Here is a 54,516-nt window from a genome sequence, read left to right as displayed (position 1 = left end):
GCGCTGCGCGCCGACATGGACGCGCTGCCCGTCAAGGAACAAGTCGACCTCCCCTTCGCATCCAAGGCCAAGGGTACCTACCTGGGCAAGGAAGTGGACGTCATGCATGCCTGCGGCCACGACACCCACACCGCCATCCTGATGGCTACCGCCGAAGTACTGGCAGGCATGAAGGACCAGCTCCCCGGCAGCGTGAAATTCATCTTCCAGCCCGCCGAGGAAAGCCCGGCCGATTTCGAGCCCGACGGCAAGAAAATCTGGGGCGCAAAAATGATGGTGCAGGAAGGCGTGCTGGAGAACCCCAAGGTGGACGCCATCTTCGGCCTGCACGTGTCCAGCGCCTATCCCGCGGGCAAGCTTTCCTGGCGCAGCGGTCCCGCCATGGCCGCCGCCGACCAGTTCTGGATCGACGTCACCGGCAAGCAGACGCATGGCGCGCGCCCCTGGTCGGGCATCGACCCCATCGTGGTCAGCTCGCAGATCATCCTGGGCCTGCAGACCATTCCCAGCAGACAGATCAACAGCATGCTGGAGCCGGCCGTCATTACCGTGGGTGCGATCCACGGCGGCAACCGCATGAACATCGTGCCGGACAACGTCGCCATGACGGGCACCATACGCACGTATGACGAAGGCATGAAGAAGGACATCCACCAGCGCATCGCGCGCACTGCCGACATGATCGCGCAAAGCGCGGGCGCCAAGGCGGACGTGCGCGTGGTGGAGCTGTACAACGCCACCGTCAACAATCCAGCGCTTACCGAGCAGATGGGCCCGACCTTGCGTCGCGTCGCGGGCGAAGGCAACTACGGCCTGCAGCCCAAATCCACGGCGTCGGAGGACTTTTCTTTCTATCAGGAAAAGGTTCCTGGCATGTTCTTCTACCTGGGCGTGACGCCCAAGGGAACGGACGTGGAAAAGGCCGCGCCCAACCATTCGCCGCGCTTCTACGTCGATGAATCGGGGCTGATCAACGGCGTGCGCGCGTTGTCGAACCTGACCGTGGACTACATGGCGCAAGCGCAGAAAGGCAGCTGAAAGCGCGCCTTGCACGCGTGAAACATGCCCGCCGCGCGACGCGGCGGGCATAAGCAAACGGCTACAAAATCTTTGTCACGCCCGGCACGGCTTTCTACAGTACGCCCCTTTGCCGCCCTTGCGGCAACCACGTAGAAAACCACGCAATGCCGATTTCCCGAAGAACCTTCATGCTTGCCGGCGCGCTGGCGCTGCCCTTGGCGCGGCCGCGCAGCGCGCGCGCATCCGCCTGGCCCGAGCGTCCGATCCGGCTCATCGTCACCTTCCCGCCTGGCGGCGCAAGCGACATCGCCGCGCGCGTCATCGCGCCGGTGCTGGCCGAACAGCTGGGCCAGCCCATCGTCATCGAAAACAAACCCGGCGCGGGGTCGACCATCGGCGCAAGCCTGGTGGCGCAAGCGCCCAACGACGGCTACACCCTGCTGATGTCCAATTCGGCGCCCCTGTCAATCTCGCCCGCGTTGATGCCGCAGGGCGGATACGACGCGCTCGCGAGTTTCGACCACATCGCCTACGTGGGCGCGGTGCCCACGGTGTTCGTCGTCCATCCCTCGGTGCCGGTTTCCAACTTCGCGGAGCTGACCGCCTGGATCCGCGCGCAGGCGCAGCCCGTGCAATACGGCAGCGGCGGCCTGGCCTCGGTGGGCCAGATCGTGGGCGAGCTGTACTCCCGCCAGACCGGCGCGCGCCTGCAACACATCCCGTACAAGGGTTCGGGCGCCATGCGCAATGACCTCCTGGGCGGCCAGATCCGCTTTGCGGTGGACGCCCTGCCGCAGAACCTGCCCTTCCTGCGGTCCGGCCAATTGCGCCTGTTGGCTGTCACCACCCGCCTGCCGGTGCCGCAGGCACCCGACATCCCGGCCGTGGGACAACTGGGCTATCCCGGCCTGATCGCCGAAAACTTCATCGGCATCTCCGGACCCGCGGGTCTGCCCGAAGCCGTATCGCAGCGCTTGAACGACGCGATTGCGCTGGTGCTGGACGTGCCCGCCATACGCGCCAAACTCGAAGGACAAGGCTTCGTCCTGGCGCGCAAGTCTCCCGCGGAGTTCACCGACTTCGTCAGGCGCCAGGCGGAGGACTGGGGACCGGTCGTACGTGCCACGGGAGCCAGCCTGTGAGCGCCCGCCGCCTGCTTGTGCTGTTCGGCCATCCGGGCCGCGGCGGTTTCAACGAAGCGGCGCTGCGCGGCGCCGAACGCGCCGCGCAAGCGGGCCAAGCGCTGCGGCAGGAATGGATAGCCGCGAACGACGCCACCGCGCGCGCAGAACGTCTTGCACAGTTGTGCGCAACGGGGCCGGACCTGGTCATCGTGCATGGAGGCCAGGGCGACGAACCCGTCGCTGCCGTGGCGCCACGCTATCCGCGCACGCAATTCGCCATCACTCAAGGCCACCACACCGCCGCCAACGTCGCGTCCTACGAGATCCTGCAGGAACACTCGGCCTTTCTTGCCGGCGTACTGGCAGGCCTGCGTGCCGGTAACGGGCGAGCCGCGCATCTGTCCGGCGAACGCGTCCGGCCCGGCTTGAAGGGACGCGCCGCCTATGCCGACGGCGTGCGCCGCGTCACCGGCCAGGATCCGCTTACCGCGTTCTGCGGCAATCAGCACGATCCGGCGCTTGGCGCCGCCTGGACGCGCGCGCTGGCCGCGCGCGACGCCCGCGTGCTGTTCGCCATGATGGATGGCGGGCGCGAGGGTGTGACGCGCGTTTGTCGCGAAACCGGGGTGTGGCAGATCGGCAATGTGCTGGACTGGGTGGCGCGCGATCCGCAGGTCTATCTGGCTTCGGCGCTGGCCGACTCAGGGCTGTGCGTGCAACGCGCGGCCGCGGACCACGCCGCGGCCGCGCTGGCGGTGGGCCGCGTGACCCGCTATGGACTGGAGGAAGCCGCGTCGCTGCGGCTGGTGCTGAACGCCAAGGTCTGCGCGGAAGAACGCCGCGTGCTGGACGAATGGGCCGAACGGCTCGCATCGGGGGCCACGGACATCGCGACCGATTACGCCGGGGCGGAATTCATGCTGCCGGGGCCATCCCCGACTCGCCATGGTCACGCCGCCGCGTCGAACCCCTGGTGATACGTGACCCGGCCTTGCGCCGGGCGCGTGAACACCTGCGCCATGAAATATTCGGGCGGCACGCCGGGATAGGTCAGCGCCGGTGTCTGCGCGAAGCCAAACCGTTGGTAGTACGCCGGGTCCCCCATGACCACGCAACCCGCCGCGCCCAGGGCCTTCAAGCGCGCGATACCGTCGTGGATCAGGGCCGCGCCGATGCCCCGGCCTTGCAGCTCGGGCAATACCGCCACCGGCCCCAGTCCGTACCAGCCCGGCGAGCCGTCGCCGATCGCAACCGGAGAAAATGCAACGTGGCCCGCGATACGTCCGTCCAGCTGCGCCACCAGCGACAACGTCAGCGCGCCCGCCTCGCGCAGCGCGTCGATGATGTGGCCCTCCGTGTGCTGGCTATGTGGGTGATCTTTGAATGCGGCCTGCGTCAATGTGAAGATCGCGTCGCGGTCGCCTGGTGATTCGGGAAGTATGCGCATGCATGGGCTCCATCGGCTCAAGCGCAAAGTGTAGTCGGCCCTGACCGCCATTGCGCATTGACGCCTGCCGGCACGCTGGCTAAAGTGGCCGGCAGACTTGCGCGCCACAAATGGGCGCCCTTTTCTTTTCGAACCGCCCGCGGCGCGCCGCGGCCTCAACTCTGGACCCCTATGAACAGCTACCGCGTCGGCATTGCCGGCTTCGGCGCCATCGGCCAGGCCGTGGCGCAATCCCTGGACGCCGGCCTGCCCGGCCTGACGCTGACCGCCGTGGCGGTGCGCGACCCCAATGCCCCGCCGGCCTTTTCCTGGACCCAGGCCGCGCCACGCTATACCACCATCGACGGCCTGCACGAGCATTGCGACGTAGTAGTGGAATGCGCGCCTGCGGCCGTGTTCCGCGACATTGCCGAGCCCGTACTGCGCGCGGGCAAGAAAATGGTGGTGTTGAGTTCCGGCGCGCTGCTGCGCCATGACGACCTGATCGAACTCGCCCGCCGCCACCAGGGCCAGATCCTGGTGCCTTCGGGCGCCATCCTGGGCCTGGACGCCATTACCGCTGCGGCCGAAGGCGTCATCCATTCCGTCACCATGATCACGCGCAAGCCGGTGCGCGGCCTGCTGGGCGCGCCTTACCTGACGGACAACAACATCGACATCGCGGACATCACCGAACCGCGCCTGATTTTCCGCGGATCGCCCCGCGAAGCGGCCGTGGGCTTTCCTGCCAACCTGAACGTGGCGGTCAGCGTGTCGCTGGCCGGCATAGGTCCCGACAAGACCACCCTGGAAATCTGGGCCGACCCCTCCCTGGAACGCAATCTGCACCGCGTCGAAGTCGTGTCCGACTCGGCCTCGTTCTCGATGGAAATCCAGAACATTCCCTCGGCCAATCCCAAGACCGGCCGCATCACCGCGCAAAGCGTGATCGCCGCGCTGCGCAAGCTGACCGGTCCTCTGCGCGTGGGCACCTGAAGCCCGCCTGCGGGCCGCTCAGGCGGCCGCGCGTTGCAAGCCGCCCGGCTGAGCTTTCACCGGGCGCGGACGTTCCGCGGCGCGGCTGGCCGCCGCCATCGGGCCCATCCGCCAGCCACCCGCGCCATCCAGATCCAGCCTGTCCGTATGGAAGGCGTCCAACGTGCTGCGATGCCCCACGCTGACCAGCATGCATGACGGGATTTCAGTGCGTAGCAGGCTGTACAGCGCGTGTTCCAGGCCCTCGTCGGTGGCTGAAGTGGCCTCGTCCAGGAACACAATGGCGGGGCGGTTGTAGAGCACGCGCGCGAACGCCACGCGCTGCTGCTCGCCCATGGAAAGTATGCGCGACCAATCCGCCACCTCATCCAGCCGGCTGGCCAGATGCCCCAGATTGACCTGCCGCAACGCCTCGGCCAGCCGAGCGTCATCCTCGGGCTGCGCCAACCCCGGATACGCGACCGCGCCGCGCAGGTCGCCCAGCGGAAGGTAAGGACGCTGCGACAGAAACAATGCCGACGCGCCCTGCGGACGCCGCACCGAACCCTGCGCATAGGGCCACAGTCCAGCCAATGCGCGCAGCAAGGTGGTCTTGCCACTGCCCGAGGGCCCCTTGATCAGCAAGGCCTGGCCCGGCTTCAGGCTCAGGTTCAGATCGCGCAGCAGCACCGTGCCGTCCGGCCGCGCCACCCGCACGTCCTCAATATCCAGGCCGTCGGGCAGGGACTCAGTCTGCACGGACGGCAAGGCCCGCGCGGCCTCGTTGGCGTCAAGAAAGCCATTCAGCCGGTCCAGCGTGGCGCGATACTGCGCGAAGGTGTCGTAAGACGTACGGAAAAACGACAGCGAATCCTGCACCTGCCCGAAGGCCTGCGAAGTCTGGATGACATCGCCCAGCTTGATGGCGCCGCTGAAAAACCGCGGCGCCTGCAGAATGAACGGGAACACCACGGCCACCTGGCTCACCGACAGGTTAAAGCCGTCGAACTTCAGCCCCCGGTACACGCGGGCCCACAGATTGGCGATATAGGCGGAGAAGCGCGTCCACAGGGTGGCGCGTTCCACGTGCTCGCCCTGATAGAACGCCACGTTCTCGGCGTTCTCGCGCAGGCGGACCAGGGCATACCGGAAGTTGGCCGTCAGCCGTTCGGACAGGAAATTCAGCCTGATCAGCGGACGCCCGATCTTGAAGGCGAACAGGGTCGCCACGATCACGTAGAGATACACCATGAACACCATGGCGCGCGGGATTTCAACGCCGGCCACGGTCAGGGCGCCAGACAGGCCCCACAATATCGAAGTAAACGCCACCAGCGACACGACCGCGCTCAACGCCCCGATCGCCAGCGTGCGCGACCCCGTCACGAACATGGCGATATCTTGTTCGATACGCTGGTCAGGGTTGTCGACGGGCGCGTCCACGAAGTGGCCCCGGTAGTAGGCGCCCGCGCCCAACCAATCGCGAGTGAGACGATCATTGAGCCACACGCGCCAACGGATATCGAACGCCTGTCCGACGTAGCTGTCGGCCAGCGTGCGCACGACGTGCACACAGGCGAGCACCGAGAATATGCCCAGGAAACGCCAGAATGCGCTCTGGTCCAGCGCCTGCAACGCGCTGTAGAACCCGTTGTACCAGAACGAAAACAACACCGTCATGCGCACGGCGAACATCGCCAGGAACAGCAGCAGGGCCAAAGTCAGCAGAGGCCGCCAACTGCGCCGGGGATCGAGATAGGGCCAGGCCAGCCGCCAGAACTTGCGTCCCCAGTCCGTGCCGCGCGCGAGCAAGAACACCACCAGCGCCAGCACGACGGCCGAAATGCCGAACGCGCGCGCCAGCCAAAGCCCGCTTTCCGCCAGTTGCTGCTGCCAGTTCAGGTCCATGACCTCCCTCCAGATACGCGTTCCTTGTTAGACGTGGCGCGTACTTCGAGTTCCGGCAGAGGGCCCGTTTTAAGCCTGGCTTAAGCGTTTCGCCTGGGTAGATGAAGGCTGGTTGAAAGTTGCCGCAGGTTCAGCGCGCGCCCAGGTCCAGATTGGCGAACATGTCTGCGAGCGTGGGGACGGACCGAGCGGGCCAAATGGCGCTCAAGTCGAAGCTGGGAAGGGCTTGGCCGTCGCGCACGTCGCAGAACCGCACGCCGCGGAAATCCATCGAGCGGATCCAGCTGGGCAGCAGGGCCACCCCACAGCCGCCCGCCACGCAGGACAGCACCGTCAGCGTGCGGTTGGCCTCTTGCGCAACATGGGCGTCGTGGCCTGCCTTGCGCATGGCGTCCAGAATGCCTGCATACAGCGAAGGCAGCTGGGACTGCGGATACATCACCAACCCCGCCTGCGCGATCTGCGCCATGGTGACCTGGCCGTCGCCCGGCACATCGAATTCATCCGGCACCGCGGCCACAAGCCGGTCGCGCAACAGTTGGCGTTCGCGCATACGGCCGCCCACCGCGACCGGCGTGTGCATCAGGCCGATGTCGATCTCGCCTGCCTGCAGGGCCTCAGCCTGTTCGGCATTGCTCATTTCGCGCAGGATCACCCGCACCCCGGGCGCCAGCCGGCGCATCTCGCGCAATGCGCGAGGCAGCGTGTCGAACAATGCCGAGGACACCAGTCCGACCGTCAATTGTCCCGCGCTGCCGCGGCCGATCTCGCGCGCCCGCTGCGCCGCCGCGTCGATCCGCGCCACGCTGGCGCGCACATCTTCCAGGATGGCAAGCGCGGCGGGCGTGGGGGTGGCGCCTCGGCGCGAACGCTCGAACAGGCGCACGCCCAGGTCTCGTTCCATGCGGCCCAGTCCCTGGCTCAACGCCGGCTGCGCGATACCGAGCCATTCCGACGCGCGACTGACGCTGCCGTGATCGATCACGGCCAGGAAGTAGCGCAAATGCCTGGTTTCCATATCGATCCGATATATATAAAACTGGATTAAATAATAGAAAAGTATATTTCAACTTTCTAGAATCCCGCCTTGTATAAAGCGCCGCGACGCCTGTCCCGAGCGCACAACAAGGAGACCGCTTTGCCCTCCCCCGTCATCGGCTGCGCCGTCGACACCCATGCGCATGTGTTCCGGCAAGGCTTGGCACTCGCCGACGTGCGCCGGCACACGCCCGACTACGATGCGACGCCCGCCGAATATCTCGCGCTGCTGGACGCCCACGGCCTGACGCATGGCGTATTGGTGCAACCGAGCTTCCTGGGCACGGACAACAGCCATATGGTCCAGGCGCTGCGCGCCGCGCGTGGCCGCCTGCGGGGCGTCGCGGTCGTGGCGCCGGAAATCTCCGAGGCCGGGCTTCAAGAACTCGCCGAAGCCGGCGTGGCCGGCATCCGGCTGAATCTGATCGGCCTGGATTTACCCCAATTGGACACGCCGGCCTGGCGTACCCTGCTGGCGCGCATCAACGCGCTGGGCTGGCACGTCGAATTGCATCTGCAAGCCGCGCGACTGCCCGACATCCTGCCCCGCCTGCTGAGCGCCGGTTGCCGCATCGTGGTGGATCACTTCGGCCGCCCGGATCCCGCGCTGGGCACCTCGGATCCCGGCTTTCACTACCTGCTGCAACAAGCGGACAACGGCCGCATCTGGGTGAAGCTGTCGGCTCCTTACCGCAACTGGCCGGCTGCGGCCTGCGCCGCATCGGGCCGCCTGGCCACACAGCAGCTGCTGCAGGCCTATACCCCGGAACGGCTCATGTGGGGCAGCGACTGGCCCCACACCGAGCATCGACACCTGGCGTCTTATCCGGCCGCAACGCAATGGTTGGACGCCTGGCTCGACCGCCCCGAGCAACGCCGCATCGTGCTTGCCGACACCCCATTGCGCCTATTCCAATTCCAAGGAGACAAACCATGATTCCTTTGTTCAAACACCTGGTGCGCGGCAGGAACGTGCTTGCCGCCGGCCTGCTGGCCGCGACCGCAAGCGCCGCGTCCGCCGCCTATCCCGAACGCGCCGTCACCCTGGTCGTGACCTACCCGCCCGGCGGCACCGTCGACGTGGTGGCGCGCTTGATCGGTCCCAGGCTGGCTGCCGAGCTGGGCCAGCCCGTGGTCATCGAGAACCGCGGAGGCGCGGGCGGCATGATCGGCGGCGCCGTTGTGGCCAAGGCCAAGCCCGACGGCTACACCCTGATGCTGGATGCGTCCAACCACGCACAGAATCCCGCGCTGCATTCGAAGATGCAATTCGACACGCTGACCGCATTCGCGCCCGTATCCCTGCTGCTGCGCGTGCCCAACGTGCTGGTCGTTACGCCATCGTACGAAGTCCAGACCGTAGCCGACCTGATCAAGCTCGGTCAGCCCGGCGCCAAGGAGCACGTGTACTTCGCTTCGGCCGGACCGGGTTCGGCACAGCATCTGGCCGGCGAACTGTTCAATCTGCTGGCCAAGACCCAGTTGCAGCACGTGGCCTATAAAGGCGGCGGTCCGGCCATGATCGACGTGATGTCCGGCCAGGTGCCCGTGATGTTCGCCAGCATGGGTTCGGCGTGGCAGCACGTGAAGAACGGCAAGCTGCGCGCCGTGGCCGTCGGTGGGCTCGAACGTTCCCGGACGGCGCCTGACCTGCCCACTATCGCCGAGTCTGGCGTGCCTGGCTACGAAACCTATGAATGGAACGCCGTGTTCGCGCCCGCCGGCACGCCGCCCGAAATCGTGGACCAGGTATCCAACGCGCTGGCCAAGGTGTTGAAAGAACCCGCCATCGCCGCGCAACTGGCGGGCATCGGCGCCGAGCCCATTGGTTCTACCCCGGCCGAGCTGGACACCTTCCGCCGCGCCGAGATCGCCAAATGGCAACGCGTCGTGCAGGAAGCCGACCTGGCGCTGGATTGAGCGGTGCCGGGCATCGCTCCCGGCTATGATGGCCCCTGGTACAGCAATCCGGCAGGGACGATCAGATGGACAAGATCCGGCTAGACAAATGGCTATGGGCTGCGCGCTTCTACAAGACGCGCAGCCTGGCCGTGCAGGAAATCGGCAAGGGCCGGGTATTGGTCAACGATCAACCGGCGAAACCCGCGCGCGAGGTCGCTCCAGGCGACCTGGTTACGGTGCGCAAGGAAGATCCTGCGCTGCATGTGCGGGTCATGGGCATCAGCGGCGTGCGCGGTCCCACGCCCGTCGCGCGCCAGCTCTATGAAGAAACGCCCGAAAGCGTGGCGGCGCGCGAACGCGCCGCCGAAATGCGCCGCCTGGCGCCCGAGCCCGCGCTGGGCATCGAAGCGGGACGCCCGACCAAGCGCGACCGGCGCTTGATCGACCAGATGCGCGGCAAGTAAGTCCGCACGCCCTCACGATGCATTTCCATTTCGCAAGCCCATCATGAAAAGCAGTTCTACTGGCGGTCTGGTCTATTCCACCGACGGCGGCCGTATGTGTCCGGAATGCCGCAAGTCGCAGGCGCAGTGCCTGTGCAAGCAGGCGGCCCGGGCGGCGCCCGCGGGCGATGGCATGGCCCGCGTATCGCGTGAAACCAAGGGACGCGGCGGCAAGAGCGTTACCGTGGTCAAGGGCCTGGCCCTGGATGGCGCGGCGCTGAACGCGCTGGGCAAGCAGTTGCGCAACGCATGCGGCTCTGGCGGGACAGTGAAGGATGGCGTAATCGAAATCCAGGGTGACCATTGCGACCGCGTCTTGGACGCCCTGCAAAAGCAAGGCATCCGCGCCAAGCGCGCGGGCGGCTGATACCGACGGAGAACAAGCAATGACTGATCTGCCAACCGCCAACGTCGCCAGCTGGCACGCCCATGTGTATTTCGACGCCGCCAGCCGCGACGCGGCGCGTGCCCTGCGCGAACGGATCGCCGCGCGCTTTGACGGCAAGATGGAATTGGGGCGCTTCCATGAGCGCCCCGTCGGCCCGCATCCCCAATGGAGCTACCAGATTGCGTTTACGCCCGAGCACTTCGCGGAAATTGCCACCTGGCTGACGCTGCATCACGGGACGCTGGATGTCTTCCTGCATCCCAATACCGGCGATTCCCTGCGAGACCACCGCGATTGCGCGGTCTGGATCGGCCGCAGCTACACGCTGAACCTGCAGGCGCTGGGCGCCTGACGGCTACAGCGCGCGGCCGACGATCAACGAGTCCAACGCCATCATGGGGTCGCTGCTCTTGCCTTCATACGGCAGGCGGCTGAGCACGTAGCGCATCGCGTTCAGGCGCGCGCGCTTCTTGCAGTCGGACTTGACCACCACCCACGGTGCGTCGGCCGTGTCGGTATGCGCGAACATCGCTTCCTTGGCGCGGGTGTAGTCGTCCCACTTGTCCAGCGAGGCCAGGTCCACGGGGCTGAGCTTCCACTGCTTGAGCGGATGCACCTTGCGCTGCAGAAAGCGGCGGCGCTGCTCTTCCTGGCTGACCGAGAACCAGAACTTGATCAGGTGGATGCCGCTGCTGACCAGGTGGCGTTCAAAATCCGGCACCTGGCGCAGGAAATCCAGGTATTCGTTCTGGGTGCAGAAGCCCATGACTCGTTCCACGCCGGCGCGGTTGTACCAGGAACGGTCGAACATGACGATCTCGCCCGCGGTAGGCAGATGCTGCACATAGCGCTGGAAATACCACTGGCCTCTCTCCGTGTCGGAGGGCTTTTCCAGCGCGACCACGCGCGCGCCGCGCGGGTTCAGGTGTTCCATCATGCGTTTGATGGTGCCGCCCTTGCCGGCGGCATCACGGCCTTCGAACAGGATCACCACCCGCTGGCCGGTGGCCTTGACCCACGCCTGCAGCTTCAGCAATTCGACTTGCAGGTTGTACTTCTGCTTCTCGTAATTGCGGCGCAGCATGCGGTGGCGATAGGGATAGATGCCTTCGCGCCAATCGGCCGCCAGTTCGTCGTCGGGATTGCGGCGCGTGCGTGGCGCCATCGAATTGGCCTCCAGCAGCGCGCGGTGCACGGCCTGCGCATCGTCCGGGGACAAGTCTTCGATCACCGAGCGCAATGCCTCGCGCGCCTGCGCCGGCGCGCTGACGTTGTAGCGGCGGGCAATATCGGCCAGCACGGCGACGGTCTCCTGGCGCGCCGCATCCTGGCGGGCGACGACACGCTTGCGGACGTCGAGAGCCGGCTCGGCGGAGGCCGCCGCGGACACGGGATCGGTAGCGGGCGCCGGCGTCTTGGCCGCGCGCGGCTTGCGGCCGGTGGTCACCGCCGTAACCACGGTCTTGACGACCGGTGTGGCGGAGGCGCTGGCGGTGCGCTTGGCGGCGCGCTTGCGCGGCGCTTCGGCTACGGCTTGTTCGGTGGCTTGGCTTGTCTTGTCTGTCATCGATGCTGTCCTCGCTGCGCTGATCGTCCTGTCCGCGGCCAGGCTTGCGCCTGCGGCCCACTTCGGAAAAGCGCAAACGCTACCCTGAGCCCTGGTCCTCGGATTTGACCTCGATCAAACGTTGTAACATTTTTGCAGCGATGCAGGCCGCTACACTGGCCTTCCTTCATCCATCCATATGCCATGTGGTCCATCATCAAGCGGCTGCTTGCCGGCCCGAAACCGCCCGAAGATCCCTTGCGCGAAACCGTGAGTTTCGACGACGCCGGCCTCACGCGCAGCAGTGAACTGGCGCGCGCGCTGGGCCAGCGGGAATTCTGGCCGTGGCACGACATCCATGAATTCGGATTCCGCTACACGCAGGCCATCTATCCCGACCCCTGGTCGGGCGATTACATGGAGGGCCTTTGGTTCGTGCGCGTGCCGAGCGACGGCGGCGGGCTGATGGCCATGGAATTCGACGCCGCGATCCTGGACGTGGAACGCCTGCCTGCCGCCTTGCTGCGCCACCTGCCCGGGCTGGACCACGGCATACTGCGCGCCGGGCTGGCCGCCGCCGCGCGCGGGCCGCGCAATTTTTCGGACGAAGGAGAATGGGTGGCTTGGCGGCGTTCGGACTCTACACCCGGTCCAGGCCCTGCCTGAGATCCGCCAGGATGTCCTCGGGCGTCTCCAGTCCCACCGAAAGACGCAACAAGCCTTCGGACAGGCCGTAGCGTTCACGATCCTCGGCCGTATAGCTGGCATGCGTCATGGATGCGGGGTGCTGGATCAGGGTTTCGGGGTCGCCCAGGCTGACCGCGATGCGCGCCAGCTTCAGGCTGTTGAGTAGCGTTCGTCCGGCGGCCAGCCCGCCCTTGAGCTCGAACGCGACCAGGCCGCCGCCCGCCGATTGTTGGCGCCGCGCAATGTCCGCGCCCGCCGTGTCCGCCAATCCGGGATAGAACACGTCGGCCACCGCGGCATGCTCGCGCAGCAGCCTGGCCACCTTCAAGGCGGATTCGCTGTGACGCTGCACGCGCAGCTCCAGCGTCTTGATGCCGCGCAATACCAGGAAGGCGGTAAAGGGCGACAGGGTCGCGCCTGTGAAGTAGCGCAGGCCCTGCAGCCGGATCGCATCGATGTGTTCCTTGCGGCCCAAGACCGCGCCCGCCAGCAGATCGCCGTGCCCGCCCAGGTACTTGGTAGCCGAATGCAGCACGATGTCGGCGCCGTGCTCCAGTGGACGTTGCAGCACCGGCGTGGCAAAGGTGTTGTCCACGATGGTCAGCAGCCCTTTGCCGCGGGCGATCGCGGACACCGCCGCGATATCCACCAGGCGCAGGTTCGGATTGGCCGGCGTCTCGAAATAGACCGCGCGCGTGTTGGGTCCGATGGCCGCGGCCACGGTCTCGGGGCGCGTGAAATCCGCGAACACCGCGCGAACGCCAAAGCGGACCAGCCCCTGGGTGAACAAGGTGAACGCGGTGCCATACACAATCTGGTCCACCACGATCTCGTCGCCGCTTTGCAGCAGCGAGAACAAGGTGGCCGAGATCGCCGCCATGCCAGACGCGGTGACGACGCCGGCCTCGGCGCCTTCCAGGGACGCCAGCCGCTCTTCCAACAGCGCCTGCGTCGGATTGCGGGTGCGGCCATAGACATAGCCCTGCTTCTCGCCCAGGCGGATCTGATCGAAGGCCTCGATGCTGTCCTGCGTGTAGGTGGAAGTGAGATAGAGCGGAGGCGCCAGCGCGCCCTGCTCGTCCAGCGGGTCATACCCCAGATGGATAGCGCGGGTAGCGAAGCCGTGTTGCAAGGACTCGGACATTTCAACGTTCCTGTAGACGGGTGAAGCCGGGCATGTGCTCCCGGCATTGGAATCAGCGTTTGTGGTCGGCGCGGCGCGACAGCCATTCGCCGGTGAATTGCACAACCGACACCAGCGCGATCAGGATCACGATCACCTCGAACATCACGCGCGTCTCGTAGCGCTCATAGCCATAGCGGATCGCCAGGTCGCCCAGGCCGCCGGCACCGACTGCTCCGGCCATGGCCGAAGCATTGATCATGGCGATGACACTGACGGTCATGCCGCCGATGATGCCCGGCAGGGCTTCCGGCAACAGCACGTGCCGCACGATGTGCCGGCGGCGGCACCCCATGGCCCTGGCGGCTTCCACCAGGCCGTGGTCCACGTCGTTCAAGCTGACCTGCGCGATGCGCGCGAAGAACGGCACCAGATTGGCGGACAAGGGCACGATGGCGGCCCAGGTGCCCAGCGTGGTGCCCACGAGGAACCGCGTAAACGGCAGCATCGCCACCAGCAGGATAATGAACGGGATGGCGCGGAAGGTATTCACCGTCACCGACAAGACCTTGTTGAAGCGCGGCCTGGGATACAGGTTGCCGGGCGCGGTAACGGTCAGCACCAGCGCCAGCGCCAGGCCGAGCACGATGGCGATGGCGGCGGACACGCTCACCATGGCGAGCGTTTGCAGGAAGGCCTGCAGGTATTTATCAAGCATCGGCAACGACATAACCCAGCACCTTGATTTGATCGGCCACCAGCGCTGCCCGCGCGGCCTCTTCCTGTAAAGCGCCTGCGGGCACCGACACCAGCAGGCTGCCCTGCGCGTGGCCGCGCAGGCGGTCCAGGCCGCCATGCAGCAACGTCGCGCCGGGGCCGAGCGCCGCCAGCGCCTGCAAGGACACGCCATCCGGCCGCCCCTGCCCCGTGAAGCGCAGCCGCAATACGGCCACGCCCTCGCGCGCCTGGAGATCGGGCACGAGTCTGGCCGCCAGATCCGTCGGCAAATCGTGCTGCAAAGGCCGCAGCAGGGCCCGCGTGGCATCCGCCTGGGGATTGCCGAACACGCGCCAGACTTCGCCTTCCTCGACCTTGCGCCCGCCGTCCAGCACCAGCACTTTGTGGCAGACCTCCCGGATCACGGCCATATCGTGCGTGATCAGCACCACCGTCAGGCCCAGCTTGCGATTGATGTCCAGCAGTAAGGTCAGGATCGATTGCGTGGTCTCGGGATCCAGCGCCGAGGTCGCTTCGTCGCACAGCAGGATTTCCGGTTCGTGCACCAGTGCCCGGGCGATGCCGACACGCTGCTTCTGGCCGCCGGACAGCTTCGCCGGATAGACGTCCGCCTTGTCGCGCAGCCCGACGAGCTCCAGGAGTTCGTCCGCCCGCGCCCGCGCGGCCGCAGGCTTCACGCCGGCCACGCGCAGCGGCAAGGCCACGTTCTCGGCCACCGTCTTGGCCGACAGCAGGTTGAAGTGCTGGAAGATCATGCCGATGCGGCGGCGCAGTCCCACCAATGCGTTCTCGTCCAGGCCTCCGACATCGACTCCGTCAACCAGCACCCGGCCGGCGCTGGGCCGCTCCAGCATGTTGATGGAACGCAGCAGCGTGGACTTGCCCGCGCCGCTGCGCCCGATGATGCCGAACACCTCGCCGCGGGCGATGGAGAAGGACACGTCGGACAGCGCGGTCACCGGTCCTTGCGCGCCCTCGTAGCGCTTTTGCAGGCCGTCAAAGACGATGTGCGCGTCGTCGGTCTGGACTCGCGACGCGGCATCGGCTATTTCCGCCAAGGAAAATTCGTGTTGCATCATTGCCCGGTTCCAACTTCAGAACACCGGAATGACCGAACCTTCGTACTTGCTCAGGATGAACTGGCGCACCTCCTCGGAGTGATAGGCCTTGACCAGTTCGGGCACCCAAGGCGCGTTTTTATCCTGTTCGCGCACCGCGATAATGTTCACGTAGGGGTTGTTTTCCTTCTTCTCCACCGCGATGCCGTCGCGCGTGGCGATCAACCCGGCCTGATAGGCAAAGCTGTTGACGATGGCCGCGGTGTCCACGTCCGGCAGCGAACGCGCCAGCACCACGGACGCGCTTTCCACGAAGTTGAGCTTTTTGGGATTGGAGGTCACGTCCGCCAAGGTGGCCGTGCCAGTGGCCGGATCGAATCCGTCCTTGAGCGTGATCAGGCCCTGGTCGCGCAGGATGACCAACGCGCGCGTCTGGTTGCTGGGGTCATTGGGAATGCCGATCCGGGCGCCATCGGGCAGATCCTTCAGCGATTTGTACTTCTTGGAATAGAACGCGATTGGCGAGATCAGCGTGTTGGCAACCGGCACGAGCTTGTAGCCGCGCTGCTTGATCTGATCGTTCAGGAAAGGGATGTGCTGGAAGGCGTTGGCATTGAGGTCACCGTTGTTGAGCGCCTCGTTGGGGCTGGCGGTGCCGGTAATCACCACGGGTTCGACGGCCAGGCCGTTCTTCTTGGCGACCTGGGCCACCACTTCCCAGATCTGCTCGTCGACGCCGCCGCGCACGCCCACCTTGAGGGGCTTGGGATCGGCGGAGAACGCCGGGCCATGGAACATTGCCGCCGAAGCCAGCACCGCGCCCAGCAGGCGCTTGAAGAAACGGGAAGTCATATTGGAATCGCCTCTCAGGCTATGCGGTTATGAGAGAGACGATTCTAGGGAGGGGGATGAACCGCGCGAACGAATAGTTCGTTGAGTCCTTATTACAGGGGCGTTTGGTTATGGCGGCAAGGCATATGCTCCCGGGTCGTGCCCTGCCGCGCGGTTCAAAAGGGTTTGACGACCACCAGCGTGACGATGACGGCGGAAGCGATGACCGTGAACGGCGCATACAGGTCCACCAGGGGCGGACGCTTGGCGCTGCCATTGGCCATGCGGCGCAAGGCCGCGCTCTGGATGCCGAGCAGCGCCGACAACGCCAGCGCGAAGGCTACCTTGACCCAGATCCAGGTCATGGCGAACCAGCCGAAAGTCACGGCCAGATGCAGCCCGACCAGCCAGGTCAACACCATCGCGGGAGTGGTCACGCACAGCGTCCAGCGGCGCAAGGCCCCCAGCATCTTGCGCTCTTTCGGGGCTTCATCGCTGTCCTGGGGTTGCGAGGACAGCAGGAACAGCGACACGAACAGCGATCCGCCCAGCCAGGCGACCACGGCTGCGACGTGGAGCATTTTCAGGAGTTGATAGGTCATGATGACCGGCATTATCGCCGGACGCGGACCGGGCCGCGCATGGGCGGCACGCATCGGCTTGCGCTACGGCAACCCGGCGCGGCGCCGCGGCCTTATTTAGCCGTCTCGGGACTGGCCGGCGCAGGCGTCGCGGGCGCGCCAGGGGCGGGCGCAGCTGCAGGCGTGGCGGAGGTGGGCGCGGCGGTCCCGGCCGCTGCGGGCGAACTGGCGCCAGCCGGCGCCGACTGGCCCGGGGCTGGACTTGCGTTGGCTGCCGCTCGGGGCTTGGCGGATTCGCCGGCGCCCGAAGCTGCGGCCGGATTCAGGGTATCGGCCGGTTTGTCCGGCGATTCCGCCGGTTCGGGCGGCACGACCTTCGGCTGCCCCTTGGCGCGGCTGCCCACCGGCGCCTGCGGCGCGGCGGCGGCCTGCGCATCCGGCAGGAAACGTTGGAGCAGCTGGAAGAACCCTTCGTAGAATTTGGGTCGCGCAACCGTCTGGCTGCCCGTCTTCACAAGCGAGTCGTCGCTGGAGCCAAATGGCATGGACACCTGGCCCAGCACGCTTACGCCCACGCTGGCCGAGCTGGCGGTGCGCTTGATCGAGTAGCGGTCCTGCACTGCATTGGCGAACACAGTGGCCCGCTCGTTCGAACTGCCGTCGGAGGCGCATTCGATGTTGAAGGCGATCTGCGTATGCTGTCCGTCCTCATCCTGGAAATTCTTGTGTCCGGTGACGCGTGAACCTTCGAACTTGTCGATGTTGTAGCCCTGGCTCAGCAAGGCGCGGCGCCCGGCATCGCAGGCCGCCACGTTGCTCGCAGGGACCGTGCGCGAGTAGGTGTCGCTCTGGGTGAAATCTTCTTTTTCGAACTCGGGCTTCGGGGATGAGCATCCCGCCAGGACGCCCGTCAGGACTACGAACAGGGCCAGGGATGGACAGCGGAGAACTCGGGACATGGATTGGGGTCCGGCTTGGGACGGCGGGCGGCATGGTCCGCCGCGATGGCGGCCCGCGCACCGCGTCCGGCGCGGAATCGTGAAGCTTAAAGCGGTTGTTATAGCGCATCCCCGGCACCATTTCCTTTACGAGGAATGTGGAGTTCAACGCAGAGGTAACAGGATTAAAAAAAGGGCCGCATCGCGGCCCCTCGACCGCCTTCAGGGTGAGAGGCGCGCGGTTTCCAATGGCCGAATCTCGTGCGCTTCCAGGTTCAGGCTGCGCCGGTAATGCTTGCAACCGGCCGCGAGCAAGGCAATGCACAGGACCGTGGCCGCGCCGACCAGCACGGACAGCGACTGCCCCACCGCTGCCGGACTCATGAACAACCGGTCGGTCAGCATGGCCACGGCAGTCGTGCCCAGGCCCAGTCCGATCAGGTTGGAGATCAGCAGGAACAGCGCAGACACCTGGGCGCGCAACTGATTGGGAGGAAGTATCTGCATCGCGGCCGTTGAGGTCGGCATGGGAAACGATGCGAAAAACATGGCGGGCAACAGCAGCCCGACCGACAGCCACAAGGAATCCACCTGTGTGAATATCACCGCCGGCAACGCCATGCCCGCCGCGCCGATCACGCCGGCGCGCAGGGGCGCATCGCTGTAGCCGCGCCTGGCCAGCCAATCCATCAGCCAGCCGCCGCAGAATACCCCGGCGGTATTGGCAACCAGCACCACCGCCCCCAACATGTAGCCTGCCTCCACGGGCGACATGCCGAATCTGCGCATATAGAACGCCGGTGTCCAACCCAGTAGCGCGAACAGCACCATCGCATAGAAAGAGAAGCCAAGGTAGTGGCAAAAGAAGGTGCCGCGGTGCCGGCCCAGGAAGCGCCAGGTATCCTTCATGGCGGGCTTCTCGACCTGCCCCGCGGCATTGCGCCGCAACCCCAGCCGCCGCGGATCGCGCACCGTCAAGAGGATAAGCAAGGCAATCAGCAACCCGGGCAGCCCCACGATGAAGAAGGTCACCTGCCAAGGCCGCATCGTCCCTGCCCCAGGCAAGGTGACGGTGTCCACGCTCTTGAGCAGATCGATGACATAGCCGCCAATCAGAAAGGCCATGCCGCCGCCAATGAACGAACCGATCGAATAGACCCCGACAGCCCGCCCCAGTTTCTCCCGCGGAAACATGTCGCTAAGCATCGAGTATGTAGCGGGCGACAGGGCGGCCTCCCCCACGCCCACGCCGATGCGCGCCAGGAACATCTGCGCGAAATTGCGCGACAGGCCACAGGCCGCCGTGGCCAGGCTCCAGAACGCCACGCCGATCGCGATGATCCTCGGCCGCGAATAGCGGTCCGCCAACAGGGCGATGGGGATGCCCATGAAGGCGTAGAACAAGGAGAACGCCAGGCCGTGCAGCAGGCTGAACTGCGTGTCCGACAATTGCAGATCGTGCTTGATCGGTTCGATCATCAGCGCAAGGATCTGCCTGTCGACGAAGGAAAATATGTACGCTAGCATGCATATCACCACGACGTACCACTCGTAGGCGTAGCTAGGTTTCGATCCGTGCCGCGGGCTGCCGTCAGTCATGGTTTGTTTCCCTTGTATGGTGGTGAGATCTGCCCGGCGCCCAACGGGCCGGGTGGCGCCTCACTTGCTTGCAGGCCCATCTTTTGTAGGTCTTTGCGCGGCCGGCCTCTATACGCCGGGCGCAATGACTGTTCCCGCTGCGCAGGAAAGCATGTTCAACGACACCAATCCGCTGGACCGCCATTGCTTGCTGGATTCGGGCAACATCGCCGAGATCAAGGATCAGGTCAGCCAGCACCTGTGGTCGCACCGCATGTGCGTCCCCCCGGGAAAACCCCTGCAGTCCCGCCTGTATGGCGTGTTCTTCGGCAATGCGGCGCTGTTCGACCTGCACTACGGCGCCGAAGTCGAGATCGATGCCGGCGACATCGCCAGCTACTACCTCATCCGCATTACGCTGCAAGGCTCCGGGCTGATCACGCTGGGCAAGCGCAGCGCCACCATGAACGCCGGCAGCCTGACCATTTCATCGCCGTCCGAACGCAGCGTGATCCGCATCGGCCGCGATTGCCGCAACCTGATCCTGCGCATCGAGCGCGAGGCGCTGGAACGCCAGCTGCAACGGCTGCTCGAGCGTCCCCTCAAACAGGCCCTGGTCTTCGACCTGCAGATGGATGCGAACGCCCCGGGGCCGCTCGCGGTGCGTGAAACGCTGGACTATCTATGCCGGCTGTACCGGCATCCCGCCATCGAAGGCGTCACCCAGACGCTGGCCTCCGGATTCTCGGACTATCTGCTGACACTGCTGCTGACCCAGTTGCCGCACAATTATTCCGAAGCCTTGCAGGCAGGCCGCCGCCAGCCGCTGCCCATGCACGTGCGCCGCGCGCGCGACTACATCGAAAGCCATCTTGCCGAAACCATCTCCCTGTCGGACCTGGCCGCGCACTGTGGCGTTTCCGTGCGCACGCTGCAAAACGGCTTCGCGCAGTTCCTGAAGCAAAGTCCCAGCGATTACGTGCGCAGCCAGCGGCTGGCCCTGGTGCACACGGCGCTGGAGCAGGCCAGCGAGGGCGACAGCGTCACCGACATCCTGTTGCGGCATGGCATCTCCAGCTTCGGGCATTTCGCCACCCATTACCGCAAGCGCTACGGCTGCCTGCCCTCGGATACCCTGCGCCAGGGCAGGCAGTAAGCAGCAGCCCGGCCACGCCCTTATTCGCTTGCCGGATCGGAACGTCGCTTGCGCGTTCAGCGCAGCCTCGCCTGCCCGCCGACGCTAGGATCAAAGCTCCAAAAGACGGAGCTTGACCATGAGAATCAGCGTCATAGGCGGCGGCCACGGCTGCTACGCGGCAGCGGCCGACCTGTGTGAAAAAGGCCATCAAGTGCGCTGGTGGCGCCGCGACTGGGCGGCGTTCCAGGGGCTGCGGGACGCCGGCGCGCTGACCGTCACCGACTACCGCGGCACGCGCCAGATCCCGCTGGGAGTAGGACCGCGGCAATTGGAGCTGGTCCGCGACCTGGCCGCGGCGGCGGCCGATGCCGAGCTACTCGTCATTCCCCTGCCGTCCACCACGCACGAGGCGCTGGCCCAGGCATTGGCCCCGCTGTTGCGCGACGGCCAGGTCGTGTTCCTGCCGCCGGGCACTTTCGGCTGCTACGTCTTCGCCCGCGCCATGCAGGATGCAGGCAATGCCGCCGATACCGCCTTCGCTGAAACCGGCACCCTGCCCTACCTGGCACGCAAGCATGGCGAAAGAGTCGTGATCAGCGGCTACGCCACTCGTCTGCCCACGGGTGTGTTCCCGCGCCGGTTGTCGGAGCACGCGCTGGCGGTCGTCCAGCGCGCCTACGCCAGCATCGAACCCATAGAAGACGGGCTTTCCGGCGCGCTGATGAATGCCGGCCCCATCATCCATCCTCCGCTCATCATGATGAACGCGGGTCCGCTCGAACACTTCGACAAGTGGGACATCCACAACGAAGGCACCCAAGCCTCCATACGGCGCGTGACCGACGCGCTGGACGCGGAGCGCATTGCCATTCGCGTGGCCCTGGGCTATGCCGCCCCGCACTTTCCGCTGTCCGACCACTACGCCGCCGAAGGCGACGAATGGATGTACGGCCGCGGCGCCCATGGCAGGCTCACCGACAGCGGGGATTGGCGCGAAGACATCGATCTGCACACCCACCGCTACATGCTCGAGGACACGCGGCTGGGTCTGTCATTCCTGGTGTCCGCCGGCCGTTGGGCGGGCGTGCCCACCCCCGTGGCGCAAGGACTCCTGAGCCTGGCCAGCGCCGTTACCGGCCGTGACCTCTATGCCGAAGGTCGCACGCTGGAACGCCTGGGCCTGGACCGCCTGTCGCGCGACGATATGCGCAAACTGCTGGCTGAAGGCTGCTGATACAAGGATGCAAGCCATGAACCAAAAACTGTGCGTGATCGGCGCTGGCCGCATGGGCGTGGGCATCACGCTGTCATACGTCCATGCCGGCCTGGACGTCACGCTGATAGACATCAAGCCGCGCACGGCCGCCGAGCAGGCCGAGTACTTTGCCCGCGTGCGGGACGATCTGCGCCGCGAGCTCTCCATCCTGTCCAGGCTGGGCTTGCTCGATGCCGCCCAAGCGGAGATTGCGCTGGCGCGCGTGCATCTATGCTCGCGCGAGGATGCGCAAGCAGACCTGCGGCAGGCGCGCGCGGTGTTCGAAGCCGTGCCCGAACGCCTGGACGCCAAGCGCGACGCCTTTCTGTGGCTGGGGTCGGCCTGCGCGCCCGACACCATCATCGCATCCACCACGTCCACCTTTCTAGTTACCGAGCTGGCAGAGCTGGTGCAGGACCCAAAGCGCTTCCTGAACGCGCACTGGCTCAACCCCGCCTACCTGATACCGCTGGTGGAGGTGAGCCGCGGCCCCCAGACCAGCGATGCCGCGACGCAGGGATTGATGGAATTGCTGCGCCAGGCGGGCAAGAAGCCGGTGCAATGCGCCCCTGCCGCCGGCTACATCGTGCCCCGCATCCAGGCGCTGGCCATGAACGAAGCGGCCCGCATGGTCGAGGAAGGCGTAGCCAGCGCCGAAGACATCGACACGGCCGTGCGCCTGGGCTTCGGCCTGCGCTTCTCGGTCCTGGGACTGCTGGAATTCATAGACTGGGGCGGCGGCGACATCCTCTACTACGCCTCGCGCTATCTCGCCGACGCCATCGATCCGCGCTTCGCCTCGCCCGCCGTCATCGCCCGCAACATGGAACAAGGGCGCAACGGACTGCGCGACGGCCAGGGCTTCTACGACTACGCCGGCATGGACGTGAACGCCTACAAGATGGAGCGGCTGGCACAGCTGTGCAAGCGGCTGGAAGTGATGGAGCTGCTGCCCCGCTACGACGCGGCGAGGCAGCCGCCTGCGCGCTAGTCCCGGGGCTGCGCGCCTACTTGTCCAATTCGCCCAGGATCCGGTACGCCAGCCGGACCCTGGCCTCGTTCGGATAGTTGCGGTTGGCCAGTATCACGATGCCCAGGCGCTTGGACGGCACGAACGCCACATAGCCGCCGAAACCGTTGGTCGAGCCCGTCTTGTTGATCCACACGGCTTGCTGCGGCGGCAGCGGCGGGTTCAACGCGGCCACCGGCTGGCTCTGGCTGTTGTAGTTGCCGGCATTGGCCGTCAGCAAGGCGTCCAGCGTCGCCGGATAGCGCAGTTGTTCCCAGGCCAGGTCCTGGACCATGTCGCCCAGTTGGTAATAGCCGACGTGCGTCTGCCCGATCGCATCGCGTAGTTCGGCATTGGTGACGTTCAAGCCCATGTTCGCGTCGACAAAGCGGATCAGGTCGCGCGCGCTGGTCTTCACGCCGTAGGCCTCGTCCGCCAGCACGCCCGGATTCACGCGCACGGGCGCATTTTGCTTGTTGTAGCCCTGCGCATAGTCTGCCATTCGCGCGGCGGGCACGTCGATGTAGGTGCTGGTCAGGCCCAGCTTGGGAAACAGGTCCCGCTCCATCGCCGCCTTGAACGGCTGGTTCAGGCTCTTGGCGGCGACCACGCCCAGCATGCCGATGCTGGGGTTGGCGTAGGTACGGTACGTGCCGGCGGGATGCTCGGGCTTCCAGTTCTTGAGATAAGCCATCAGCTGCGCCTGGTTCTTGATGGCGTCGGGCACCTGCAAGGGGAAGCCGCCGGTCGTATGCGTGCCCAGGTTGATCAGGCTCAGTTTGGCGAAGTCGCTGCCGGCGAGTTCGGGCAGGAACTTGGCCGGGCTGTCGCCCAGGGCCAGGCGGCCGCGCGCCTGTGCATAGGCCGCCAGGGTCGCCGTGTAGGTCTTGCTGATGGACCCGACCTCGTAGAGCGTGTCGCTGCCGGCGGGCTTGCCCGTTTCCCTGGACGCCACGCCGTAGTTGTAGAAGCGCTGCGTGCCGTCCTGGGTCACGGCGACCGACATCCCGGGGATGTCGTGTTCGCGCATGACGGCCTGGACCGCCTCGTCGATCTTGCGGTCCGCGTCGGCCTGGCCGGCCTGCGCCAGTGCGCTGCCGCCGACCATCAGCGCAAACCATCCCGTGCGCAGCATGCTATTCAAGCGCATTCTCGTCATTCCCTGTCGTGTCGAATCCGTGGCGCCGCAACGGCGGCGCGCATGCATCGTAACGCGGCGCGGTGTCCCATTGGTACTAACCCTTGGTCTCATTCCCGGGGATTTTGGCTATTCTCGGCTCGTCGATCCAAAACCTCGCAGAAGAGACCTGCCCCAGCGACAGGCGCCGACGGAGCAACCGCCCCGGAAACTCTCAGGCAAACAGGACTGCGCGGTCTAGACAATCTGGAGAGAGGCGCGATGCGCCCACCGAAGGGGAACCCGCCGCCGCCCGCGCCGCGGGTGAAGCTCTCAGGTACAGAGACAGATGGGGTGCTGCGGCCGGGTGGCCGCGGCCACTCAATCTGGAGCCATCATGCCCCGCATCGCCATCATTGGCGCCGGTATCACCGGCGTCACGTCCGCCTATGCCCTGAGCAAACTGGGATACCACGTCACCGTCTACGACCGCCAGCGCTATCCCGCCATGGAGACCTCCTACGCCAACGGCGGCCAGTTGTCGGCCAGCAACGCCGAAGTCTGGAACAGCACCGCCACCGTCATGAAGGGCCTGCGCTGGCTCGGCCGGCATAACGCGCCGCTGCTGCTCAATCCCAGATTCAGCTGGCACAAGTATTCCTGGCTGGCGCAATTCATCGGGCAGATCCCAAACTACCGCCGCAACACCATCGAGACCACCCGGCTGGCCATCGCCGCGCGCCAACACCTATATGCCATGGCCGAAGAAGAAGGCATCGATTTCGACCTGGAGCGCCGCGGCATCCTGCACATCTATCACGACGCCGCCAGCTTCGAGACCGCGCGCCGCGCCAATGCCTTGTTGCAGGAAGGCGGGCTGGAGCGCTACGCGGTATCGCCCGAAGAAGCGCGCAACATCGAACCCACATTGACGACCACCTGCTACGGCGGCTTCTACACGCCGTCCGACGCCACGGGCGACATCCACAAGTTCACCAGCGGCCTGGCGCGCGCTTGCGAACGCCGGGGCGTGCGCTTCGCGCAGGATGCCGACATCCGCAACATCAGCGTGGACGGCGCGCCGTACGTGCTCGACGTCGCGCGCGAGGGCGGCACGCGCCGCGAACAACACGAAGCCGACGCCATCGTCGTCTGCGCCGGCGCCGTCAGCCGGCAATTCGCGAAACAGCTGGGCGACACGGTCAACATCTACCCCGTCAAGGGCTACTCCATCAGCGTGCACCTGGACGACGCGCCCAGCCAGGCTGCCGCGCCCCGTGTCAGCCTGCTGGACGAGGCCGCCAAGATCGTCACCAGCCGGCTGGGCGACCGCTTCCGCGTGGCTGGCACGGCCGAGTTCAACGGTTTCAACATGGACATTCGCGCCGAACGCGTACAGCCGCTGGTGGATTGGACCCGCAAGCACTTCCCCGGCGTCCGCACCTCGCGCGTGGTGCCCTGGTGCGGACTACGCCCCATGACCCCCAGCATGATGCCCCGCGTCGGCCCTGGAAAACGGCCCGGCGTGTTCTACAACACGGGACATGGGCATCTGGGGTGGACCTTGTCAGCGGCGACCGCGCAGATGCTGGCGGCGAGCGTGCAGGAAGGGGTGGGCGAGGCTTGAGCGGATGGGCGCGGCGCTCGGGTAGGACTGAATTCAGACCATATTGAGCAGGCGACCTGTGCGGATACTCTGGCCATAAGAATCAGATCGCCAACTCGCCGCGTAAGAGCATTGCGAAAAACGGGTGCTCCGGCACAGCCTAGTTTTCGGCCAGCGCGGTCTCCTTCCTATTCTTATCATCCGCGGAGACAAGCATGGAGGAATTCGGCTCCACCGTACTGTTCTGGCCAAACACACCATTGTTCTTGCACACCTGCCCCTCCTTCATCACCAGGACTATCCCGTCCGGATCGACCAACAGCGACAGGTCCTTCAACGGATCGCCGTCGACCATGACCACGTCCGCCAGGTAGCCTGGGCGCAGCATGCCCAGCTCGTCCGGCCGTTGCATGATCTCGCCGCCCAACCGGGTGGCGGACATCAGCGCCTCGGCCGGGGTCATGCCGATGTAATCGACGAAGTACTGGAGGTCGCGGGCATTGGTGCCGTGGGGCATCCAGGCAAAGCCGTAGTCGCCGCCGGGCAGGATGCGAATGCCGCGCTGGTGCATCTTGCGCAGTGACTCCGAGGCGATTTCCAGTTCGCGCTTGTAGCCCATTTGTTCGGCGATGGCGGGCGTAATGCCGTATTCCGAAGCGTTGAACGCGGTGCGGATAAGCCAGCCTATGCCGGGCGCGACGAAGTGGCGGTCCTTGTTGGCTTCCAGCATGTCGAGCGCCTCTTCGTCGGCAAAGCTGGCGTGATAGATCATCTCGATGCCGTGGCGCACGCATTGCTTGACCGACTCGCTGGAGCGGGCATGCGCGGCGACGCGCTTGCCGTAGCGCTTCGCTTCGCCAGCCAGCATGGCGATCTCGTCCTCGGCGAAGGGCGACATCTCGGCCGGCAGCCCGGCGATGTACTCGCCTGACAAGTTGATCTTCAGGTGGTCGACGCCGTATTTAATGAAGGTGCGCGCCGAGCGCCTGATCTCTTCCGGGCCGCAGCACACACTGCCGAAGCTCAGTTCGTCGAATGGCATGTGCGGCAGAGAATTGTCGCCAAGCGCGCCAATCGTGGTGATTTCCTGGCTGCCCGCCAGGTAGCGCGGCCCGGGGCATTCTCCGGCATTGATGGCGTTGCGCAGCACCACGTCCAGCCGAGGTTTGGCCGCGGCCGCGCCTATGGCCGAAGTCCAGCCCATATCCAGGTAACGTTTGGCCACGCGCACGCACCAGAGGATGTGCTCTTCCGGCGGCATGAACTGAATAGCGGCCAGCGAAGGCTGGTCGTTCCAGGAAAAATGCGTGTGCGCTTCGGTCATGCCGGGCATCAGGAAGCGTCCCTTCCCGTCGATGACCCGCGCGCCATCCCTGCTCACCTGTTGGGGCGCGCGCGCGACTTGGGAGATGCGCGCCCCTTCGATGAGAACCTCACCAGGATAGGGTTCCGCACCGCTGCCATCGAAGATGGCGACATTGATTATGGCAATGCTGGACATGACAAGTCTCCTCCGGCCCGTCGCGCGGGCCGATTTCTTATGTTGAAACGCCAGGAAAAACGTTGCTTAACGCAATGCTGCGTAAAACTCCCGCAAGGCCTCTGCGCAAGCCTGAGGTTTTTCGTAGGTGGTCCAGTGGCCGCAGTCCTTCAGCACGATCTGGCGGCTGCCGGCCAGGCGTGCAGCAAGCGCCTGCACATTCGTGGGCGGTGCCACGCCGTCCTGGTCGCCGGTCACGAGCAAAGCCGGGACGCTGATCGTCTCGAGGGCTGCCGGCTGCGCGTCAGCCAGCGCCTCGCAGCTTTGCGCATAGCCTTCCGGAGGCTGACGCATCACGCTCTCACGCACCAGTGCCAGCACGGCGGGCTGGTTCTGCCTGGTTTGCGCGCTGGTTGCGCCCTTGACGATGGCGTCTGCGATTTCCTGGATCGCCGCGCTGCCACCACGCGCCAGCTCCGCCCGCGCGCGAATGCCGGGCCGGCCCGCATCCGGCGGCGCGGCCAACGGTCCGAACAGCGCCAGCGACTTGACCCTGCCAGGATGGGCCACGGCAAGATGCTGGGCCACCACGGTTCCGAGCGAATGCGCGGCGACATGCGCCACATCGATCTCCAATGCGTCCAGCAGTCCCGCCATCGTGTCCACGTAGGTAGCGATAGACAGGCGTTTCTCGCCCAGCGCCGAGCGCGCACTTCCCGGCAGGTCCGGACGGATCACGCGGAACCCGTCGAAGGCGCCCATGACGGGCGTCCACGTATTCGAGGAACCACCCAGGCCGTGTATGCACAACAGTGCCGGCCCTTCGCCGTCGATCTCCACGGCCATGCCGTTGACGTGTTGGGTGCTCATGCTGCCGTCTCCTTTTATCTGAGCAGTCGTTGCTTGCATCGGCATTGCGCCGGCAATTTTTCAGGACTGTATCGGCGCGGGCGGCAGCGCGCTTATCGCCGCGTGCGCGGACTTATCGCAGAGTCAGATTTTGTGCCTAGTGAATACACCTAGCGCGGACAAACGCGCAAACGCCCATAAAATTCCCTGAGCGCCGCACCCGCCCGCGCGCAGGCCCAGGCTCGCGCGACGAGGCGATAAGAAAAACGGGAGACAGAGATGCAGGAGACTTACGCCTTGCACGAAGGCGCGTTCGGCCGCGCCGTCGTGCTGGAACTGCGCGACGACCTGATCGCGCACGCGCATGCGGAAGTGCAGCTGGCCCTGTGGCTGGGCGGCGCGCGCGTGCTGGGACATGTCGGCCAGACTCCGGTCCCCTACAGCGAGCACCTGGCGCTCGGCACCAACACGTACGAATCGCACGACGCCAGACTGCTCGAACGGTCGGGACCGGCCATCTTCCTGGTGCTCTACATCGCCAAGCCCTGGCTGGACGAAAGGCGGGCCGCCACCGGTCGCCCATTCCACTTCGCGGCGCCGGGCGTGCCCATCGACGCGGCGGTACGCCAAAGCTGTTGGCGATTGCTGGACAAGATCGTGGCGCCGCAAGACCACCCCGGCGCGGATCTGGATGCGGAGGTCGAGGCCCTGCTGCAAGCGGCCATCGAATCGTCGATCGAGCCGGATCGTCCGCGCAACCGGATGCCCGCGGCGCCGGCACTCGACCGCCGGCTGCGCGCGGCGATCGCCTACATGCGCGAACATGCCCACGAGCCGATCACGGCGGAAGAAGTCGCCAGCCGCGTGGGCCTGTCGCGCGGCCACTTCTTCGCGCTGTTCCGGGATCAGCTCAACACCACGCCTCAGGTCTTCTGGAGCGCCGTGCGCGTGGAAGAGGCCGTGCGCCTGCTGGTGCACCAGGAACAGCCCCTGACTTCGGTGGCGCTGGATCTGGGCTTCTCCACGCCCGGCAATTTCTCCCGCTTCTTCCGCGAACACATGGGCGTTTCGCCATCGCGTTTCAGGCGCGCGGCGACAGGCGCCGCGCAGCATCTGCTGACCGGGGTTTCCTGAGCCGCGGGTCGGCCGGAAGCCGTCCTGCGCGCCTCTACACGGTTACGGCAGGCGCGCGCGGCCGCAAATCCACGGCGTCCGCGCCCGGACGATCGCGGTTGAAATGCGCCCCCCGACTTTCTCCGCGTGCACTCGCCGCCCGCACGATGAGATCAGCCACCAGAGCCAAATTGCGCAGCTCCAGCAGTTCCAGGCTCAGGCCCTCGCGCAACAGCCGCGCCTCCGTCTGTGCTCGCAGCGGACCAATGAAGGCCGCCGCGCGCGCCAGCGATGCATCGCTGCGCAGCACGCCCACGTCTCGGCTCATCAGCTGACGCAGGTCGCGCCGCAGCCAGGCCAGATCGGGCGACGCCGGCACGGCGATTGCGTCGGCCGCCGGCGTTCGTTGGGGAGCCTCGGCCGGCTTCTGCGCGAGTATGTCTTGCGCCGCAGCCCGACCCGTCACCACGCACTCCAGCAGCGAATTGCTGGCGAGGCGGTTGGCGCCGTGCAGTCCGGTGCAGGCGGCCTCGCCCACCGCGTACAGGCCAGGCAGATTGGTGCGTCCGGCCGGGTCGGCGGCGATGCCGCCGCAGGTGTAATGCGCGGCGGGCGCAACCGGGATGGGGGTCGTCGTGATGTCGATGCCCAGCGCCAGGCAGCGCGCCTGGATAGTGGGAAAGTGCTGCCGCAGGAACTGCGGCGATTGGTGACTGATGTCGAGGTACACGCACTCCAGCCCATGCCGTTCCATTTCGCCCTGGATCGCACGGGCTACGATGTCGCGCGGCGCCAGCTCGGCGCGCGCATCGTGCGCCGGCATGAAACGCGCGCCGTTGGGCAGGCGCAGGACGCCGCCTTCGCCGCGCACGGCCTCGGAGATGAGAAATCCGCCCGCCTGCGCATGATGCAGGCCGGTAGGATGGAATTGCGTGAACTCCATGTTGGCGATCCGGCAGCCCGCGCGCCAGGCCATGGCAATACCGTCGCCGGTCGCGGCTGGCGGCGCGGTAGTCGTCTGGTATGCCTGCCCCGCGCCGCCCGTGGCCAGCACGACATGGCCGGCCGCTGCGTCGAAGGTCCGCCCGCTGCGCAGGTCCAGCAAGCGCACGCCGCGGCAACGCGCCGCGGCAGTACCTGCGGTGCCGTCCAGGATCAGGTCCACGGCACAATGCGCTTGCAGCAGCGTGATGCCGGGGTGCCGCCGCACCCGCTCCTCCAGCGCCGCGACGATGGCGCTGCCGGTCGCGTCCGCCGCATGCGCGATGCGACGCAGGCCGTGCCCGCCTTCGCGCGTCAAATGCAATCCGCCTTGCTCCGGCGTGAACGCGACGCCCTGCTCCTGCAGCCAGGCAATCGCGCCGCAGGCCCGGGAGATGATGTGTCGCGTGGCCGGCAAGTCGCACAGGCCGGCGCCCGCGACCAGGGTGTCGTTGACATGCGCCTCGATGCTGTCGTCCGCGCCCAGCGGCGCGGCGATGCCGCCCTGGGCGCGGTTGCTGGCGCTGTCGCGCAACTCGCCCTTGGAGACGAGCGCGACGCGCTTGCGCGGGGCCAGTTCCAGCGCCGCGGCCATGCCAGCCAATCCGCTGCCAATGATGATGACGTCGAATTCCATGAGCGAACCTCCGATAGTCCTAGGCGGCCCCGACGCTGGCATACAGCGCCATGTCACGCGCCAGGTCGCCGCTGGCCTGTACGCGGCGCTTGCGCCGCTCCGCGAAGTCCAGCATGCGGTCGATCGGCGCCTTGGCGCGCAGGCCCAGCGCCGGATTCAGCAGGATCTCGTTGCGCCCGTGCTCCAGCGTCTCGGCCAGATTGGCCAGGGCGTTCATCGCCATCCAGGGGCACTGCGCGCAGCTCTTGCAGCTGGCGCTGTCGCCCGCCGTCGGCGCGGCGAGGAAAGTCTTGCCTGGCGCCAGCTCACGCATCTTGTGCAGGATGCCTTGATCGGTGGCCACGATCAGCAGCGCAGTGTCGAACTTGCGCGCGGCATCGATCAGTTGCGTGGTCGAACCCACCACGTCCGCTTGCGCCAACACGGCCGCGGGCGACTCGGGATGCGCCAACACCTTGGCCTGCGGGTGCTCGGCTCGCAGCAGCTCCAGTTCGGTGCCCTTGAACTCGTCATGCACCAGGCACGAACCCTGCCACAGCAGCATGTCGGCGCCAGTCTGGCGCTGGACGTAGTCCCCCAGATGCCGGTCCGGCGCCCACAGGATTTTCTCGCCCCCCGCATGCAGGTCGGCGATCACGTCCAGCGCAATGGACGAGGTGACGACCCAATCCGCGCGCGCCTTCACTTCGGCGCTGGTGTTGGCATAGACCACGACCGTGCGGTCGGGATGGGCATCGCACCAGGCGCTGAAACCGGCGGCCGGACACCCCAGGTCCAGGGAACACGTCGCATCCAGGTCGGGCATCAGGATGCGCTTGTGCGGGCTCAGGATCTTGGCCGTTTCGCCCATGAAGCGCACACCGGCCACCACTAAGGTGCGAGCCGCGTGGTCGCGGCCGAAGCGCGCCATCTCCAGGGAGTCGCCGACGCAACCGCCCGTCTGCTCCGCCAGTTCCTGCAATTCGGCATCCACGTAGTAATGGGCGACCAGCACCGCGCGCTCTCGCGCGAGCAGTTCTCGTATGCGGGCCACGCAAGCGACGCGGTCGGCGGCCGGCAAAGTTTCGGGCACGCGGGCCCAGGCCTGGCCGACGGCGCTTGCGCAGCTTGGCGCGGAAGGCAGATCGAATTCGATGTAGCGGCGGTTGCGGGTGTCCATGGGCGCGGCTCCTGGCTGCAATTTATGCTCATTTTGAGCATTTAAGGGTCAAAAAAAGGGCACGATTTATGCTAGTGTTGAGCATAAATCGTGTCAATCCCTTTTTGCCCTCACCCAGCCGCTCGCCGACCGCAGCCTTGCGGCTTCATACGAAGATCGAACCGCGCAGATACAACGCCGCCTGGCCGCTGATGATCACCCGACCGTTGTCCAGTACCTCGCACTGCAACTGGCCCTTGCGCGCTCCGCCCTGCTGCGCGCTCAGCCGGCGCTTGCCCAGGCGCTCCGCCCAGTACGGTGCCAGCGACGTGTGCGCCGATCCGGTTACCGGATCCTCGTTCACCCCCACCCGCGGCCCGAACCAGCGCGACACGAAATCGAATTCCGTCGAAGGCGCCGTCACCGCCACGCCGCGCACGTCGAAAGCCGCCAGCGCGGCGAAGTCCGGTTTCAAGGCATCGATCAGCGCGGGGTTCTCGACAATCACGAGGTAGTCATCCGTCTGGTAGAGCGCCTGTGCATCAGGCAGGCCCAGCGCCTGCAACAGACCGGCAGGAACTGGCCGGGCTTCGGGCCGCTTGGCCGGAAAATCCATGGCCAGCCGGTCGCCCGAGCGGCGCACCTGCAGCTCACCGCTGCGCGTCGAAAACCGCAGCAAGTCCTCATGCACGCCTAGCTGCTCGAACAGCACCCAGGCCGACGCCAGCGTGGCGTGGCCGCACAGGTCCACCTCCACCGCGGGTGTGAACCAGCGCAGTTCAAAGATATCCCCCTTGCGCACGAAGTAGGCGGTTTCGGACAGATTGTTTTCTTCGGCGATGCGCTGCAGCGTTTCGTCCGGCAGCCAGGCCTGCAAGGGCACCACCGCAGCGGGATTGCCGCCGAAAGGCGCGGCAGTGAAAGCGTCTACCTGATAGATATCGAGTTGGGGCATGGCGAGTCCTGGTCGGTCTTGGGGGTGCGCTTTGGAGCGCCTGGCGGCATTTTCCTATGAAACGCCGCCAGGCCGGACGATGGAGCAGGCGCTGGGGACCCTGCGCTACGCCGTCCGCACAAACAACGCCCTCAACTTGCTCCAGAAGTCCCCGCCCAGGACAAAGAAGCTGGCGATCAGCATGATGTCGCCAACAAGCTGGGCCTGCCACAGGTTGGGCCGCAGGCCCGGCCACATTTCGTCGATGTAGGGTTCGAGCACCGAGGTCAGGATGGGCAGTAGAAACATGACCAGGCCGATGGCATGGCGGACCGGGCCCACTTTCTGCACGGGCGCGAGTTTCTTCGCGTGGCCGAACACAATGGACTTCAGCCGCTGGAAGCCCTCCTTGCCCATGACGGCGATGCAGCTCAGGAGCAATACCTTGTTGGCGATGAATATGGTGCCGGTCAGGGCCGCGATGCGCGGGCCCGGCACGTCCAGGTAGCCCGCCACGGGAATGAGGAACCACAGCGCGAAGGCAATGATGAACAGTCCGATCCCGCATTTGAAGCGCCATCCCGCCGCGGGCGCGGGTTGGGCCGTTTCGTCTGGCAATGACATGGCTTCCTCCTGATTCAAGCGTCTGAGGGAACTGCAGTTGAAGCTTCGTGTCCGGGGTCTGGTCCCGGCTGCCCGCGGGTCCGCGATTCAAGCAGCCGCAGCATCAGGCAGGCGTAGAGCGTGACACCGATGAACAAGCCCATGCGCACCGCAAACGCGGTATAGACATCCTTACCAGCGGCGCTGTCCTGCACCGATTGGCCCAGCAGGATGATGAGCGTGACCAGGGTGTTCAGCCAGAAGCTGGGCGGGTGCCGGGTCGGGCTCAGGCGATACAGCTTGCGCGCGGCCGCCAGGCCAAACAGCAACATCCACAGAAAGAACATCCACAGGCTCACGAACAGGCTCAGCGCGCACCAGAAGAGGATGGCAAGCGCGCCGCCCAGCAAGGTGGAACCCAGCAGTTCGCGAGCCGCGCCGTGCGCCGCGGTGACGCAGGTTTGCCGTCCCAGGCTGACTGATTTCAGGATGATGGGCATGTATCCCAACGGGTCTGTCAGCGCCAGCAGGAAGGCGGGCATCACGACGAGCGAGGCACGCAGGGCCATGCGGCTGGCCTGAAGTTCGGGGAGGACGGGCGCTGCGGGCGGCGCGGGCGCGGCGGATGGTTCGGGGAACAACAGATGGCAACCGCCCAGCACCAGCACCGCGACCAACAGGCCTTTGCCAAGCGCCTCGATCACCAGGGCGGCCAGCGCGAAATCCACCGTGCCGGCGGCGGAAATCATGGTCAGCCCGATGATGAGAAAAGTCGACAACAGGTTGTTGCCGCCGCGCAGCCCATGGCGAAAGGCGAAATACAGGCACAAGCCTATGAGCAGCACGCCGCTCAAGGGGTAGTAGCGCAACAGCGGGCTCAGCAGCAGGCCGATGGCGGTGGCTAGCAGCGCCATCAGCATCAGGCCCAGCCCGCTCTTGAACGACAGCGGCCGGTTCATCGAAGCCAGCAGCAGCACGCCCAGCACCGGCGCGATCATGGGGATGGGCAGGTCCAGACCAAAACTGATGGCGACGCAGAAGGCCGTTCCCAAGCCCACGCGCAGGGCGCGTTGGCCACGGGGATCAGGATCAGTACGCATAGGAAAGCCAGCTCATCAAGCGCATGTACACACGGCCCAACAGGTTGAGCGGATTGCCTGAACTGGGAAACGCCATGACCTCCGCCTGCCCGCCCACGCGCACGCCGCTCAAGACGGGCAGGTCGCCGGGATCGAACTCCACGATGACGGGAAAGCGCTGGGCGGGCCGCAGCCAGTCGCGGCTGTTCTGCACCGTGGGCAGGCTGCCGGGCGGCGTGCCCGGTCCGACATTGACGCCATATCCCACGCTGCGCACACGGCCCTGGAAAATCTGCCCCGGCAGCGCGTCCAGGATGATGGACACCGGAGTGCCTGGCTCCACGTGGCCCAGGTTGTTCTCGGTCATCTCCGCGCTGATCCAGACGTCATGGATGGCGATCAGCGTCATGACCGGGTTGCCGGCGGCGGCGAATTGCCCGGTATCGGTGCGCAGATCGGTGATCAGGCCCGCCGAGCGCGCCCGCACCTGCGTATTGGCCAGGTCCAGTTCGGCCTTCTCCAGGGCCGCCGCCGCGCTGCGCAGCTTGGCATTGTCCTCCTCGCTGCCGCCCTCCTGTTCGCGCGCGCGCTGCACCTCTGCGCGCGCCGCCGCGACCTGGCTGATGGCCTGCGCCTGGTTCGCCCGCGCGATTTCCAGGCGCCGCAGCGAGACGGTTCCCTGGTCTTCGCGGTACAGCCTTTCAAGCCGGGTGCTGTCCTGGCGAGCCTTCAACTCATTCGCTTGCGCGGCGCGCAAGGAGGCCTGCGCCGAGTCGATACCGGCGGTGCTGGCGCCGATCTGCCTGCGCGTAGATTCCAGTTCGGCGCGGGCGCGGTCCACCGCAATGCGGTAATGCTCCGGATCCACATCGAACAGAACCGCGCCGGCCTGGACGTCCTGGTTATTGCGCACATACACCCGGGTCACCCGCCCTGACACTTCGGATGCCACCGGCACCACGAACGCCTGCACACGCGCCTGCTGCGTGTACGGGGTATAGCGGTCGGCCAGCAGATACCAGGCCAGGCTCAGCACGATGAGCAAGACTGCCCAGCGGACGCCCTTTTTCGCGGGATCCGGCGCGGGCGCGGCAGTCGAAGGCGGGGTGTCACTCATTGGGTCGCACCTTTTGCGCGGGTATGGCTGCGGCGCCGGCAGGCACCGGCTCGGACAGCAGGTCACCCCAATTGGTGCGCTGCTGCATCTGTTCACGGGCCGCCGGGTCGAGCACCGGCTCCGGGCTGTACCAACCTCCTCCCAGCGCCTTGTACAGCGCGATGAGGTCGCTGACCGCGCCCCCGCGGTTCACGACATAGGCATCCTGCTGGACCGCGAGCGCCTGCTGCGCGTCCAGCACGCGTTGGAAATCGGTGTAGCCTTCGCGGTAGAGAGCGTTGGCCAGATTGAGCGAGCGTCCGGCCGCCTGCGCGGACTGTTGCAGGATGCCGTCGCGCTCCAGCGCCTTGATCAGGCCGCTGGCCGCATCATCGGCCTCGCGCGCAGCCTGCCGCACATCGTCCTGGTAGGCCACGATCAGTTGCTGCAACCGCGCGTCCTGCACGCGCACATTGTTTTGCAGACGTCCATGGTCGAACACGTTCCAGCTGAGGACGGGCCCCGCCAGCAGCGCCGTGCCACCCGCCGTCCCCGCCAATGACGTGGCCGACCAGGCAATGCTGCCCAGCAGGGTCAGGGAAGGATAGAGGTCCGCCTCGGCCACGCCCACTTGCGCCGACTGCGCGGCAATACGCAGTTCCGCGGCCCGGATGTCGGGACGGCGCAACAACAGGTTGGCGGGCACGTCCTGGAGCACCGCGCGATCGATCAGCGGAACGACCGCCGTCTTGTCATCCAGCTCGGGCATGGGACCGGGCGGCCGGCCGATCAGAATGGCCAGGGCGTTGCGGGTCCGCATGATCTGGCTTTCGAATTCGGGAATGGTGCCCAGGGTGCTCAAGTACTGCGTCCGGGCCTGCTGCAGATCGAGTTCGTCGGTTTCGCCGCTGCGAAACAGCTTTTGAGTGATCTCGTAGCTGCGCTTCTGGATGCCGGCGTTCTCGCGCGCGATACGCAGCCGCGCCTCGGCCGTCCGCAGGGCGTAATAGCTCTCCGCTACTTGGGCGTGCAGCAGCACCAGCACGTCGTCGCGATTGGCCTGGGCCTCGAAGTACAGGGCATCGGCCGACTCGATGGCGCGGCTGAAACGCCCCCAGAAGTCCAGCTCCCAGCCGATGTCGAACCCGGCACTGTACTGCCAGAAACTGCTGGGCCGCGGATTGCCTTCGGCCGAGCGCGAGGACCGGTGCTGATACAGGGCATTGGCGCCGACAACCTGGGACTGCGGATAGCGGCCGCTCTGGGCGATGCCGAGCTGGGCGCGAGCTTCCATGATCCGCAGGCCGGCGATCTGCAGGCCGGCATTGTGCGCGTCGGCCTGGGAGATCAGGTATTCCAGGATGGGATCCTCGAAAACCTGCCACCACTGCCGGGCGTCCGGCTGCAATTGCTGGCGACTGGCCTGCTGCAGCCCGGGCGTGCTCCAGTCGGCCGTCCAGCTTGTGCGCTGGGGCTCGAAGTCCGGCCCTACACGCATGCAACCACCCAGGCACAGCGTGCCGATCAGCAGCAGCCGATTCCAACAAGTCAGCGGCGACATCGGGTAACAGGTCCGTCAAGAGCCTAACCGCCATGGTCCACGACGCAGCCTGATCCAGGCAGGGCGCAGCGTGGCCGCCTCGGTCCGCGCCGCAACTGTCCGGCTTTACTGCCGGTTGCGCAAGCGCCGGACGGTCAAAATCGAAGGGTACCTTTTCGCCTCAGCGAGATGCCATCGGTTGAACGATCAGTACTTTGCGTGCGAGTTGATTCTATTGGCCTTTTTCGCTTCCCGCCAGAGGCCCCTGTCTCGGCAAAAAGGACTGCCCCCAAGCGGCTTGTGTACAAGCGCGGCAAGTTGGCGCTACATTCAAAAAGCGAGTGTTCCGACCGATTCCCCGCAGCGATTCTGGAGTGCCATCATGACAGCTCAGAAGAAAGCAGCAGCAGAGGACAAGCCGCCGGCGCCGGCCAAGCTCTCCGGCAAAAAGTACGCCGAGGAACTGGCCCGGCTACACGTGGAGCTGGTCAAGCTCCAGGAGTGGGTCAGCCAGACAGGAGCCAAGGTCTGCATCCTTTTCGAAGGGCGCGACGGCGCCGGCAAGGGCGGAACGATCAAGGCAATCACTGAACGCGTCAGCCCGCGGGTCTTCCGGGTGATCGCCCTGCCCGCCCCCTCGGACCGCGAGAAAACGCAGATGTACATGCAACGCTACCTGCCCTATCTGCCTGCGGCGGGCGAGGTCGTTATCTTCGATCGCAGCTGGTACAACCGGGCCGGCGTCGAGCGTGTGATGGGGTTCTGCACGAAGGACGACGTCAAGATATTCCTGAAGGGCGTGCCGCTGGTCGAACGGGCGATCGTGGGCTCCGGCATCATCCTGCTCAAGTATTGGCTTGAAGTCAGCGAAGAAGAGCAGACGCGCAGGCTCCAGGCCCGCATTACCGACGAGCGCAAGGTCTGGAAGCTGACCAAGATGGACCTCGATTCCTACAGCCGCTGGTACGACTACTCGCGCGCCCGCGACGACATGTTCGCGGCGACCGACACCAGCGTTTCGCCATGGTTCGTGGCGCAGTCCGACGACAAAAAGCGGGTGCGCCTGAACATCATCAGCCACCTGCTCGCCCATATCCCCTACAAGCGCATGCCGCGAGCCAAAGTGAAGCTGCCCAAGCGGCAAAAGGCCGGGGGCTACCGTGATCCGGGACATCCGCTGCGCCTGGTTCCAGCAAAGTATTGAGCGGCGCGGGCGGAGCCCATTCTCGCCCGCCCGGCGGTTCCCACAGGAGAAGCGACCATGGCTGCCCTACTGATCAACCATGTGGACGACAGCACTTCCGACGAAGACATCAGGAGTTTCCTGGTGAAGTATGGCTTTCCGTCCTTCGACCGCATCCAGCGCGTTCCCAGCACGGGCGACCGGCCGGCCGTCCTGGTGACCTTCGACGGCGCCAGCCCGGAAGAACTGCGCGTGCTGGTGCCCCGGATTCATCAGGTGTTCTGGAAAAACCACACGATCGCGGCGCTGGTCATGCGAGAGCCCATTGAGTAAAAGACCGCGTCAGGCCTTGCGGCGCCGTGGCCGCATCGCAACGGATTGTGCCTTTCTAAGGGTTTCCCCCAGGATTTCCGCTGTCGATTTCCAGTCCTCTGGTACGTCGTGTCAGTACGCACAACTTTTTTGAAAGGCGAACTCACCATGACTACCGGAACCGTTACCCTTCACCGCGTGATGCGCGCACCGGCCGAACGCATATACCGGGCTTTCCTGGAGCCCGACGCGATCGCGCGCTGGCTCCCCCCTTACGGCTACACCTGCCTGGTCCATGAGCTCGACGCCAAGGTGGGCGGCATGCACAAGATGTCGTTCCGCAATTTTGGCACCGGCCACAGCCACAGCTTTGGCGGGGAGTACCTGGAACTGGAGCCCGGCCGGAAAATCCGGTATTCGGACCAGTTCGACGACGCGAACCTGCCCGGCCGCATGCAGACCACCGTCACCTTGCGGCAAGTCGCGTGCGGCACGGAGGTAAGCATCGTGCAAGAGGGCATTCCGGCGGCGATTCCACCTGAAATGTGCTACCTGGGCTGGCAGGAATCGTTGGCGCAATTGATGCGTCTGGTGGAGCCGGAAATTCCGGAATGAATGCCGGAATGCGGCACACCGGGCTTGCCCGGCGTCACTGCTTTCTTGCAATGAACTGCACCACGCACGCCGGGCCCGTGTGGAATATCCCCTCCACCACGTCCCGTTCGATTTCGCGCGACAGCAACACCTGACAATTCGCAAAGTCCTGCTCCAGGTCCGCGCGGGCCATGAGCATGTCGGCATCAGGGGGGCCGCCCGTGCCCCGGCCCAGTTGCGCCTTGCGGTATGCCTCCAACAGGAAAATGCCGCCCGGTTTGAGGGACCGTTCCACCAGCCGGTGCAGCCTCTTGCGCACCGGGCTAGGCGTGTGGGCGAAAATCGACACGACGGCGCCATACGATTCCGGCGGCGGTTCATACGCAGCCAAATCGGCGGCTTCGGTACGGATCGACACGCCCTTCGCGGCCGCCAGCCTGTGCGCCTTGGCGAGCCCGACGGCAGAGCCGTCCACGCCCAGCACATCCAGGCCCAGGCAGGCCAGGAAAACGGCGTTGCGCCCCTCTCCCTCCGCCAGGCTGAGCACCGGTCCGGCCAGCAACCCCGCGTTCTCGGCCAGGAAGGCGTTCGGTTCCGTCCCATACACATATTCATCAACGGCGTAGCGTTCATCCCACATTCCTGAACTCCCAGAGGTTTCGTCAAGGCCGGCCGCAAGAAAGGATTCCTGTCCGGCCCGCGCCAGAAAGCAGCAAGTCTTGCACTTGAAGTCGACTTGAGGTCAAGCGGATCGTGCTGCCGAACTCGGCCGCCGCCTGGACGCGCTGATCGAACTCGCCGTTGCCGGCGTGCACAAGGCAGTGAAGTGGAATTCGCCGCTATACGGAGTGGAAGGCCAGGGATGGTTCCTGGGCATCCATTGCTACGCCAAGTACGTCAAGGTGGCGTTCTTCCGCGGCGCCAAGCTGCGGCCCCTGCCCCCTGGACCGTCCAAGAGCCAGGACACACGCAACCTCGACATCCGCGAGGACGACGCATTGGACGAAGCGCAGTTCATGGCCTGGGTGAAGCAGGCCAGCGAGCTGCCGGGCGAGCGCATGTGAGCTCAGGCACGGGCCTATTGCGGCGCGTACTGGCCCAGCAATTCGGCGACCCAGTCGATGAAAACCCGCAGTTTGGCGCTCACGTGCCGGTTGGGCGGATACGCAACGTACATCGGCATGGAATCCAGGCGCCAATCCTCGAACAACGGGATCAGTTCGCCCCGCTCGACGTGGCCACGAGACATGTAGTCGGGCAGCCAGAGCACGCCCATTCCTGCGAGGCCTGCCGCCAGATAGGCGTTGCCGTCGTCGACCGCCAGCACGTAGCGCCCCTGCACCTTGACGCTTTCTCCATCGCGGCGCATGGCGTACGGCAAAGCCTTGCCGCTGCGCGCCCACAGAAAGCCCACGATACGATGATGCGTGTTCTCGAGATCGCGCGGATGCGCGGGCGCGCCGGCGCGCTTCAGGTAATCAGGCGCCGCGTAGACGCCGAGCCGCAGGTCCCCCACACGCCGCGCCATCAGGGACTGGTCGGTCAGTTCGCCGCCGCGCACCACGCAATCCACGTTCTCGCCGATCAGGTCGACGATCCGGTCGCTCACGCCCATGTCCAGCTGGATGTCCGGGTATTGCGCATGAAAGGCCGGCAACGCGGGCACCAGGATCATGCGCGCCAGCGGACTGGGCACGTCCACCCGCAGGCGCCCCCTCGGGAGCGCGGAGGCGCCGGACAGGCTGGTCTCGGCATCGTCCATATCGGCCAGTAATCGCAGCACGCGTTCATAGTAGACGGCGCCGTCGGCCGTCACGTTGACCTTCCGGGTGGTGCGGTTCAGCAGCCTGACGCGCAGGCGCGCCTCCAGTTGCTGCACCAATTGCGTCACGCTGGTCTTGCTCATGTGCAGGGTTTCGGCCGCCTTGGTGAAGCTGCCGGTTTCCACCACGCGGGCGAACGCTTGCATCGCATCGAAACGGTCCATCTCTGCTCCCGCTTTCCGGATTATTTGGATTCTACAAACAGTGATGGTTGGACTTGCGCGTTTATCGCGGACGCCACGCCACCTAAAGTGCCTACATCGTCAATGCCGGGCCGGATTCGGCCCATCGATGGAGACTCACAATGAGCAAACGCGACGTTGTTTTTCCCGCCGGGCGCCATGCCCTCTATGAACGCCACCGCTACTCCCCCGCGATCCGTTCCAACGGATTCCTGTTCGTGTCGGGACAGGTAGGCAGCCGCGAGGACGGCACGCCGGAGCCGGACCTGCAGGAGCAGGTGCGACTTGCATTCCGCAATTTGCAAGCCATCCTGGCAGCGGCCGGCTGCAGCTTCGATGATGTAGTCGACGCGACGGTGTTCATGGTCGATCCGGCCTCCAGGATGGAGACCATCTGGCAGGTGGTGCCGGAATACTGGGGCGCGGCGCCCTACCCGACGCTGACAGCAGTGGGCGTGACCTGGCTCAGCGGCTTCGATTTCGAAATCAAGGTGATCGCGAAGCTGCCGCAAGCCGCCCAGGACTGAACCCTGGCTGTTCGCTCACACTACGCCGACCCGGATCACGCCGGCAATGGTCTCTGCCGCCTGCTGCAAAGCGGGGACCATATCGGCCTCCAACCGGTTTCCTTCCACCTCTGGGGCGGCCACCGATATTCCCACCGACAGCAGGCGCGAACCCGCCCGCGGCACGGGCACCGCGACCGACACCTGGTTGCTGTCCGGATAATCGAACCGGGTCCACTGCCCTGGAGCCAAGGCCAAGCCGCCGGCCAGCGCGCTGGCCGGCGGCAGCACGCTACCCACGCGCAGGTTCATCACCACAAGGCGGCGGCGTTCCGCTGGCGCCATGGCGCGGCCGATGATGATCACGCCTTCGGGGTTGGCCTCGCCCAGATTGGATGTGCCTGAATAGGCGTCGGCCAGTTTCTGCAGGATCTCTTGCACGGTGTCCGTCACCCCCAGGCTCTCCATGGCGGCAAATCCCAGCTCGAACACCAACGGCGTCAGGCGCCAGCGACTGTCTTCGCGCGCGGCATAACCCTCTTCTTCCAGCGTCTGCAGGAACCGCAGCACGGTCGCATGCGGCAGGTCGACCGCGCGCGCCAGTTCGGCCAACGTGGGCCGTCCGTTGCCGCGGAAGGCCCGCATGATGGATAGACACCGCTGTATCGATCTATTATTCTTCAATCGTTCACCTACTAAACGGATTGATCACTAGGTGAACAATACACATAAACGATGCTTCCGGCAAGACCGGCGAGCCAGGGAAGGAGACATATCAATGAAACGCATCGCACTCGCCTTGGCGGCGGGTCTCGTGTTCTGTACGGGATCCGCCGCAGCGCAAGCAACGTGGCCGGCGCAGCCGGTCAAATGGATCGTGCCCTACCCGCCGGGCGGATCCACGGACATGCTGGCCCGCCTGGTCAGCCACAAGCTGGGAGAACGGCTGGGCCAGCCCGTCATCGTCGAGAACAAGGCCGGAGCCGGCGGCAACGTGGGCACCGATTTCGCCGTCAAGCAGCCCGCCGACGGCTACACCATCGTGATGGGCAATATCGGCCCCATCTCCATCAATCCCGCTCTTTATCCGGACCTGCCCTACAAGCCGCAGCGCGACCTGGCGCCGGTGACGATGCTGATGAGCGTGCCGAACCTGCTGGTCGTGAATCCATCGCTGCCCGTCCGTTCGGTACAAGAGCTGATCGCCTACGCGAAGAAAAACAAGGAACCGCTGGATTACGCCACGCCTGGCGCGGGTACCTCACTGCACCTGGCGGGCGAACTGTTCGCCTCGTCCGCGGGCGTGCGCCTGACACATGTGCCGTATCGCGGCAGCGCGCCCGGTCTGAACGACACGGTGGCCGGCCACGTGCCCATGATGTTCGACAACATGCCCTCGGCGCTGCAACTGGTAAAGGCCGGCAAGCTGCGGGCGTTGGCGATCACCAGCACGGCACGTTCGCCGCAGCTGCCCGAGGTGCCGACCATGGCCGAGGCCGGCCTACCCGGCTACGAGATCGCCGGATGGTTCGGCGTGCTGGCGCCGGCGGCCACGCCCAAACCCATCATCGAACGCCTGAACCAGGAATTGCTGGCCGTGTTGGCGATGCCCGACGTGCGCGAACAGATAAACGCCATGGGCGGCATCATTTCGGCCGAAGGGCCGGCGGACTTCGGCCGCTACATCGCGGCAGAAACCGACAAATGGGGCGCGCTGGTCAGCAAGGCGCAGATCAAGCTTCAATAGCAAGGAGACAAGCATGACCACGTATCGCCATCTGGAAATCCGCCCGATCGCCGGCGCGCTGGGCGCCGAAATCCACGGCATCGACCTGTCACGGCCGCTGTCGGACGATCAGTTCGACGAGGTACGCACCGCGCTGCACGAACACCTGGTGGTTTTCTTCCGAGACCAGCAATTGACCCCGCAGCAGCACATCGATTTCAGCTCGCGCTTCGGCGAGCTGCTGGAAGTGCCGTTCGTGCGGGCGCTGGACGGGCACCCGACCATCCTGCCCGTCATGAAAGGCAAGTCGGAAACCACCCGGCGCCTGTTCGGCGGCCTGTGGCATTCGGACATGAGCTATGCCGAAGAGCCGCCGCTGGGCTCGGCGCTGTATGGCCGCGTCATTCCGCCTTATGGCGGCGACACCATGTGGGCCAATATGTATCGGGCCTATGACGCGCTGTCCGACCGCCTCAAGCAGATCCTGGACGGCTTGGGCGCGGTGCACAGCGCAGTCCGTTCCTATGGCGCTGGCGGCGCCGTGGTCAACAATGGAGACCCCGCTCACAAGATGGACGTGCGCACCGACGACCGCGCCGCGAGCGAAGTGGTCCACCCGGCGGTGCGCGTGCATCCGGCCACAGGCCGCAAGGCGCTGTACGTGAACAGCACCTACACGCTGCGCTTTGACGGCATGACGCAGGAAGAAAGCGAGCCTCTGCTGCAGTTCCTTTACCGTCATGCGGCGCGGCCGGAATTCACCTGCCGCTTCCGCTGGGCGCCGGGCTCGCTGGCCCTGTGGGACAACCGCTGCACCCAGCATCTGGCAATGAACGACTACGACGGCTTCGACCGCGAAATGCACCGCACTACGATCTCGGGCGACAGGCCGATTGCGGTCGCGCGCTAGGCCTCCAAGCCCCCCAATGGTTCAGCGCGGCGGCTTCAGCGGCAGCAGCCGCCGATAGCCTTGCGGCAACGGCTGCGCGGCGTGCTCCGCCACGGTGCGCGCCAGCCGTTGCGCCAATTCCGGCGGGAAAGGCTTGGCGCGCCGCGTATCCAGGTCCACGTGCAAGGAAAGCTGTTCCATCGTGGCCGCCACGTAGCCATCGCGGGTCTGCATGAGTTCCATCAGGCAAAGCAGCCGCTTGTCGTCGGCTTCCAGCAGGCGGATGCGCAGCGCCAGCGGATCGCCCGCCAGCACTTCGCGCAGATAGGCCACGTGTACGTTCATCGTATAGATGCCGCAACGCGTGGCCTCGGTGTAGTCCAGCCCCACCCCGACCTCGCGCAGCAGCTGAAAGCCGACGCGGTCGAAGATGCCTACGTAGTGGGCCGCGTTCATGTGGCCGTACTCGTCGATCCAGGCGGGATCCACGCTGAGAGTCGTGGACGGCAGCGCTAATGTCATGGGTTTCCTCGGAGTGAGTTCCGTTCAGCCCATGACCTTAGCCGACGCCGGCTGGCGGATCAATTCGCGGCGATGCCGGCGCGGGCCACGGACGCCCTCAACCGCGTCGCACCCGGTACAGGGCCACGCCGCCGGCCGCCGGCGCGGATGCCCAGTCTCCCGCCCCCGACATTTCGCCTATCGGCCCGCGAAACGTTCCCGCCACGCGTACGCCGCCTTGCGACCGCAGTTCCACCACCAGTGTGGAACCATCGGCCATCCTGGCCAGGGCGACGGGCGCATCCGCGAATCCCGGGACCCTCCATAAAGACACCAGACCCGGCAGCGCGGCATGCAAAGCACGGCCTGGATCGCCCGGAGGCAGCGGCTGCGGATTCAGCGACACTTCGCTTCCCGGAGGCAGCGGCTGCGGATTCAGCGACACTTCACCCCCCGGAGGCAGCGGCTGCGGATTCAGCGACACTTCACCCCCCGGAGGCAGCGGCTGCGGATTCAGCGACACTTCACCCCCCGGAGGCAGCGGCTGCGGATTCAGCGACACTTCACCCCCCGGAGGCAGCGGCTGCGGATTCAGCGACACTTCACCCCCCGGAGGCAGCGGCTGCGGATTCAGCGATGCCGCGGCTCCCGGAGACAGGCGCTGCCGGCCCAGGGACCCCACTACGCCCGGCGGCAACGGTTGTGGGTTGAGCGCGGCCATGCCGGCAAGATTGGCGCTCGCGGCATGGGTTGGCGGTGCGCTCGCCGCGCCGGGAATGTCGAGCGTTTCGCGCCGTAGCAGCGTAACGGTATTGAGCCGGCCGATTTCATGCACGGAAACCTGGTCGCGCAACCGGGTGGTCAGCACCGCACCGCCGCCCGCTGCGGTGTCGAGCCGGTGCGGACCGGCAGCCGGCACGCTGGCCTGCCCGGCGAGCACGGCGGCCTGGACCTCGAAGTGTCCGGCGATGCCACGCCGGTTCACGCGAATGAGGCTGGCTGGTTCCTGTTGCGCGGAAAGCGGACGCAATACCGGTACCACGGCACGCCCGCTACTATCGGCGGCAACCTCCACGGCATGATCGCGCGAACGATACTGGATCAGTTCACCCGGTTCCAAACCGTGCAGGCTCACGATCTGCACGTCCAAGCCGCTCGCCTTGCCCAGATAGGTCTGCCAGTCCGGCGTTTCCAGGGGCGGCGGCTGCATATTCTGGTTCAAACCGTGCCCCCGCCCCCAATTGATACCGTAGGCGTCGTGTTCTCCCTCCGGGATGTACAGGCAGTTGTCGATGTAGGACACGTGCGCATTGGTGACGTGGCCGTTGGCGTCCAGCTCCACATCCGGCGGCGTTCCCAGATCGATCAGCCGGACCCCGCGAGCGGTGCGCACGATGAAACGCACAGGCTCGTTGATACCCTGCGCGATGGCAGAGGGCACAGTCACATCTATCTGTTGCGTCTCGTTCACCGTGCCGCTTGGGGGACGCGACATGTACGTTGTGATCCAGCTCCCCGGCGCAACCACTTCCACGTCGCAAAACGCGCCGCAGCCCTCCATCCATACGCTGCCGCCCGTGCTCACCTCATCCAGCGTGACCGTCTTGCGGGGCGCCCCGGTGCCGGTCCTGGCCAGGATCGAACAGATGTCCAGCCGGTATGGGAGGCCGAAAGGGTGCACCGAGGGCTGCAGCGTGTCCTTGCCCGGATCCAGCGGCAAGCGCACCGGTCCGCCCAGGGTCATGCCTTCGGGCGCCGCCATGACGGTGGCATAGACGCAGCGGGCTCCGCCGAAGGCCAGTTCAGGCAAGGGACTGTCTATGTAGAACGCCTGCTTGCCTACGGGCGTGCCGCCGAACCTGGCGGGATCCATGGCATCGGCGATTCGGTCCTCAACCATGTTATCGATGAAGCCCGGCACCAGGTCGCCCAGATTGATGTGCAGGGACCATCGCACCGTAGTGCGCAGGAATTTGGTAATGGTGGGCGTCAGCGAAAAATCGCAACCCAATGTGCCGTCGACGTCGCCAGCGAAGGGATCGGGCACCTGCGCCTTGCCACGGTAATCGATGTCCACGTGGGGCACCGCGCCGGCAGGCCGCCAATGCGCGGCGATGGCCAGGGATGGAACGCGGTCCTGCAACCCGGTGGGCACCCTTGAACTGGCCAGACGCTCGACCGCGGAACCGTCCAGGAACAATCCCCATTCGTGGCCGCCGAACAGGCGGCTGCGGGCGCTGCCCGCGGGCTCGAAGCGGATGGCGACGACAGGGCCGGCCAATTCGACTCGTGCCGAACTGGGGGACGGCATGCCCAGCTGGGTAAGCGCGGCGCTCAGGTCCGCCGCCGCGGGCGAGTCGACCGCCTTGATGATGGCCTCCCTAGCCGGGGCCGCTGCATCCCCCAGGGCTGCGCCCATGGCGCCCAGATCGGCATCGACGCAGCGCAGGGAAACGGCGGAGCCGGCCGCGGCCAGCTCCAGAGTTACTCCCACCCTCCCCGCCGGGGTCGACGCCCCGGCCGGCGCGGCATTGGGCGCGGCCATTACCGCGGCCCGCGGCGCCACGTAGACATCAATGGGAATTCGCAGATGCACGGCGGAGCCGGCGGCAAGCACTTCCGCCGCCTCCGCTGCCACGTCTGCATGGTCGATGTACGCCGCTCCTACAGGTGCGAAACAAGTTGCGCGCAGCCTGGCCTGCACGGCGCGAACGGCAAGGACGCCCAGAACGGACGCCTGGATCTGTAACTCGATGCTCATGTGAACTCTCCCGGACGAAGTTTCGACGGGACGCGCGAAGTGGGCCCGTCTCGCATACACGCGCACACCTGGCCGGCGCGATGCCCTGGAAAGAACGAAAGCGCCGGCTTCCTGCTTGTGACAGCTGTTGAAACGACCTGGCGATGCAGAGGGAATTCGGAGGCAGTACATCGTATGAACGATGCATTGGCCAGTCTACTCACGGCGGCACTAGTCCGCCAGGACGGCAGACACAAACCGATTGACCGATACGGCGCCGCGCCGCCCGAAAAATGGTCCATCCGCGCACCGCCGCCACGGCGATAGGCGAACGGCGCGTTATGCCGCACGCTGGCGGACAGGCGTAAATAGACAAGTTCGCGTCTTGATTCTCAAGGCGACGCTGACAAACGCGCAGGGTGCGCGCTCAAGGCCGGGGAACCAAGATGAATATCCTGTTGGCGTTCGCGCCATTCATCATGTTTGTCATCATAGAAAGAACCGTCGGGGTGCTGGAAGGACTTGCTGCCGGCACCTTCGTATCCGCCGGGCTGGTGCTGCGCGACTGGCTCAGCCCCGAGCGGCGCGTCAAACTCCTGGAGACAGGCACGCTGCTGCTCTTCATGGGACTGACCCTGTACGCGCCCATGGCGGACGGCGACTCCTGGACCATCGCCCAGGCACGCCTGCGGGTCGACGCCGGCATGCTGGCCCTGGTGTTGCTGACCCTGGCGTTGCGCCGGCCGTTCGCCCTGGAGTACGCACGGGAAAAGGAACCCGAGTACGTCTGGCGGAACCGGCGCTACGCCCGCATGAACTATGCAGTAACGGCGGCGTGGGCGCTGGCCTTTGCAAGCATGACGGCGGCCGACGCGCTGCTGTTGTACAAGCCGCAGCTGCCACAGGCCATCGCCATCGCGGTGACGGTGGCGGCGCTTGCAGGAGCAATGAAATTCACCGCTTGGTATCCGGACAGGGTGTCGGCTACAACACTCAGGTAACCCCCACCCGGGAGACCATGATGTCCCCTCCAGGAAACGACGTCGAAGTCGTGCAGGCCACCCAGGCCAGCGACGCGCTGGTTGCGGCGTTCGCCCGCCTGCTGCCGCAGTTGTCCAGGACCGCCGCGCCGCTCTCGCGCGAGGCGCTGGACGAAATCATCCGCTCGCCCTGCAACCATTTGTTCATCGCGACCATGGGCGGCGACAAGCGCATCGTGGGCACGCTCACGCTGGTGCACTTTCGCATACCCACGGGCATGCGGGCGTGGATCGAGGATGTGGTAGTAGACGAACAGGCCCGCGGCTTGAAGGTCGGCATGGCGCTCACGCGGGCCGCCATCGCCAAAAGCCGCGAACTGAAAGCCAAGACACTGGATTTGACCTCTAACCCGGGCCGGCTGTCGGCGCATCATCTGTACGAGTCAGCGGGCTTCGTCATGCGCGATACGCGCGTGTACCGGCACCAGGGCTGATGGCCGCTACTGAAAGTGGTAGCGCTCGCGGTAGCCCACTGGCGACATGCCGCAGTACTTGCTGAATATGTCGCGAAAGGCCTTGGTGTCGTTGTAGCCGACTTCGTACATGACTTCCGCCACGCTCTTGCGCGAGGTTTCCAGGCGCTTCTTGGCGGCCTCGACGCGCACGCGCTGGACGTACTCCACGATGCTGTTGCCGGTGGCCTGGCGGAACCGCCGCTCCAGGGTGCGGCGCCCCATGGCATGGCGGTCCGCCAGTTCCTCGACGGTGATCCTTTCCGTGTAGCGGCCTTCGATGTAGTCCTGGACCGCGCGCACGACCTCGTCGGCATGGGCCTTCTGCCCTACGAATACCGAGAACGGCAACTGGCTCTGGCGGCTCCAGTCGAGCTGAAAATACTTGGCGCACCAGATGGCGGTGTCGCGGTCGGTGTACTTCTCGATCAGGTGCAGCACGAGGTGGGCGGCGGAGAACGCGCCTCCGCTGGTGTAGATGCCGTTGTCCGCCATGACGATGCGATCGCTGACCCATTGCACGCTGGGAAACAGGCTGGCGTATAGGTTTTGCGCCACCCAATGGACCACCGCCTGCTGGCCGTCCAGGACGCCGCCCGCCGCCAACAGCGCGGCGCCCATGCACAAACTGGCGACTTCGCCGCCCTCGCGGTGATGCCGGGACAACCATTCGATCAGTTCGCGGTTGGACAGCACCGCGTCGGACACCGAACCCAGCAATGGCGGCGCGATGCAGATATCGATGTCGTGGGCATCGGCGAGCACCATGTCGGCCTGCACCGTGATGCGGCCGTCATCAAGCCGGACTTCGCGCGTTACGGCGAGCGTACGCACGGTGAACCGGGGTTCGCGCCCGTGCGCGGCCAGGTACTCGTTGGCGACCAGAAAGCCATGCCGGGCGGTTTCCAGCGAGGCGATATTCGCCCCCAGGGGCAAGAGGAACGCGACGTTTTTCATCCTGCAGAGCATACGCCTGCCAGCTGTCGCAATCCACCCTCAAGATTGTCGCAATCGCCTATCTGAGATCGCCGCCGATCCCGATACAGTGACACTTGCCGGAATGAGATCCGGACCGCGCCAGGGGCGGCTTGCGGGAGTCCCGGGCGGGAAACAGAACAACGTGGATCAAAGGAGTCACTGATGGAAAAGTACATAGACGGTTACCTTCTGGCCGTGCCCAAGGCCAACCTCGAAACGTACCGGAAGATGGCGCAACAAGCGCAGGCGGTCTGGCTGGAGTACGGCGCGCTGGACTACCGCGAATGCGTCGCCGACGACATCGACAAAGAAGGTTTCAGTTCATTCAGCGCGGCCGCCGGGGCGCGCGAGGGGGAGACCGTGGTGTTCGCCTGGATCACCTACGCCAGCAAGGCGGACCGGGACCAGATCAACGCCAAGGTCATGTCGGATCCGCGCCTGGCCGAGAGCTGCTGCGAAGGGGTGTTTGACTTCAAGCGCATGTGCTGGGGCGGCTTCACCACGCTGGTAGGTAACTGAGGCGACCGGGAATCCTTCCCGCCCTCTGCAAGCTGGATATTCTGGAGACACGCATGGCAAACCCCGCAAGCAAACCCATCCCCGAAGGCATGCACACGCTTACCCCGCACATTGTGTGCGAAGGCGCGGCGCAAGCCATCGATTTCTATAAAAAGGCCTTCAATGCCGAGGAGCTGGCCCGGTTGCCGGGCCCCAACGGCAAGATCATGCATGCCGCCATCCGCATCGGCGACTCGGTCATGATGCTGATGGACGACTTCCCTGAATGGGGCAGCCTCGGTCCCAAGGCGCTCAAGGGCACGCCCGTCACCTTGCATCTTTACGTGAACGACGTGGATGCCGCCATGAAGCAGGCAGTGGCGGCAGGCGCCCAGGTGACGATGCCCGTGGCGGACATGTTCTGGGGCGACCGCTACGGCCAGGTCGTGGATCCTTGCGGGCACCGCTGGTCCATCGCCACCCACAAGTTCGACCTGACGCCGGAGGAAATCCAGCAGAACATGGCGAAGATGGGCCCGATGGAAGGCTGCGGCGACCCGTCCAGGAAACAGGGCTAACGTCCCTGCCCGCGGAAGCGGGAAAAGAACGCTATGCGGCGGGTTGCGGGTAGGGCCCCAGGAAATCCAGCTTGCCGATCTTCACGCCCGCATGGCGCAGAATGGCGTATGCCGTCGTGACGTGGAAGTAGAAGTTCGGCAGCGCAAACGTCAGCAGATAGTCGTCGCCGCGGAATTCCTGCTTGAAGTCGCCGAAGGCAAGCGAGACCTTGCGGCCCTCGGCCCCGTCCAACTTGTCCGCCGCCACCTCTTGCAGATAGGCGATGGTGGCGGCGATGCGCTGTTGCAATTGCTCGAAGGTGGATTCCTCGTCAGGGAATTTGGGAGCCTCCACGCGCGAGAGGCGCTGCACGGCGAACTTGGAAGCGTCGCTGGCGCGCTGGACCTGGCCGCTGAGCGGATACATGTCCGGCGCCAACCTGGCGTTGATCAGTTCGGCCGGATCCATTCCGGCGGCCGCGGCGTGGTCGGCGGCCTTTTGCAGCAGCGCGGCCAGCACCTTCAGGCCGCGGACGAAGGCAGGCACGCTGGCCTGGTACATGGAAAGTGGCATGGCAGGAACTCCGGACAGGAACAAGGCGGCCGGCGCAGGACGCGCCGGCGCGCCAGGATACGCTGATCTTACTGCCCTGCCGTGACCGGGTTGCGGGCCTGCATGTCCCGGCAGCGCGCGCCCGGGCCTATTCCGCCGGCTCGCGAGCCAGGCGCCGCTGCCCCTTGAAGAAGCGCCAGATCAGCGCCGAGGCGTCGGGGCCGCTGCGCGCGTGGTAACGCACCGAGGCGTCGCCACCACTCCAGGCGTGCTCCACGAGCGTGATCTCACACAAGCGCAACACCGTCCGGCTGCCGCGCAGCATATCCACGCGGCGGTAGGATTTGTCGGTGCCCAATCCCAGCACGCGTTCGACCGGCACGCTGTCGGGCGGCAGATCGTTCACGGCGCGGAATTGTTCGAACAATTGCCTGGCATTGCGCGGCGCCACCGTCGGATCGAGTTGCCCTTGCAGGATCATGGCAGGCATGCCCAGCCGGAACACCGCCGGGTCCGCGACTTTTTCCAGCAGCGGCAGCAGCGGCTTGAGCGCGCCGCGCCGCATCGTGCCGATACCGCCGGTGGCGCTGTGGGCATCTCCCGCCACCGGACCGGAATGCATGGCCACGGCGGCGATCAGGCGCGGATGCCGCAAGGCCACCAGCGCGGCCATGCCGGCTCCGGCGGACAGGCCCGCGATATACACGCGTTCGGGGTCCAATGCGTGTTTGGCGCACTCCGCGCGGATCAGCGCGGCGATCAGATCGGCTTCCGCGCCACCATGCGCGTCATCTGGCTGGAACCAACGCCAGCAGCGCTGCACCTGGCGGGCCATTGATTGCTGCGGATACAGCACCATGAAGCCACCCGCGTCTGCCCATTGGTTCATGCGCGAACCGCGGGCGAAGGACAAGGAGGTCTGCCGGCAGCCATGCAGCATCACCACCAACGGCATGCCGGAGCGTTGCGCGCCCGCGGGCGTATAGCGCGCAAAAGTGAGCCGGCGCCCGTGACCGTCGGAAAACTGCCTCGACGCTTCCCAGCGGCCTGTTCCAAGCGCGGGTGCGGCGGCGCTCCGGGTGGCGGGCGCTGCGGCGGACTTGGCCGTCCTGCGCTTGGGCGCGCCACGCTTTTTGGTGGGCTTGGGAACCGCCATGCGCATTGCGGCGCGCTGCAATTTGCCGATCTTTTTCGCGGCCTTGAAAAACAAATTGGTAAAACTGCGCGCCATGGATAGGGCCTGTTCACCTGCGTTTGCTTGCGCGCTGAATGTATCACACCGTAACTTATAGACAGCGCTTTATTTCTCCTGACCCTGCAGCCTGGTTGCCGTAGATCAAACGGGCAGCGCGACGCACTCGGCAGGCCGGCCTGCCCGCTTGAGCCGCCGCGCCAAAGCGCCTAAGGTGTAGACCTGATCCAACCAAGACGCATTCATGTTTCCCAACGACAGACCCCAGACCCTGGGCGAGGAAATCGCCAACGCCATCAGCCACGGCCTCGGCGCCGCAGGCGCCCTGGCCTCCGCCCCCATCCTGATCCTGGCCGCCGTGCGCCAGGGCGACGCCGCCTTCATTGCGGGCGCCGCGGTCTTCGCCGCGACCATGTGCCTGCTGTATCTCGCGTCAACCATCTACCATGCGCTGCCCAAGAGCCGCGCAAAGCAGCTCTTCAACGTCCTGGACCATTCCGCCATCTATCTGCTGATCGCGGGTACCTACACGCCCTTTGCCCTGGGAGCCTTGCGCGGGCCCTGGGGCTGGACCTTGTTCGGCCTGGTGTGGGGCATGGCGTTGCTGGGCGTGGGGCTGAAGGCCAGCAAGCGACTTAATCGCCCGGCCATTTCCACAGGGCTGTACCTTGCGATGGGCTGGCTGGTCATCATCGCAGTCAATCCCCTGATCGAACGCGTGCCCACGGGCGGTTTGTGGTGGCTGGTGGCAGGGGGGCTCGCCTATACCGGCGGCGTCGCGTTTTTCATCCTCGACAACCGCTGGCGCTACAGCCATTTCATCTGGCATTTGTTCGTGCTTGCCGGCACGGTATGCCACTTCTTCGCGGTGCTCTGGTACGCAGCCTGAACACCGCCATGCCCGGAGTCAGCCGCGGCCAGATCCTTTCGGCTGCGGCATGGCCAGCAGGCCGCGCTTCATCAGCGCTTTCATACCTGGCACGAGCAACGCCCCGCCAAACATCAGATCGCGCCACAACCCCGGCCCCGACGCCTGGAAGCAAGGCGTCAAGCCGCGGCTCAGGGTCTGGTACAGGCGCGAAGGCATGAGCCGGCTGCGGGCGTAGCGGGCCGGCCCCCTGTCGGCGCCGTGCTGCCCCAGGGCGCGCGCCAACGCCAGCGCGTCCAGCACCGCCAGCGTGGTACCCAAACCCAGCTGAGGGCTCATCGCGTGGCCTGCGTCGCCCACGGCGCAATATGGGCCCGACGCCAATCCGCGCGGCCAGGTGTGGCGGTAGGTGGCCACCGCCAGGTCGTCATGCCGCGAGATCTGGTCCACGACGGGCGCGGCCTCGGGCCACAGGGACAGCATGCGGTCCTTCCAGGCGCCTATGGGCGCCGCACGCCAGGCCGGCAAAGCGTCATGCCGGATGCTCCAGAACAGTGACAGGCGCACACCCTGAGGACCGATCTCGGTAGGCAGCAAGCCCATCATTTCGCGGGTGCCGCGAAAACGCTGCAACAGCTGCGTCGCGCCGCTCCAGCCTGGCGCCCAGAACTGGCCCCACAACGCGCCCCATGCATAGACGCGTGAACTCGCCGCCAGCCCGACCTGCTCGCGCAGCGCGGAAGCGGCGCCATCGGCCACCACGAACACATCGAAACTGGATTCGGCCCGGGCCGCGCCCGCGCCATGCGTCACGAGCGCCTTGCCCTCGCGAGTCTCCAGCGTGGTCACAGGACAGCCGAATGAGAATTCCGCCCCCGCCCGCCGGGCGGCCTCGAACAGCACCCCGCCCAGCGCCGCCCGCGTCGCCGCCCGCGCGCCGTCGCCGACGTAGTCGATGTCCACGACCCGCCAGCCGCGGTGCG

The 54,516-nt window shown here is 65.9% G+C and carries 56 protein-coding genes, 1 pseudogene and 2 riboswitches (2 of these 59 only partly in view); of the genes and pseudogenes, 27 read left to right on the top strand and 30 right to left on the bottom strand.

What is annotated here, in order from left to right; translation table 11 throughout:
- The 3 genes from VCS63_RS20575 to VCS63_RS20565 all read left to right on the top strand — a co-directional run.
- Positions 1 to 1,038: the 3' portion of an amidohydrolase gene (locus VCS63_RS20575; RefSeq protein ID WP_063641258.1), read on the top strand. The gene continues 351 nt to the left of window position 1, outside the view; only the last 1,038 of its 1,389 coding nucleotides appear in the window; its start codon lies off the left edge, out of view; its stop codon occupies positions 1,036 to 1,038.
- A 146-nt stretch (positions 1,039 to 1,184) separates the two neighbouring features.
- A complete protein-coding gene (locus VCS63_RS20570) occupies positions 1,185 to 2,162 on the top strand; it encodes a tripartite tricarboxylate transporter substrate binding protein (protein WP_323880897.1) in 978 nt (325 codons plus the stop codon).
- Positions 2,159 to 3,121 carry a BMP family ABC transporter substrate-binding protein gene (locus VCS63_RS20565; protein WP_323880896.1) on the top strand — a complete coding sequence of 321 codons (963 nt, stop codon included), beginning with the start codon at positions 2,159 to 2,161 and terminating at the stop codon, positions 3,119 to 3,121. Before VCS63_RS20570 ends, VCS63_RS20565 begins: the two co-directional genes overlap by 4 nt.
- Here the strand turns inward: VCS63_RS20565 and VCS63_RS20560 are convergent.
- Positions 3,094 to 3,591, bottom strand: a complete 498-nt coding sequence (locus VCS63_RS20560) for a GNAT family N-acetyltransferase (RefSeq protein ID WP_164794083.1) — start codon at positions 3,589 to 3,591, stop codon at positions 3,094 to 3,096. The two genes, VCS63_RS20565 and VCS63_RS20560, sit on opposite strands and share 28 nt — an antisense overlap.
- A gap of 171 nt (positions 3,592 to 3,762) precedes the next feature.
- Between VCS63_RS20560 and VCS63_RS20555 the strand changes: the two genes are divergently transcribed.
- Positions 3,763 to 4,566, top strand: coding sequence for an aspartate dehydrogenase (locus VCS63_RS20555; RefSeq protein ID WP_063641255.1), 804 nt, complete (start codon positions 3,763 to 3,765; stop codon positions 4,564 to 4,566).
- Between the two features lie 18 nt (positions 4,567 to 4,584).
- Here the strand turns inward: VCS63_RS20555 and VCS63_RS20550 are convergent, their stop codons facing one another.
- Together VCS63_RS20550 and VCS63_RS20545 are read right to left on the bottom strand one after the other, a co-directional pair.
- On the bottom strand, positions 4,585 to 6,453 hold the full coding sequence (locus VCS63_RS20550; protein WP_042794283.1) for an ABC transporter ATP-binding protein/permease: 1,869 nt from the start codon (positions 6,451 to 6,453) through the stop codon (positions 4,585 to 4,587).
- Between the two features lie 130 nt (positions 6,454 to 6,583).
- The gene (locus tag VCS63_RS20545) at positions 6,584 to 7,471 is read right to left on the bottom strand and encodes a LysR family transcriptional regulator (RefSeq protein WP_164794081.1); all 888 of its coding nucleotides are present in this window, start codon (positions 7,469 to 7,471) and stop codon (positions 6,584 to 6,586) included.
- A 120-nt stretch (positions 7,472 to 7,591) separates the two neighbouring features.
- On the opposite strand from VCS63_RS20545, the gene VCS63_RS20540 reads away from it, so the two are divergent.
- The 5 genes from VCS63_RS20540 (at position 7,592) to VCS63_RS20520 (ending at position 10,636) form a co-directional block, all read left to right on the top strand.
- On the top strand, positions 7,592 to 8,428 hold the full coding sequence (locus VCS63_RS20540; RefSeq protein WP_254604506.1) for an amidohydrolase family protein: 837 nt from the start codon (positions 7,592 to 7,594) through the stop codon (positions 8,426 to 8,428).
- Positions 8,425 to 9,411 carry a tripartite tricarboxylate transporter substrate binding protein gene (locus VCS63_RS20535; protein ID WP_063960513.1) on the top strand — a complete coding sequence of 329 codons (987 nt, stop codon included), beginning with the start codon at positions 8,425 to 8,427 and terminating at the stop codon, positions 9,409 to 9,411. Before VCS63_RS20540 ends, VCS63_RS20535 begins: the two co-directional genes overlap by 4 nt.
- A gap of 65 nt (positions 9,412 to 9,476) precedes the next feature.
- Positions 9,477 to 9,857, top strand: coding sequence for an RNA-binding S4 domain-containing protein (locus VCS63_RS20530; protein WP_323880895.1), 381 nt, complete (start codon positions 9,477 to 9,479; stop codon positions 9,855 to 9,857).
- Positions 9,858 to 9,900: 43 nt separating this feature from the next.
- Entirely contained in the window at positions 9,901 to 10,263 is a 363-nt protein-coding gene (locus VCS63_RS20525) for a translation initiation factor Sui1 (protein WP_323880894.1), read from the top strand.
- Positions 10,264 to 10,282: 19 nt separating this feature from the next.
- Positions 10,283 to 10,636, top strand: a complete 354-nt coding sequence (locus VCS63_RS20520) for a DOPA 4,5-dioxygenase family protein (RefSeq protein ID WP_042794289.1) — start codon at positions 10,283 to 10,285, stop codon at positions 10,634 to 10,636.
- Between the two features lie 3 nt (positions 10,637 to 10,639).
- Here the strand turns inward: VCS63_RS20520 and ppk2 (VCS63_RS20515) are convergent, their stop codons facing one another.
- The gene (gene ppk2, locus VCS63_RS20515; protein WP_149064240.1) at positions 10,640 to 11,851 is read right to left on the bottom strand and encodes a polyphosphate kinase 2; all 1,212 of its coding nucleotides are present in this window, start codon (positions 11,849 to 11,851) and stop codon (positions 10,640 to 10,642) included.
- 183 nt (positions 11,852 to 12,034) lie between these two features.
- Here ppk2 (VCS63_RS20515) and VCS63_RS20510 point away from each other — a divergent pair, with 183 nt between their 5' ends.
- Positions 12,035 to 12,496 carry a hypothetical protein gene (locus tag VCS63_RS20510; protein ID WP_175199369.1) on the top strand — a complete coding sequence of 154 codons (462 nt, stop codon included), beginning with the start codon at positions 12,035 to 12,037 and terminating at the stop codon, positions 12,494 to 12,496.
- Here VCS63_RS20510 and VCS63_RS20505 read toward each other — a convergent pair.
- The 7 genes from VCS63_RS20505 to VCS63_RS20475 all read right to left on the bottom strand — a co-directional run bounded on the left by VCS63_RS20505 (position 12,471) and on the right by VCS63_RS20475 (position 19,385).
- Positions 12,471 to 13,661, bottom strand: coding sequence for a trans-sulfuration enzyme family protein (locus VCS63_RS20505; RefSeq protein ID WP_149064239.1), 1,191 nt, complete (start codon positions 13,659 to 13,661; stop codon positions 12,471 to 12,473). The two genes, VCS63_RS20510 and VCS63_RS20505, sit on opposite strands and share 26 nt — an antisense overlap.
- A gap of 52 nt (positions 13,662 to 13,713) precedes the next feature.
- Positions 13,714 to 14,370 (bottom strand): methionine ABC transporter permease, encoded by a 657-nt coding sequence (locus tag VCS63_RS20500; RefSeq protein WP_042794293.1) that lies wholly within the window; start codon positions 14,368 to 14,370, stop codon positions 13,714 to 13,716.
- A complete protein-coding gene (locus VCS63_RS20495) occupies positions 14,351 to 15,457 on the bottom strand; it encodes a methionine ABC transporter ATP-binding protein (protein ID WP_323880891.1) in 1,107 nt (368 codons plus the stop codon). Before VCS63_RS20495 ends, VCS63_RS20500 begins: the two co-directional genes overlap by 20 nt.
- A gap of 15 nt (positions 15,458 to 15,472) precedes the next feature.
- Entirely contained in the window at positions 15,473 to 16,288 is an 816-nt protein-coding gene (locus tag VCS63_RS20490; RefSeq protein ID WP_042794295.1) for a MetQ/NlpA family ABC transporter substrate-binding protein, read from the bottom strand.
- Positions 16,289 to 16,443: 155 nt separating this feature from the next.
- A complete protein-coding gene (locus tag VCS63_RS20485; RefSeq protein ID WP_223306503.1) occupies positions 16,444 to 16,869 on the bottom strand; it encodes a CopD family protein in 426 nt (141 codons plus the stop codon).
- A gap of 92 nt (positions 16,870 to 16,961) precedes the next feature.
- On the bottom strand, positions 16,962 to 17,807 hold the full coding sequence (locus VCS63_RS20480; RefSeq protein WP_323880889.1) for a DUF2242 domain-containing protein: 846 nt from the start codon (positions 17,805 to 17,807) through the stop codon (positions 16,962 to 16,964).
- 201 nt (positions 17,808 to 18,008) lie between these two features.
- Positions 18,009 to 19,385 (bottom strand): MFS transporter, encoded by a 1,377-nt coding sequence (locus VCS63_RS20475; protein WP_323880887.1) that lies wholly within the window; start codon positions 19,383 to 19,385, stop codon positions 18,009 to 18,011.
- 124 nt (positions 19,386 to 19,509) lie between these two features.
- Between VCS63_RS20475 and VCS63_RS20470 the strand changes: the two genes are divergently transcribed.
- The 3 genes from VCS63_RS20470 (at position 19,510) to VCS63_RS20460 (ending at position 22,748) form a co-directional block, all read left to right on the top strand.
- Positions 19,510 to 20,520, top strand: coding sequence for a helix-turn-helix domain-containing protein (locus VCS63_RS20470; RefSeq protein WP_223306504.1), 1,011 nt, complete (start codon positions 19,510 to 19,512; stop codon positions 20,518 to 20,520).
- A 118-nt stretch (positions 20,521 to 20,638) separates the two neighbouring features.
- Entirely contained in the window at positions 20,639 to 21,736 is a 1,098-nt protein-coding gene (locus tag VCS63_RS20465) for an NAD/NADP octopine/nopaline dehydrogenase family protein (protein ID WP_063960507.1), read from the top strand.
- A 16-nt stretch (positions 21,737 to 21,752) separates the two neighbouring features.
- Entirely contained in the window at positions 21,753 to 22,748 is a 996-nt protein-coding gene (locus VCS63_RS20460; protein WP_104654103.1) for a 3-hydroxybutyryl-CoA dehydrogenase, read from the top strand.
- Between the two features lie 16 nt (positions 22,749 to 22,764).
- Here VCS63_RS20460 and ampC read toward each other — a convergent pair whose 3' ends face one another.
- Positions 22,765 to 23,901, bottom strand: coding sequence for a class C beta-lactamase (gene ampC, locus VCS63_RS20455; protein ID WP_063960530.1), 1,137 nt, complete (start codon positions 23,899 to 23,901; stop codon positions 22,765 to 22,767).
- A 152-nt stretch (positions 23,902 to 24,053) separates the two neighbouring features.
- Positions 24,054 to 24,145, top strand: a riboswitch (glycine riboswitch).
- Position 24,146: 1 nt separating this feature from the next.
- Positions 24,147 to 24,236, top strand: a riboswitch (glycine riboswitch).
- A 44-nt stretch (positions 24,237 to 24,280) separates the two neighbouring features.
- Here ampC and VCS63_RS20450 point away from each other — a divergent pair.
- Positions 24,281 to 25,510: a D-amino acid dehydrogenase gene (locus VCS63_RS20450; RefSeq protein WP_323880884.1), complete on the top strand. Its 1,230-nt coding sequence runs from the start codon at positions 24,281 to 24,283 to the stop codon at positions 25,508 to 25,510.
- Between the two features lie 139 nt (positions 25,511 to 25,649).
- On the opposite strand, the gene VCS63_RS20445 is transcribed toward VCS63_RS20450, so the two are convergent.
- Both VCS63_RS20445 and VCS63_RS20440 read right to left on the bottom strand, forming a co-directional pair.
- On the bottom strand, positions 25,650 to 26,990 hold the full coding sequence (locus tag VCS63_RS20445; protein ID WP_323880882.1) for an amidohydrolase family protein: 1,341 nt from the start codon (positions 26,988 to 26,990) through the stop codon (positions 25,650 to 25,652).
- A gap of 66 nt (positions 26,991 to 27,056) precedes the next feature.
- Positions 27,057 to 27,839: an alpha/beta hydrolase gene (locus VCS63_RS20440; protein ID WP_323880880.1), complete on the bottom strand. Its 783-nt coding sequence runs from the start codon at positions 27,837 to 27,839 to the stop codon at positions 27,057 to 27,059.
- Between the two features lie 258 nt (positions 27,840 to 28,097).
- On the opposite strand from VCS63_RS20440, the gene VCS63_RS20435 reads away from it, so the two are divergent.
- Positions 28,098 to 28,952 carry a helix-turn-helix domain-containing protein gene (locus VCS63_RS20435; protein WP_042794304.1) on the top strand — a complete coding sequence of 285 codons (855 nt, stop codon included), beginning with the start codon at positions 28,098 to 28,100 and terminating at the stop codon, positions 28,950 to 28,952.
- A 34-nt stretch (positions 28,953 to 28,986) separates the two neighbouring features.
- Here the strand turns inward: VCS63_RS20435 and nadB are convergent, their stop codons facing one another.
- From nadB to VCS63_RS20400, 7 genes are all read right to left on the bottom strand, one after another.
- On the bottom strand, positions 28,987 to 30,549 hold the full coding sequence (gene nadB / locus VCS63_RS20430) for an L-aspartate oxidase (RefSeq protein ID WP_301882931.1): 1,563 nt from the start codon (positions 30,547 to 30,549) through the stop codon (positions 28,987 to 28,989).
- Between the two features lie 19 nt (positions 30,550 to 30,568).
- Positions 30,569 to 31,708, bottom strand: a complete 1,140-nt coding sequence (gene nadA, locus VCS63_RS20425; RefSeq protein WP_323880877.1) for a quinolinate synthase NadA — start codon at positions 31,706 to 31,708, stop codon at positions 30,569 to 30,571.
- A gap of 145 nt (positions 31,709 to 31,853) precedes the next feature.
- Positions 31,854 to 32,642: a PhzF family phenazine biosynthesis protein gene (locus VCS63_RS20420; RefSeq protein WP_323880874.1), complete on the bottom strand. Its 789-nt coding sequence runs from the start codon at positions 32,640 to 32,642 to the stop codon at positions 31,854 to 31,856.
- 105 nt (positions 32,643 to 32,747) lie between these two features.
- Complete coding sequence (locus VCS63_RS20415) at positions 32,748 to 33,245, bottom strand: transporter suffix domain-containing protein (protein ID WP_042794308.1); 498 nt, start codon at positions 33,243 to 33,245, stop codon at positions 32,748 to 32,750.
- Positions 33,246 to 33,259: 14 nt separating this feature from the next.
- A complete protein-coding gene (locus VCS63_RS20410) occupies positions 33,260 to 34,324 on the bottom strand; it encodes a DUF2955 domain-containing protein (RefSeq protein WP_323880872.1) in 1,065 nt (354 codons plus the stop codon).
- Entirely contained in the window at positions 34,314 to 35,420 is a 1,107-nt protein-coding gene (locus VCS63_RS20405; RefSeq protein ID WP_313378461.1) for an HlyD family secretion protein, read from the bottom strand. The genes VCS63_RS20410 and VCS63_RS20405 overlap by 11 nt, the downstream gene beginning before the upstream one ends.
- A complete protein-coding gene (locus VCS63_RS20400; RefSeq protein WP_323880870.1) occupies positions 35,413 to 36,960 on the bottom strand; it encodes a TolC family protein in 1,548 nt (515 codons plus the stop codon). Before VCS63_RS20400 ends, VCS63_RS20405 begins: the two co-directional genes overlap by 8 nt.
- Positions 36,961 to 37,321: 361 nt before the next feature.
- Here VCS63_RS20400 and ppk2 (VCS63_RS20395) point away from each other — a divergent pair, with 361 nt between their 5' ends.
- From ppk2 (VCS63_RS20395) to VCS63_RS20385, 3 genes are all read left to right on the top strand, one after another.
- Positions 37,322 to 38,143: a polyphosphate kinase 2 gene (gene ppk2 / locus VCS63_RS20395; protein ID WP_063641240.1), complete on the top strand. Its 822-nt coding sequence runs from the start codon at positions 37,322 to 37,324 to the stop codon at positions 38,141 to 38,143.
- Positions 38,144 to 38,200: 57 nt separating this feature from the next.
- Complete coding sequence (locus VCS63_RS20390) at positions 38,201 to 38,455, top strand: RNA-binding protein (RefSeq protein WP_063641239.1); 255 nt, start codon at positions 38,201 to 38,203, stop codon at positions 38,453 to 38,455.
- 147 nt (positions 38,456 to 38,602) lie between these two features.
- Positions 38,603 to 39,049 (top strand): SRPBCC family protein, encoded by a 447-nt coding sequence (locus VCS63_RS20385; RefSeq protein ID WP_042794310.1) that lies wholly within the window; start codon positions 38,603 to 38,605, stop codon positions 39,047 to 39,049.
- A 34-nt stretch (positions 39,050 to 39,083) separates the two neighbouring features.
- On the opposite strand, the gene VCS63_RS20380 is transcribed toward VCS63_RS20385, so the two are convergent.
- A complete protein-coding gene (locus tag VCS63_RS20380) occupies positions 39,084 to 39,668 on the bottom strand; it encodes an SAM-dependent methyltransferase (RefSeq protein WP_063960495.1) in 585 nt (194 codons plus the stop codon).
- 124 nt (positions 39,669 to 39,792) lie between these two features.
- On the opposite strand from VCS63_RS20380, the pseudogene VCS63_RS20375 reads away from it, so the two are divergent.
- Positions 39,793 to 40,092 (top strand): annotated as a pseudogene (locus VCS63_RS20375) (DUF1801 domain-containing protein); the annotation flags it as partial.
- A gap of 14 nt (positions 40,093 to 40,106) precedes the next feature.
- On the opposite strand, the gene VCS63_RS20370 reads toward VCS63_RS20375, so the two are convergent.
- Complete coding sequence (locus tag VCS63_RS20370) at positions 40,107 to 41,015, bottom strand: LysR family transcriptional regulator (RefSeq protein ID WP_042794311.1); 909 nt, start codon at positions 41,013 to 41,015, stop codon at positions 40,107 to 40,109.
- A 140-nt stretch (positions 41,016 to 41,155) separates the two neighbouring features.
- Between VCS63_RS20370 and VCS63_RS20365 the strand changes: the two genes are divergently transcribed.
- Positions 41,156 to 41,560, top strand: coding sequence for a RidA family protein (locus VCS63_RS20365; RefSeq protein WP_042794312.1), 405 nt, complete (start codon positions 41,156 to 41,158; stop codon positions 41,558 to 41,560).
- Positions 41,561 to 41,575: 15 nt separating this feature from the next.
- Here the strand turns inward: VCS63_RS20365 and VCS63_RS20360 are convergent, their stop codons facing one another.
- Positions 41,576 to 42,223 (bottom strand): IclR family transcriptional regulator, encoded by a 648-nt coding sequence (locus VCS63_RS20360; RefSeq protein WP_063641237.1) that lies wholly within the window; start codon positions 42,221 to 42,223, stop codon positions 41,576 to 41,578.
- Between the two features lie 94 nt (positions 42,224 to 42,317).
- Between VCS63_RS20360 and VCS63_RS20355 the strand changes: the two genes are divergently transcribed.
- Both VCS63_RS20355 and VCS63_RS20350 read left to right on the top strand, forming a co-directional pair.
- A complete protein-coding gene (locus VCS63_RS20355; protein WP_063641236.1) occupies positions 42,318 to 43,286 on the top strand; it encodes a Bug family tripartite tricarboxylate transporter substrate binding protein in 969 nt (322 codons plus the stop codon).
- 13 nt (positions 43,287 to 43,299) lie between these two features.
- The gene (locus VCS63_RS20350) at positions 43,300 to 44,175 is read left to right on the top strand and encodes a TauD/TfdA dioxygenase family protein (protein ID WP_042794313.1); all 876 of its coding nucleotides are present in this window, start codon (positions 43,300 to 43,302) and stop codon (positions 44,173 to 44,175) included.
- A gap of 21 nt (positions 44,176 to 44,196) precedes the next feature.
- On the opposite strand, the gene VCS63_RS20345 is transcribed toward VCS63_RS20350, so the two are convergent.
- Both VCS63_RS20345 and VCS63_RS20340 read right to left on the bottom strand, forming a co-directional pair.
- Positions 44,197 to 44,676, bottom strand: coding sequence for a thioesterase family protein (locus VCS63_RS20345; protein ID WP_042794314.1), 480 nt, complete (start codon positions 44,674 to 44,676; stop codon positions 44,197 to 44,199).
- 97 nt (positions 44,677 to 44,773) lie between these two features.
- Positions 44,774 to 47,416: a hypothetical protein gene (locus VCS63_RS20340; protein ID WP_323880867.1), complete on the bottom strand. Its 2,643-nt coding sequence runs from the start codon at positions 47,414 to 47,416 to the stop codon at positions 44,774 to 44,776.
- 425 nt (positions 47,417 to 47,841) lie between these two features.
- Here VCS63_RS20340 and VCS63_RS20335 point away from each other — a divergent pair, with 425 nt between their 5' ends.
- Together VCS63_RS20335 and VCS63_RS20330 are read left to right on the top strand one after the other, a co-directional pair.
- Positions 47,842 to 48,396: a hypothetical protein gene (locus VCS63_RS20335; RefSeq protein ID WP_042794318.1), complete on the top strand. Its 555-nt coding sequence runs from the start codon at positions 47,842 to 47,844 to the stop codon at positions 48,394 to 48,396.
- Positions 48,397 to 48,416: 20 nt separating this feature from the next.
- The gene (locus VCS63_RS20330) at positions 48,417 to 48,869 is read left to right on the top strand and encodes a GNAT family N-acetyltransferase (RefSeq protein ID WP_042794319.1); all 453 of its coding nucleotides are present in this window, start codon (positions 48,417 to 48,419) and stop codon (positions 48,867 to 48,869) included.
- 6 nt (positions 48,870 to 48,875) lie between these two features.
- Here VCS63_RS20330 and VCS63_RS20325 read toward each other — a convergent pair whose 3' ends face one another.
- A complete protein-coding gene (locus tag VCS63_RS20325; protein WP_042794320.1) occupies positions 48,876 to 49,856 on the bottom strand; it encodes a GlxA family transcriptional regulator in 981 nt (326 codons plus the stop codon).
- A gap of 171 nt (positions 49,857 to 50,027) precedes the next feature.
- On the opposite strand from VCS63_RS20325, the gene VCS63_RS20320 reads away from it, so the two are divergent.
- Positions 50,028 to 50,384: a DUF1428 domain-containing protein gene (locus tag VCS63_RS20320; RefSeq protein WP_164794038.1), complete on the top strand. Its 357-nt coding sequence runs from the start codon at positions 50,028 to 50,030 to the stop codon at positions 50,382 to 50,384.
- A 53-nt stretch (positions 50,385 to 50,437) separates the two neighbouring features.
- The gene (locus VCS63_RS20315) at positions 50,438 to 50,941 is read left to right on the top strand and encodes a VOC family protein (protein WP_063641232.1); all 504 of its coding nucleotides are present in this window, start codon (positions 50,438 to 50,440) and stop codon (positions 50,939 to 50,941) included.
- A gap of 31 nt (positions 50,942 to 50,972) precedes the next feature.
- Here VCS63_RS20315 and VCS63_RS20310 read toward each other — a convergent pair whose 3' ends face one another.
- Both VCS63_RS20310 and VCS63_RS20305 read right to left on the bottom strand, forming a co-directional pair.
- Positions 50,973 to 51,494, bottom strand: a complete 522-nt coding sequence (locus VCS63_RS20310) for a DUF1993 domain-containing protein (RefSeq protein WP_063641231.1) — start codon at positions 51,492 to 51,494, stop codon at positions 50,973 to 50,975.
- Between the two features lie 127 nt (positions 51,495 to 51,621).
- Complete coding sequence (locus tag VCS63_RS20305) at positions 51,622 to 52,704, bottom strand: PHB depolymerase family esterase (RefSeq protein ID WP_323880864.1); 1,083 nt, start codon at positions 52,702 to 52,704, stop codon at positions 51,622 to 51,624.
- A 205-nt stretch (positions 52,705 to 52,909) separates the two neighbouring features.
- On the opposite strand from VCS63_RS20305, the gene trhA reads away from it, so the two are divergent.
- Positions 52,910 to 53,554, top strand: coding sequence for a PAQR family membrane homeostasis protein TrhA (trhA, locus tag VCS63_RS20300; protein WP_042794327.1), 645 nt, complete (start codon positions 52,910 to 52,912; stop codon positions 53,552 to 53,554).
- An 18-nt stretch (positions 53,555 to 53,572) separates the two neighbouring features.
- On the opposite strand, the gene VCS63_RS20295 is transcribed toward trhA, so the two are convergent.
- A protein-coding gene (locus VCS63_RS20295; RefSeq protein ID WP_323880862.1) for an NAD(P)/FAD-dependent oxidoreductase crosses the window boundary here: on the bottom strand, positions 53,573 to 54,516 show its 3' portion. It continues 244 nt past the right edge of the window; 944 of the gene's 1,188 nt are visible here — the last part of the coding sequence; the start codon falls outside the window, past its right edge; its stop codon occupies positions 53,573 to 53,575.

The sequence above is a fragment of the Achromobacter sp. D10 genome (assembly GCF_035282245.1).
GTDB classification, from domain to species: Bacteria; Pseudomonadota; Gammaproteobacteria; order Burkholderiales; family Burkholderiaceae_B; genus Achromobacter; species Achromobacter insolitus.
Note: the sequence above shows the minus strand (reverse complement) of the source record. Positions and strands in the feature narration are given on the sequence as shown.

Coding starts and splice junctions, on each gene's coding strand:
- VCS63_RS20305 (WP_323880864.1), bottom strand. CDS start 52,704: ATGGCGCGCAGTTTTACCAATTTGTTTTTCAAGGCCGCGAAAAAGATC.
- trhA (WP_042794327.1), top strand. CDS start 52,910: ATGTTTCCCAACGACAGACCCCAGACCCTGGGCGAGGAAATCGCCAAC.
- VCS63_RS20450 (WP_323880884.1), top strand. CDS start 24,281: ATGCCCCGCATCGCCATCATTGGCGCCGGTATCACCGGCGTCACGTCC.
- VCS63_RS20530 (WP_323880895.1), top strand. CDS start 9,477: ATGGACAAGATCCGGCTAGACAAATGGCTATGGGCTGCGCGCTTCTAC.
- VCS63_RS20370 (WP_042794311.1), bottom strand. CDS start 41,015: ATGGACCGTTTCGATGCGATGCAAGCGTTCGCCCGCGTGGTGGAAACC.
- VCS63_RS20480 (WP_323880889.1), bottom strand. CDS start 17,807: ATGTCCCGAGTTCTCCGCTGTCCATCCCTGGCCCTGTTCGTAGTCCTG.
- VCS63_RS20440 (WP_323880880.1), bottom strand. CDS start 27,839: ATGAGCACCCAACACGTCAACGGCATGGCCGTGGAGATCGACGGCGAA.
- VCS63_RS20420 (WP_323880874.1), bottom strand. CDS start 32,642: ATGCCCCAACTCGATATCTATCAGGTAGACGCTTTCACTGCCGCGCCT.
- VCS63_RS20470 (WP_223306504.1), top strand. CDS start 19,510: ATGACTGTTCCCGCTGCGCAGGAAAGCATGTTCAACGACACCAATCCG.
- VCS63_RS20535 (WP_063960513.1), top strand. CDS start 8,425: ATGATTCCTTTGTTCAAACACCTGGTGCGCGGCAGGAACGTGCTTGCC.
- VCS63_RS20400 (WP_323880870.1), bottom strand. CDS start 36,960: ATGTCGCCGCTGACTTGTTGGAATCGGCTGCTGCTGATCGGCACGCTG.
- VCS63_RS20350 (WP_042794313.1), top strand. CDS start 43,300: ATGACCACGTATCGCCATCTGGAAATCCGCCCGATCGCCGGCGCGCTG.
- VCS63_RS20505 (WP_149064239.1), bottom strand. CDS start 13,661: ATGTCCGAGTCCTTGCAACACGGCTTCGCTACCCGCGCTATCCATCTG.
- ppk2 (WP_063641240.1), top strand. CDS start 37,322: ATGACAGCTCAGAAGAAAGCAGCAGCAGAGGACAAGCCGCCGGCGCCG.
- VCS63_RS20525 (WP_323880894.1), top strand. CDS start 9,901: ATGAAAAGCAGTTCTACTGGCGGTCTGGTCTATTCCACCGACGGCGGC.
- VCS63_RS20330 (WP_042794319.1), top strand. CDS start 48,417: ATGTCCCCTCCAGGAAACGACGTCGAAGTCGTGCAGGCCACCCAGGCC.
- VCS63_RS20325 (WP_042794320.1), bottom strand. CDS start 49,856: ATGCTCTGCAGGATGAAAAACGTCGCGTTCCTCTTGCCCCTGGGGGCG.
- VCS63_RS20405 (WP_313378461.1), bottom strand. CDS start 35,420: ATGAGTGACACCCCGCCTTCGACTGCCGCGCCCGCGCCGGATCCCGCG.
- VCS63_RS20340 (WP_323880867.1), bottom strand. CDS start 47,416: ATGAGCATCGAGTTACAGATCCAGGCGTCCGTTCTGGGCGTCCTTGCC.
- VCS63_RS20500 (WP_042794293.1), bottom strand. CDS start 14,370: ATGTCGTTGCCGATGCTTGATAAATACCTGCAGGCCTTCCTGCAAACG.
- VCS63_RS20355 (WP_063641236.1), top strand. CDS start 42,318: ATGAAACGCATCGCACTCGCCTTGGCGGCGGGTCTCGTGTTCTGTACG.
- VCS63_RS20475 (WP_323880887.1), bottom strand. CDS start 19,385: ATGACTGACGGCAGCCCGCGGCACGGATCGAAACCTAGCTACGCCTAC.
- VCS63_RS20510 (WP_175199369.1), top strand. CDS start 12,035: ATGTGGTCCATCATCAAGCGGCTGCTTGCCGGCCCGAAACCGCCCGAA.
- VCS63_RS20385 (WP_042794310.1), top strand. CDS start 38,603: ATGACTACCGGAACCGTTACCCTTCACCGCGTGATGCGCGCACCGGCC.
- nadB (WP_301882931.1), bottom strand. CDS start 30,549: ATGGAATTCGACGTCATCATCATTGGCAGCGGATTGGCTGGCATGGCC.
- VCS63_RS20520 (WP_042794289.1), top strand. CDS start 10,283: ATGACTGATCTGCCAACCGCCAACGTCGCCAGCTGGCACGCCCATGTG.
- ampC (WP_063960530.1), bottom strand. CDS start 23,901: ATGCTGCGCACGGGATGGTTTGCGCTGATGGTCGGCGGCAGCGCACTG.
- VCS63_RS20310 (WP_063641231.1), bottom strand. CDS start 51,494: ATGCCACTTTCCATGTACCAGGCCAGCGTGCCTGCCTTCGTCCGCGGC.
- VCS63_RS20335 (WP_042794318.1), top strand. CDS start 47,842: ATGAATATCCTGTTGGCGTTCGCGCCATTCATCATGTTTGTCATCATA.
- VCS63_RS20485 (WP_223306503.1), bottom strand. CDS start 16,869: ATGACCTATCAACTCCTGAAAATGCTCCACGTCGCAGCCGTGGTCGCC.
- nadA (WP_323880877.1), bottom strand. CDS start 31,708: ATGGACACCCGCAACCGCCGCTACATCGAATTCGATCTGCCTTCCGCG.
- VCS63_RS20490 (WP_042794295.1), bottom strand. CDS start 16,288: ATGACTTCCCGTTTCTTCAAGCGCCTGCTGGGCGCGGTGCTGGCTTCG.
- VCS63_RS20365 (WP_042794312.1), top strand. CDS start 41,156: ATGAGCAAACGCGACGTTGTTTTTCCCGCCGGGCGCCATGCCCTCTAT.
- VCS63_RS20550 (WP_042794283.1), bottom strand. CDS start 6,453: ATGGACCTGAACTGGCAGCAGCAACTGGCGGAAAGCGGGCTTTGGCTG.
- VCS63_RS20315 (WP_063641232.1), top strand. CDS start 50,438: ATGGCAAACCCCGCAAGCAAACCCATCCCCGAAGGCATGCACACGCTT.
- VCS63_RS20345 (WP_042794314.1), bottom strand. CDS start 44,676: ATGACATTAGCGCTGCCGTCCACGACTCTCAGCGTGGATCCCGCCTGG.
- VCS63_RS20410 (WP_323880872.1), bottom strand. CDS start 34,324: ATGCGTACTGATCCTGATCCCCGTGGCCAACGCGCCCTGCGCGTGGGC.
- VCS63_RS20390 (WP_063641239.1), top strand. CDS start 38,201: ATGGCTGCCCTACTGATCAACCATGTGGACGACAGCACTTCCGACGAA.
- VCS63_RS20465 (WP_063960507.1), top strand. CDS start 20,639: ATGAGAATCAGCGTCATAGGCGGCGGCCACGGCTGCTACGCGGCAGCG.
- ppk2 (WP_149064240.1), bottom strand. CDS start 11,851: ATGACAGACAAGACAAGCCAAGCCACCGAACAAGCCGTAGCCGAAGCG.
- VCS63_RS20460 (WP_104654103.1), top strand. CDS start 21,753: ATGAACCAAAAACTGTGCGTGATCGGCGCTGGCCGCATGGGCGTGGGC.
- VCS63_RS20495 (WP_323880891.1), bottom strand. CDS start 15,457: ATGATGCAACACGAATTTTCCTTGGCGGAAATAGCCGATGCCGCGTCG.
- VCS63_RS20560 (WP_164794083.1), bottom strand. CDS start 3,591: ATGCGCATACTTCCCGAATCACCAGGCGACCGCGACGCGATCTTCACA.
- VCS63_RS20435 (WP_042794304.1), top strand. CDS start 28,098: ATGCAGGAGACTTACGCCTTGCACGAAGGCGCGTTCGGCCGCGCCGTC.
- VCS63_RS20320 (WP_164794038.1), top strand. CDS start 50,028: ATGGAAAAGTACATAGACGGTTACCTTCTGGCCGTGCCCAAGGCCAAC.
- VCS63_RS20445 (WP_323880882.1), bottom strand. CDS start 26,990: ATGTCCAGCATTGCCATAATCAATGTCGCCATCTTCGATGGCAGCGGT.
- VCS63_RS20380 (WP_063960495.1), bottom strand. CDS start 39,668: ATGTGGGATGAACGCTACGCCGTTGATGAATATGTGTATGGGACGGAA.
- VCS63_RS20415 (WP_042794308.1), bottom strand. CDS start 33,245: ATGTCATTGCCAGACGAAACGGCCCAACCCGCGCCCGCGGCGGGATGG.
- VCS63_RS20545 (WP_164794081.1), bottom strand. CDS start 7,471: ATGGAAACCAGGCATTTGCGCTACTTCCTGGCCGTGATCGATCACGGC.
- VCS63_RS20555 (WP_063641255.1), top strand. CDS start 3,763: ATGAACAGCTACCGCGTCGGCATTGCCGGCTTCGGCGCCATCGGCCAG.
- VCS63_RS20570 (WP_323880897.1), top strand. CDS start 1,185: ATGCCGATTTCCCGAAGAACCTTCATGCTTGCCGGCGCGCTGGCGCTG.